Source organism: Streptomyces sp. NPDC002698, from assembly GCF_042888945.1.
Taxonomy (GTDB): Bacteria; Actinomycetota; Actinomycetes; order Streptomycetales; family Streptomycetaceae; genus Streptomyces.
In genome coordinates, this window is the sequence record NZ_JBIAQM010000001.1 from 170,362 (window position 1) to 214,767 (window position 44,406).

General features: G+C 72.2%; 44 protein-coding genes (1 of these 44 only partly in view). 28 read left to right on the forward strand and 16 right to left on the reverse strand.

Annotated features, from left to right (window positions below; translation table 11 throughout):
• Together ACFYW9_RS00740 and ACFYW9_RS00745 are read left to right on the forward strand one after the other, a co-directional pair.
• Positions 1 to 986 carry the 3' portion of an ABC transporter ATP-binding protein gene (locus tag ACFYW9_RS00740; RefSeq protein WP_389142880.1) on the forward strand. 1 nt of this gene lie to the left of the window's left edge, so 986 of the gene's 987 nt are visible here — the last part of the coding sequence; the start codon is cut by the window's left edge — 2 of its three bases fall inside, at positions 1 to 2; it ends in the stop codon at positions 984 to 986.
• Positions 967 to 2,028, forward strand: a complete 1,062-nt coding sequence (locus ACFYW9_RS00745; RefSeq protein ID WP_389142883.1) for an ABC transporter ATP-binding protein — start codon at positions 967 to 969, stop codon at positions 2,026 to 2,028. Before ACFYW9_RS00740 ends, ACFYW9_RS00745 begins: the two co-directional genes overlap by 20 nt.
• Positions 2,029 to 2,186: 158 nt before the next feature.
• Here the strand turns inward: ACFYW9_RS00745 and ACFYW9_RS00750 are convergent, their stop codons facing one another.
• A complete protein-coding gene (locus ACFYW9_RS00750; RefSeq protein ID WP_389142886.1) occupies positions 2,187 to 4,316 on the reverse strand; it encodes a prolyl oligopeptidase family serine peptidase in 2,130 nt (709 codons plus the stop codon).
• 186 nt (positions 4,317 to 4,502) lie between these two features.
• Here ACFYW9_RS00750 and ACFYW9_RS00755 point away from each other — a divergent pair, with 186 nt between their 5' ends.
• The 8 genes from ACFYW9_RS00755 (at position 4,503) to ACFYW9_RS00790 (ending at position 12,476) form a co-directional block, all read left to right on the forward strand.
• Positions 4,503 to 4,697 carry a hypothetical protein gene (locus ACFYW9_RS00755; RefSeq protein WP_037620693.1) on the forward strand — a complete coding sequence of 65 codons (195 nt, stop codon included), beginning with the start codon at positions 4,503 to 4,505 and terminating at the stop codon, positions 4,695 to 4,697.
• A 230-nt stretch (positions 4,698 to 4,927) separates the two neighbouring features.
• The gene (gene mshB, locus ACFYW9_RS00760) at positions 4,928 to 5,830 is read left to right on the forward strand and encodes an N-acetyl-1-D-myo-inositol-2-amino-2-deoxy-alpha-D-glucopyranoside deacetylase (RefSeq protein WP_389142889.1); all 903 of its coding nucleotides are present in this window, start codon (positions 4,928 to 4,930) and stop codon (positions 5,828 to 5,830) included.
• 52 nt (positions 5,831 to 5,882) lie between these two features.
• The gene (locus ACFYW9_RS00765) at positions 5,883 to 6,308 is read left to right on the forward strand and encodes a DUF6113 family protein (RefSeq protein WP_389142893.1); all 426 of its coding nucleotides are present in this window, start codon (positions 5,883 to 5,885) and stop codon (positions 6,306 to 6,308) included.
• 160 nt (positions 6,309 to 6,468) lie between these two features.
• Positions 6,469 to 8,649: a hypothetical protein gene (locus tag ACFYW9_RS00770; protein ID WP_389142896.1), complete on the forward strand. Its 2,181-nt coding sequence runs from the start codon at positions 6,469 to 6,471 to the stop codon at positions 8,647 to 8,649.
• A gap of 251 nt (positions 8,650 to 8,900) precedes the next feature.
• Positions 8,901 to 9,899: an ABC transporter ATP-binding protein gene (locus tag ACFYW9_RS00775; RefSeq protein WP_389142899.1), complete on the forward strand. Its 999-nt coding sequence runs from the start codon at positions 8,901 to 8,903 to the stop codon at positions 9,897 to 9,899.
• Entirely contained in the window at positions 9,896 to 10,636 is a 741-nt protein-coding gene (locus tag ACFYW9_RS00780) for an ABC transporter permease (protein WP_389142902.1), read from the forward strand. Before ACFYW9_RS00775 ends, ACFYW9_RS00780 begins: the two co-directional genes overlap by 4 nt.
• 5 nt (positions 10,637 to 10,641) lie before the next feature.
• On the forward strand, positions 10,642 to 11,865 hold the full coding sequence (locus ACFYW9_RS00785) for a sensor histidine kinase (protein WP_389143552.1): 1,224 nt from the start codon (positions 10,642 to 10,644) through the stop codon (positions 11,863 to 11,865).
• Entirely contained in the window at positions 11,862 to 12,476 is a 615-nt protein-coding gene (locus tag ACFYW9_RS00790; RefSeq protein WP_328448571.1) for a response regulator transcription factor, read from the forward strand. Before ACFYW9_RS00785 ends, ACFYW9_RS00790 begins: the two co-directional genes overlap by 4 nt.
• A gap of 21 nt (positions 12,477 to 12,497) precedes the next feature.
• Here ACFYW9_RS00790 and ACFYW9_RS00795 read toward each other — a convergent pair whose 3' ends face one another.
• Positions 12,498 to 13,349 (reverse strand): SirB1 family protein, encoded by an 852-nt coding sequence (locus ACFYW9_RS00795; RefSeq protein WP_389142906.1) that lies wholly within the window; start codon positions 13,347 to 13,349, stop codon positions 12,498 to 12,500.
• 17 nt (positions 13,350 to 13,366) lie between these two features.
• Positions 13,367 to 14,521 carry a GNAT family N-acetyltransferase gene (locus ACFYW9_RS00800; RefSeq protein WP_389142909.1) on the reverse strand — a complete coding sequence of 385 codons (1,155 nt, stop codon included), beginning with the start codon at positions 14,519 to 14,521 and terminating at the stop codon, positions 13,367 to 13,369.
• A gap of 141 nt (positions 14,522 to 14,662) precedes the next feature.
• Between ACFYW9_RS00800 and fdxA the strand changes: the two genes are divergently transcribed.
• The gene (fdxA, locus tag ACFYW9_RS00805; RefSeq protein WP_030573070.1) at positions 14,663 to 14,983 is read left to right on the forward strand and encodes a ferredoxin; all 321 of its coding nucleotides are present in this window, start codon (positions 14,663 to 14,665) and stop codon (positions 14,981 to 14,983) included.
• 181 nt (positions 14,984 to 15,164) lie between these two features.
• Positions 15,165 to 16,283: a bifunctional succinyldiaminopimelate transaminase/glutamate-prephenate aminotransferase gene (locus ACFYW9_RS00810; RefSeq protein WP_389142913.1), complete on the forward strand. Its 1,119-nt coding sequence runs from the start codon at positions 15,165 to 15,167 to the stop codon at positions 16,281 to 16,283.
• 126 nt (positions 16,284 to 16,409) lie between these two features.
• Here ACFYW9_RS00810 and ACFYW9_RS00815 read toward each other — a convergent pair whose 3' ends face one another.
• Complete coding sequence (locus ACFYW9_RS00815) at positions 16,410 to 16,853, reverse strand: ATP-binding protein (protein ID WP_389142916.1); 444 nt, start codon at positions 16,851 to 16,853, stop codon at positions 16,410 to 16,412.
• 361 nt (positions 16,854 to 17,214) lie between these two features.
• Positions 17,215 to 18,252, reverse strand: coding sequence for a heavy metal transporter (locus tag ACFYW9_RS00820; RefSeq protein WP_389142919.1), 1,038 nt, complete (start codon positions 18,250 to 18,252; stop codon positions 17,215 to 17,217).
• Positions 18,253 to 18,380: 128 nt separating this feature from the next.
• On the opposite strand from ACFYW9_RS00820, the gene dapE reads away from it, so the two are divergent.
• Positions 18,381 to 19,460, forward strand: coding sequence for a succinyl-diaminopimelate desuccinylase (gene dapE / locus ACFYW9_RS00825; protein WP_351859078.1), 1,080 nt, complete (start codon positions 18,381 to 18,383; stop codon positions 19,458 to 19,460).
• Between the two features lie 148 nt (positions 19,461 to 19,608).
• The gene (locus ACFYW9_RS00830) at positions 19,609 to 20,367 is read left to right on the forward strand and encodes a TIGR00730 family Rossman fold protein (protein WP_389142923.1); all 759 of its coding nucleotides are present in this window, start codon (positions 19,609 to 19,611) and stop codon (positions 20,365 to 20,367) included.
• Between the two features lie 65 nt (positions 20,368 to 20,432).
• Here the strand turns inward: ACFYW9_RS00830 and folP are convergent, their stop codons facing one another.
• Complete coding sequence (folP, locus tag ACFYW9_RS00835; protein ID WP_326785681.1) at positions 20,433 to 21,293, reverse strand: dihydropteroate synthase; 861 nt, start codon at positions 21,291 to 21,293, stop codon at positions 20,433 to 20,435.
• Between the two features lie 173 nt (positions 21,294 to 21,466).
• Between folP and ACFYW9_RS00840 the strand changes: the two genes are divergently transcribed.
• Both ACFYW9_RS00840 and ACFYW9_RS00845 read left to right on the forward strand, forming a co-directional pair.
• Positions 21,467 to 21,817 (forward strand): DivIVA domain-containing protein, encoded by a 351-nt coding sequence (locus tag ACFYW9_RS00840; protein WP_326785680.1) that lies wholly within the window; start codon positions 21,467 to 21,469, stop codon positions 21,815 to 21,817.
• Positions 21,814 to 22,395: a DNA-3-methyladenine glycosylase I gene (locus ACFYW9_RS00845; RefSeq protein ID WP_389142928.1), complete on the forward strand. Its 582-nt coding sequence runs from the start codon at positions 21,814 to 21,816 to the stop codon at positions 22,393 to 22,395. The genes ACFYW9_RS00840 and ACFYW9_RS00845 overlap by 4 nt, the downstream gene beginning before the upstream one ends.
• Positions 22,396 to 22,470: 75 nt before the next feature.
• Here the strand turns inward: ACFYW9_RS00845 and ACFYW9_RS00850 are convergent, their stop codons facing one another.
• The gene (locus tag ACFYW9_RS00850) at positions 22,471 to 23,274 is read right to left on the reverse strand and encodes an enoyl-CoA hydratase-related protein (protein WP_351859086.1); all 804 of its coding nucleotides are present in this window, start codon (positions 23,272 to 23,274) and stop codon (positions 22,471 to 22,473) included.
• Between the two features lie 363 nt (positions 23,275 to 23,637).
• On the opposite strand from ACFYW9_RS00850, the gene ACFYW9_RS00855 reads away from it, so the two are divergent.
• On the forward strand, positions 23,638 to 23,805 hold the full coding sequence (locus ACFYW9_RS00855) for a DUF3117 domain-containing protein (protein ID WP_003966491.1): 168 nt from the start codon (positions 23,638 to 23,640) through the stop codon (positions 23,803 to 23,805).
• Positions 23,806 to 23,997: 192 nt separating this feature from the next.
• On the opposite strand, the gene ACFYW9_RS00860 is transcribed toward ACFYW9_RS00855, so the two are convergent.
• Entirely contained in the window at positions 23,998 to 24,699 is a 702-nt protein-coding gene (locus ACFYW9_RS00860) for an O-methyltransferase (protein WP_328458144.1), read from the reverse strand.
• Positions 24,700 to 24,926: 227 nt separating this feature from the next.
• On the opposite strand from ACFYW9_RS00860, the gene sigE reads away from it, so the two are divergent.
• From sigE to ACFYW9_RS00885, 5 genes are all read left to right on the forward strand, one after another.
• On the forward strand, positions 24,927 to 25,625 hold the full coding sequence (gene sigE, locus ACFYW9_RS00865) for an RNA polymerase sigma factor SigE (RefSeq protein ID WP_351859615.1): 699 nt from the start codon (positions 24,927 to 24,929) through the stop codon (positions 25,623 to 25,625).
• Positions 25,622 to 26,563 carry an anti-sigma factor family protein gene (locus tag ACFYW9_RS00870; protein WP_389142932.1) on the forward strand — a complete coding sequence of 314 codons (942 nt, stop codon included), beginning with the start codon at positions 25,622 to 25,624 and terminating at the stop codon, positions 26,561 to 26,563. The genes sigE and ACFYW9_RS00870 overlap by 4 nt, the downstream gene beginning before the upstream one ends.
• Before the next feature lie 139 nt (positions 26,564 to 26,702).
• Positions 26,703 to 28,352, forward strand: a complete 1,650-nt coding sequence (locus ACFYW9_RS00875; protein WP_389142935.1) for a trypsin-like peptidase domain-containing protein — start codon at positions 26,703 to 26,705, stop codon at positions 28,350 to 28,352.
• A gap of 220 nt (positions 28,353 to 28,572) precedes the next feature.
• Entirely contained in the window at positions 28,573 to 29,019 is a 447-nt protein-coding gene (locus tag ACFYW9_RS00880; RefSeq protein ID WP_351859091.1) for a sec-independent translocase, read from the forward strand.
• A 317-nt stretch (positions 29,020 to 29,336) separates the two neighbouring features.
• On the forward strand, positions 29,337 to 29,996 hold the full coding sequence (locus ACFYW9_RS00885) for a hypothetical protein (RefSeq protein ID WP_351859092.1): 660 nt from the start codon (positions 29,337 to 29,339) through the stop codon (positions 29,994 to 29,996).
• Between the two features lie 182 nt (positions 29,997 to 30,178).
• Here the strand turns inward: ACFYW9_RS00885 and ACFYW9_RS00890 are convergent, their stop codons facing one another.
• The 3 genes from ACFYW9_RS00890 to ACFYW9_RS00900 are packed head-to-tail and all read right to left on the reverse strand — an operon-like array spanning position 30,179 to position 33,433.
• Positions 30,179 to 31,312, reverse strand: a complete 1,134-nt coding sequence (locus ACFYW9_RS00890) for an Mrp/NBP35 family ATP-binding protein (protein ID WP_351859094.1) — start codon at positions 31,310 to 31,312, stop codon at positions 30,179 to 30,181.
• Between the two features lie 44 nt (positions 31,313 to 31,356).
• A complete protein-coding gene (locus tag ACFYW9_RS00895; RefSeq protein WP_351859096.1) occupies positions 31,357 to 31,953 on the reverse strand; it encodes a DUF1003 domain-containing protein in 597 nt (198 codons plus the stop codon).
• Positions 31,937 to 33,433, reverse strand: a complete 1,497-nt coding sequence (locus tag ACFYW9_RS00900) for a magnesium transporter MgtE N-terminal domain-containing protein (RefSeq protein WP_389142941.1) — start codon at positions 33,431 to 33,433, stop codon at positions 31,937 to 31,939. Before ACFYW9_RS00900 ends, ACFYW9_RS00895 begins: the two co-directional genes overlap by 17 nt.
• Before the next feature lie 187 nt (positions 33,434 to 33,620).
• On the opposite strand from ACFYW9_RS00900, the gene ACFYW9_RS00905 reads away from it, so the two are divergent.
• Positions 33,621 to 34,379 (forward strand): hypothetical protein, encoded by a 759-nt coding sequence (locus tag ACFYW9_RS00905; protein WP_351859099.1) that lies wholly within the window; start codon positions 33,621 to 33,623, stop codon positions 34,377 to 34,379.
• Positions 34,380 to 34,556: 177 nt separating this feature from the next.
• Here ACFYW9_RS00905 and ACFYW9_RS00910 read toward each other — a convergent pair whose 3' ends face one another.
• Positions 34,557 to 35,099: a hypothetical protein gene (locus tag ACFYW9_RS00910; protein WP_389142945.1), complete on the reverse strand. Its 543-nt coding sequence runs from the start codon at positions 35,097 to 35,099 to the stop codon at positions 34,557 to 34,559.
• A 24-nt stretch (positions 35,100 to 35,123) separates the two neighbouring features.
• Complete coding sequence (locus ACFYW9_RS00915) at positions 35,124 to 36,239, reverse strand: magnesium and cobalt transport protein CorA (RefSeq protein ID WP_351859103.1); 1,116 nt, start codon at positions 36,237 to 36,239, stop codon at positions 35,124 to 35,126.
• Between the two features lie 616 nt (positions 36,240 to 36,855).
• Between ACFYW9_RS00915 and ACFYW9_RS00920 the strand changes: the two genes are divergently transcribed.
• Positions 36,856 to 37,440 carry a suppressor of fused domain protein gene (locus tag ACFYW9_RS00920; RefSeq protein ID WP_389142950.1) on the forward strand — a complete coding sequence of 195 codons (585 nt, stop codon included), beginning with the start codon at positions 36,856 to 36,858 and terminating at the stop codon, positions 37,438 to 37,440.
• 52 nt (positions 37,441 to 37,492) lie between these two features.
• Here ACFYW9_RS00920 and ACFYW9_RS00925 read toward each other — a convergent pair whose 3' ends face one another.
• Entirely contained in the window at positions 37,493 to 38,746 is a 1,254-nt protein-coding gene (locus ACFYW9_RS00925) for an MFS transporter (RefSeq protein ID WP_389142954.1), read from the reverse strand.
• Positions 38,747 to 38,909: 163 nt separating this feature from the next.
• Here ACFYW9_RS00925 and ACFYW9_RS00930 point away from each other — a divergent pair, with 163 nt between their 5' ends.
• The 3 genes from ACFYW9_RS00930 (at position 38,910) to ACFYW9_RS00940 (ending at position 41,805) form a co-directional block, all read left to right on the forward strand.
• Positions 38,910 to 39,551 carry a DUF6758 family protein gene (locus ACFYW9_RS00930; RefSeq protein WP_326785665.1) on the forward strand — a complete coding sequence of 214 codons (642 nt, stop codon included), beginning with the start codon at positions 38,910 to 38,912 and terminating at the stop codon, positions 39,549 to 39,551.
• 366 nt (positions 39,552 to 39,917) lie between these two features.
• Positions 39,918 to 40,775 (forward strand): PHP domain-containing protein, encoded by an 858-nt coding sequence (locus ACFYW9_RS00935; protein ID WP_389142958.1) that lies wholly within the window; start codon positions 39,918 to 39,920, stop codon positions 40,773 to 40,775.
• 424 nt (positions 40,776 to 41,199) lie between these two features.
• The gene (locus ACFYW9_RS00940) at positions 41,200 to 41,805 is read left to right on the forward strand and encodes a MarC family protein (RefSeq protein ID WP_328671272.1); all 606 of its coding nucleotides are present in this window, start codon (positions 41,200 to 41,202) and stop codon (positions 41,803 to 41,805) included.
• 146 nt (positions 41,806 to 41,951) lie between these two features.
• Here ACFYW9_RS00940 and ACFYW9_RS00945 read toward each other — a convergent pair whose 3' ends face one another.
• Positions 41,952 to 42,128 carry a hypothetical protein gene (locus tag ACFYW9_RS00945; RefSeq protein ID WP_329304490.1) on the reverse strand — a complete coding sequence of 59 codons (177 nt, stop codon included), beginning with the start codon at positions 42,126 to 42,128 and terminating at the stop codon, positions 41,952 to 41,954.
• 202 nt (positions 42,129 to 42,330) lie between these two features.
• On the opposite strand from ACFYW9_RS00945, the gene ACFYW9_RS00950 reads away from it, so the two are divergent.
• On the forward strand, positions 42,331 to 43,227 hold the full coding sequence (locus ACFYW9_RS00950) for an NYN domain-containing protein (protein WP_328671273.1): 897 nt from the start codon (positions 42,331 to 42,333) through the stop codon (positions 43,225 to 43,227).
• Between the two features lie 71 nt (positions 43,228 to 43,298).
• On the opposite strand, the gene ACFYW9_RS00955 is transcribed toward ACFYW9_RS00950, so the two are convergent.
• Entirely contained in the window at positions 43,299 to 44,192 is an 894-nt protein-coding gene (locus tag ACFYW9_RS00955; RefSeq protein ID WP_389142962.1) for an alpha/beta fold hydrolase, read from the reverse strand.
• Between the last annotated feature and the right edge of the window lie 214 nt (positions 44,193 to 44,406).

Sequence of the window (44,406 nt, forward strand, 5' to 3'; positions counted from 1 at the left end):
TGCTGCTCGAAGTGCGCGATCTACAGGTGGAGTTCAGGACCCGGGACGGTGTCGCCAAGGCCGTCAACGGGGTCACGTACAGCGTCGACGAGGGCGAGACGCTCGCCGTGCTCGGCGAGTCCGGCTCCGGCAAGTCGGTGACCGCCCAGGCCGTGATGGGCATTCTCGACATGCCGCCCGGGAAGATCACCGGCGGCGAGATCCTCTTCCAGGGCAAGGACCTGCTGAAGTTCAAGGAGGAGGAACGGCGCAAGGTGCGCGGCGCCGAGATGGCGATGATCTTCCAGGACGCGCTGTCGTCCCTGAACCCCGTGATCAGCGTCGGCGACCAGCTCGGCGAGATGTTCATCGTGCACCGCGGGATGAAGCGCAAGGAAGCCCGCGCCAAGGCGATCGAACTGATGGAGCACGTGCGCATCCCGGGCGCCGCCGAGCGCGTGCGGGACTATCCGCACCAGTTCTCCGGCGGTATGCGCCAGCGCATCATGATCGCCATGGCGCTGGCGCTGGAGCCCGCCCTGATCATCGCCGACGAGCCGACCACCGCGCTGGACGTCACCGTGCAGGCCCAGGTCATGGACCTGCTCGCCGAACTCCAGCGCGAGCTCCACATGGGGCTCATCCTCATCACCCACGACCTCGGCGTGGTCGCGGACGTCGCCGACAGGATCGCGGTGATGTACGCGGGCCGGATCGTCGAGACGGCCCCGGTCCACGACATCTACAAGGCGCCCGCCCACCCCTACACGAAGGGGCTCCTGGACTCGATCCCCCGGCTCGACCAGAAGGGCCAGGAGCTGTACGCCATCAAGGGGCTGCCGCCCAACCTGATGCACATCCCGCCGGGCTGCGCCTTCAACCCGCGCTGCCCGATGGCCCAGGACATCTGCCGCACCGAGGTGCCGCCGCTCGCGGAGGTCGACGCGGACCGCGGGAGCGCCTGCTTCTTCTGGAGGGAGTGCCTCGATGACTCAAGCCGCGACTGAGCCGCTGCTGGAGGTCAGCGGACTGGTGAAGCACTTTCCGCTCACCCGGGGAATCCTGTTCAAGAAGCAGATCGGGGCGGTCAAGGCCGTCGACGGCGTCGACTTCCACCTCGACCGCGGTGAGACCCTCGGCATCGTCGGCGAGTCCGGCTGCGGCAAGTCGACGGTCGCCAAGATGCTGGTCAACCTGGAGCGGCCCACCGAGGGGGCGATCAAGTACAAGGGCGAGGACATCACCCAGCTGTCCGGCAAGGCGCTCAAAGCCGTACGGCGCAACATCCAGATGGTGTTCCAGGACCCGTACACCTCGCTCAACCCGCGGATGACCGTCGGCGACATCATCGGGGAGCCGTACGACATCCACCCCGAGGTCGCGCCGAAGGGCGACCGGCGGCGCAGGGTCCAGGACCTGCTGGACGTGGTCGGCCTCAACCCGGAGTACATCAACCGCTATCCGCACCAGTTCTCCGGCGGCCAGCGCCAGCGCATCGGCATCGCGCGGGGCCTCGCGCTGCGGCCCGAGATCATCGTCGCCGACGAGCCGGTCTCCGCGCTCGACGTCTCGGTGCAGGCGCAGGTGATCAACCTGCTGGACCGGCTCCAGGCCGAGTTCGAGCTCAGCTACGTCTTCATCGCGCACGACCTGTCGATCGTGCGGCACATCTCCGACCGGGTCGGGGTGATGTACCTCGGGCGGATCGTGGAGACCGGCAGGGACGTCGAGATCTACGACCATCCGACGCACCCCTACACGCAGGCGCTGCTGTCCGCGGTGCCCGTGCCGGACCCGGAGGCCCGGGAGCACCGGGAGCGGATCATCCTCCACGGGGACGTGCCCTCGCCCGCGCACGTCCCGTCCGGCTGCCGGTTCCGCACCCGCTGCTGGAAGGCGCAGGAGCGCTGCACGCTGGAGGTGCCGCTGCTCGCGGTGCCGGCCGAGTTCCGGCTCGTCGAGGGTCCGGCCGCCCACGACTCGGCCTGTCACTTCGCGGAGGAGAAGCGGGTCGTGCCTCCGGAGGAGCCGTCCGGTGGACCGGCATAACGCCACAAATGTGAGCGAACTTCGTTAACACGCAGGCAACTTGACGGAAGCGGTACCGATATACGGACGCGGCATGGTGAACACCGTACGGCCGTGCGGGTGCCGTGAACGAGCCGGGGTGTCGCCATGTCACCCCGGCTCGTTGCTTTTCCGGCGGGTCAGTCCATTCCGAGGGAGCGCTTGAGGAAGTCCACCTGGAGGAGCAGCAGGTTCTCGGCGACCTGTTCCTGCGGGGTCATGTGCGTGACCCCCGACAGCGGCAGCACCTCGTGCGGGCGGCCGGCGGCCAGCAGCGCCGAGGAGAGCCGCAGCGCGTGCGCCACCACCACGTTGTCGTCCGCGAGGCCGTGCACGATCATCAGCGGCCGGTGCGTCCCGGCGGGCGCGGCGAGTCCCTCGTCGGTGACCAGTGAACTCTTCGCGTACGCCGCCGGGTTCGTCGCCGGGTCGCCGAGGTAGCGCTCCGTGTAGTGCGTGTCGTACAGCCGCCAGTCCGTGACCGGGGCGCCCGCGATGCCCGCGTGGAAGACGTCGGGGCGGCGCAGCACGGCGAGTCCCGCGAGCCAGCCGCCGTACGACCAGCCGCGGATCGCCACCCGGGACAGATCGAGCGGGAACCGATCGGCCAGTCCGTGCAGCGCCTCCACCTGGTCGTCGAGGGAGAGCGTCAGGTCGTCGCGGATCGCCTTCTCCCAGGCGGGGGAGCGCCCCGGCGTGCCGCGGCCGTCGGCGACGACGACCGCGAAGCCCTGGTCGGCGAACCACTGCGAGGTGAGGTGGGCGTTGTGCGCGGCCAGCACCCGGGGGCCGTGCGGACCGCCGTAGGGGTCCAGCAGGACCGGTAGGGGATTGTCGCCGTCGTAGTTGGTAGGCATAAGCACGGCGCATGGGATTTTCCGTGCGCCCCCCTGTGTGAGTGTCACGCGCGGGGACAAACCCGGATCTTCCGCATGAGAGGGGATGGTCGCGTGGCGCTTCCCCTCGCGCAGCACCTGCACCTGGGTGCCCGGCTGGTCGAGCACCGACGACACGAGGACGGTCACGCCCCCGGCGCGCACGGCCGAGTGCACGCCGGGCTCCTGCGAGACGCGCTCCAGGCCGAGTTCGTTCACCCGGTACACATGTACTTCACCCGTTTCGGGTGAACTCGCACCCTCGCCCGCCGAGGCCGCGACCAGGATGTCGTCGGCCGAGACGTCGAGCACCGCCCGGACATGCAACTGGGCTCCGGTCAGCGGACGTTCGCCGAAGGCCAGGACCCGCGCGCCGCCTTCGTCGGCGATCCGCACGAGCTGTCCGCCGGGGCTCCAGCACGGCACTCCGGGGAAAAGATCCAGCCAAGTTGGATCTTCATCCGCGTGCACCATCCGGGTCGCCCCGGTGTCCGGGTCCACGGCCAGGAAGAGCTGGCTCCGCTGGTCCCTCGCCTGCACCAGGAGCAGCGGCGCACCGGCGGCTGACCAGTGCGCATGTGCCAGATACGGGTAGCGGGACCGGTCCCAGGAGACCTCGGTGCGTACCCCGTCGAGCCCGAACACGAAGAGCCGCACCTCGGCGTTGTCGCTGCCCGCCACCGGATAGGCGACCCGCTGCGGATCGGTTTCCGGGTGCGCCGGATCGGAGATCCACCAGCGCTGTACGGGCGTGTCGTCGACCCGCGCGACGAGCAGCCGGTCCCCTTCGGGCGACCACCAGAAGCCGCGCGAACGCCCCATCTCCTCGGCCGCGATGAACTCGGCCAGTCCATAGGAAACCGTGCCGGGGCCCGTGGCCGGCTCCGGCTCCGCGAGGGCCCGGTCGCCCTCGCCCTCGGCCCCGACGACCCGCAGCGCGTCCCCGGACACGTACGCCACGAGCGTGCCGTCCGGAGAGGGCCGCGGGTCGATCACCGGCCCGGGGACCGGGAGTTCGCGCGTCGTGCCGGCCCGCAGCTCGGCCGTGAACAGCCGCCCTGACAAGGTGAAACAGGCCAACTCGGCGGCTGCGTCGGTGGCGTACCCGACGATGCCCGCGCCGCCCTCGCGGCTGCGCTCGCGACGCGCCCGCTCCTCCGGGGAGAGGTGCTCGACCGCCCCGCCGAGCAGGGCCGCGGGGTCGGCCACCACCCGCTCACCGCCCTCCGGCACGTCGAGGACCCACAGTTGGTTCGCCCGCTCCGTGCCGGAGGGGGAGCGCAGGAACACCACGCGGGAACCGTCGGAGGACACGGTGAACGCGCGCGGCGCGCCGGAGGTGAACCGCTGGGTGCGGGCGTACCGGCGCGGGAAGGAGAGAGGCTCGTTCGTCATGACTCGACCATATTGGCCATGCGCCCCCTTGTGCGGCCGTGCGCCGATCGATGCGCGCGTACGGATAGTTATGATCACTAGCGCTGTGTGGGTAGGAACCTGCTGGCCGCTGTCAGGCTGGACCGACCCTCGTGTCCGAACCCGTACCGGACCCCAAGTCCCTGGGAACTTTGGAGGTGAGCCGCCGTGGCACTCTCGATTTCGGCGGTGGTGCTGCTGGCGATCATCGTCTTTCTTCTGATCAAGAAGTCAGGACTGAAAGGCGGGCACGCGGTCGTCTGCATGCTGCTCGGCTTCTATCTCGCCTCCTCGACCATCGCGCCCACGATCAGCGATCTGACCACCAACATCGCGGGCATGATCGGAAGCATCAAGTTCTGATCCGCGCCGGGACCGTGGGGCGGGGGGAGCGTCCGGCCGCGCTCCCCGTCTTCCCCGTCCGGCCTCCGCGAAACGGACCGGTCCGTCCGCGCCGCCGAACGCCGGTCCTGCGGCCTCCGGGGCCACACGGCGGCCGCCGGTCCGGGTCGGCGCGACCAGGTCCGGCAGGCGGCCCGGCGGACGGCCTCCGGGCGGCCCGGCGGGGGACCGGCGCCTCGTAGGCTGGCCCCATGACGGAACTGCCCGACCGGCGTCTGCTCCTGGTGCACGCGCACCCGGACGACGAGTCGATCAACAACGGCGCGACCATGGCCCGCTACGCGGCCGAGGGCGCCCAGGTGACGCTGGTGACCTGCACCCTCGGCGAGGAGGGCGAGGTCATCCCGCCCGAACTCGCCCATCTCGCCCCCGACCGCGAGGGCGGACTCGGCCCCTACCGGACCGGTGAGCTGAGCGCCGCCATGAAGGAGCTGGGCGTCGCCGACCACCGCTTCCTGGGCGGCGCCGGGCGGTTCCGCGACTCCGGGATGATGGGCGCCGAGCAGAACCACCGCCCCGGCGCCTTCTGGGCCGCGGAGGTCGACGAGGCCGCCGACCACCTCGTGGAGGTGATCCGCGAGGTGCGTCCCCAGGTGCTCGTGACCTATGACCCCGACGGGGGCTACGGGCACCCCGACCACATCCAGGCCCATCGCGTGGCCGTGCGTGCCGCCGAGCTGGCCGCGGAGCCCGCCCACCGGCCCGACCTCGGCGGCGCGTGGCGGATCGCCAAGACCTACTGGAACCGGGTGCCGCGCCCGGTGGCCGAGGAGGCGTTCGCCCGCCTGCGGGAAGCCCTGCCCGAGCTGCCGTTCGACCGGACGGCGGCCGTCGACGACGTGCCCGGCGTGGTCGACGAGGCGACCGTCACCACCGAGATCGACGGCTCCGCGTACGCCGCCGCCAAGGCCGCCGCGATGCGGGCGCACGCCACCCAGATCACCGTGGACGGGCCCTGGTTCGTCCTCTCGAACGAGCTGGCCCAGCCGCTCTTCACCACCGAGTACTACGAACTGGCCGGCGCCCCGCGGCCCGCGGCGCGCGAGAGGGACCTCTTCGAGGGGACCGGCACCGCCCCGGGGAGCGAGCTGTGACCGGCCTGGGCACGACGAGGACCACGACGACCCGGCGAGGGACGGATCCGCGATGAGCGTGAACGGACAGCGCGGCGGGGCGAGCATGCTCGCCCAGCCGCTGACACGGCCCTCGGGCGGGCGGATCGCCGCCTATCTGGGGCTTTTTCTGCTCGGTGCCGTGGTGGGCGTCGCCGGGGCGCTGGTGCAGCCGGGCTGGTTCCCGTTCGGGCTGCTGCTCGCCCTGGCGGGCGCCGCCGGACTCTTCCTGGGCGGCGCGCGCGCGGCGGGCTCCCGGGCCGGAGCCGTCGCCCCCGCGGCGGGCTGGATGGTCGCCGTCGTCCTGCTCACCGCCAGCCGTCCGGAAGGGGACTTCCTCTTCGGCGCGGGGGTCGTCTCGTATCTCTTCCTGCTCGGAGGCATGGCCCTGGCTGTGATGTGTGCCACTCTCGGGCAGGGGCGGCAACCAGGCCTTTCCCGTGCCCGAGTTGGCAAGTGACGTACCGGTTCGCCGTATCGGTCCCGTGCGGGTCCCGTGCGAGATTCCTCACCGGGCGAGGTTTGCGGGCCGGACATGGCCAGTATGGTGGTGCGCGCCGCCGAGCTGCCCGAGATGAGGTCGAGTAAACGGGCGGCGGAGCCAACCGGGAGAACCTGCCTTGAGTCGTGAAACTGACAGTTCGTCCTCCGGGCCCAACGGGCGCGGTGGAGCCGCGTACCCGTCGGGGACGCCGCCGTACGGCACGCCCGCGGCTTCCGAGAACGGTGCCGACGCGGGCCGTTCGGCCGCCGGCAAGCCGACGGAGGAGCGCAAGACCGAGACAACCCTGACGACACGGATCCGGATCAACATCCCCGGATCGCGGCCCATCCCGCCCGTGGTCGTGCGCACACCCGTCGCCGACGCCTCGCCCGAGGGCGGCGACGGCGCGGGAACCGGTACACCGGCGCCGCAGGGCACGAGTTCGCCCGCGGGCGCCCCCGCGACGGCGGCCACCACCCCCGCCCCGTCCGCCCCCGCGCCCGTGGACCAGCCCGCGCCGGCCGAGGAGAAGACGAGCGAGTGGTTCGCGCCCCGCAAGGCCGGCGCGCCCCCCAAGGGCGCGACGGGCGGCGGCTCGGCCAACGGTGCGGGCCTGCCGGGCGGTTCGGCTCCCGCCGGCGCCGCGCCCTCCGCGGGCCCTTCGGGCGCGGGACGTCCGGCGCCGTCCACCGGCGCCGGTCCCCTGGGCATCACCGGTGGCGTCCGGCCCGGCGGTGCGAACGGTGCCGCGCTCCCCGGGGCCACCGGCGCCGGACCCGTGGCCCCCGGTCACGGCGGCGGCACGGGCTCCTTCGACGTCTCCGGGGCGCTGCGCGACACCGGCTCCTTCCCGGCCATCGGCTCGCCCGGCGGGTCCGGAACGCCCGGCGCGTCCGCGGGGTCCGGCGAACCGCGCCGCGACGACCTGCCGTACTTCTCCGAGCCCGGCCGCTCGGGCCGTGGCGGCCCGTCCGGTCCGACCGGCGGTCCCGCCACCGGCGACGGCCCGCTGCGCCCTCCGGGCGGTGCGGGCGCGGCCCCCGGCAGCCTGGCCGCGCGGTCCGGTCCGGCCCCCGGCAACCGGAACACGGGCACGGGGTACACCGGCGGCGGCCTGAGCGGCGGTCTCAGCGACGACACCGCGATCCTCACCCCGCAGAAGCCGGCACCCGACCCGGGACCCGGTGCCTACGGCGCCCCCGCGGAGAACGTCTCCGGGCACACCCTGACCAGCGGTATGCCCGTCGTGTCGCCCAGCCAGAACTTCGCGTACGACGGGGAGCCCGACAACGGCCCCCGCGCGTACACCCCGCCGAAGCTCCCCGAGCCGGTCCGTCAGCCGTCCGCCCCGTCGAAGCCGGCGAAGAAGAAGGGCCGCAACAAGCCGGCCCTCCTCGTGGCCCTGGTCGTGGTCCTCGCCGGCGGCGCCTACGGAGCCGGCCTGCTCATGAACCACTCGGACGTGCCCAAGGGCACCACGGTGCTCGGCGTCGACATCGGCGGCGGCACCCGCGACGACGCCGTCCAGAAGCTCGACGACGCCCTCGGCCCGCGGACCACCAAGCCGCTCACGCTGTCCGTCGACGGCGACACGGTCCGGCTCAAGCCCGACCAGGCCGGACTCCAGCTGGACAGCCAGGCCACCGTCCGCGCCGCCGCGGGCAGCGACTACAACCCGATCTCGGTGATCGGCTCGCTGTTCGGCCAGGGACGCGTGGTGGAGCCCGTGATGCCCGTCGACAAGGAGAAGCTCCAGGCCGCTCTGGAGCGCGCCGCGAGCGGCTCGGGTTCGGCGAGCGACGGCACGATCAAGTTCCAGGCCGGCAAGGCCGTCCCGGTCTACGGCAAGGCCGGCAGGGGCATCGACGTCGGACCCTCGCTCCAGGCCGTCCAGGACGCGTACCGCGCCCAGGTGGAGAGCGGCACGGCCACGCCGGTGAAGGTCGCCACCACGACCCGTCAGCCGACGGTCAGCAAGGCCGAGGTGGACCGGAAGATGTCGACGTTCGCGAACGTCGCCATGTCCGCGAACATCACCGTCCAGACGGACGCGGCCCACACCGTCTCCTTCAGCCCGCAGAAGTCCATCTGGAAGTTCCTGAGCGTCCGGCCGGTCCAGGGCAAGCTCGTCGAGCACTACGACCTCAAGGCGCTCGAGGAGCTGTACGGCCACGCCTTCGACGGTGTGACGATCACCAGGGGCGACGGCAGCCAGAAGGCCGTGACCCCGCAGGACGTGGCCTCGGCCGTCGGCAGGGCGCTCGTCGGGAAGACGGCCGCCGCCCGCGTCATCACCATCTCCACCAACCCCAGCTGACGGGTGTAGCAGGCGTGCAGAGGGCGCCCGACCGGAACTCCACCGGCCGGGCGCCCTCGCGTCGTCCGGGGCGGCCGACCCGAGAGCCGTCCGCGGCCGCCGACCACGACAGTCGTCCTGGGCGGCCCGCCCGGTCCCGTCCGGGGCGGCCGGCGTGACAGTGGTTCGGGCCGTCGCATGACATCTGTCATCCGCCGTCCAGGACACACCACACTGCCGCGCGCACCCCGCCCTCCACCACGATGGACGGCATGACAACGACTGCGGCGACCACCACCCCGTCGGTGGTCCGGTTCGAATCGGTGACCAAGAGCTACGGGACCGTCCGGGCCGTGGACGGGCTGACACTCGAACTCCACCCGGGCGAGACCGTCGCCCTGCTGGGCCCCAACGGCGCGGGCAAGTCGACCACGCTGGAACTGCTGCTCGGCCTCAAGAACGCCGACAGCGGCACGGTCCGGGTGTTCGGCACCGGCCCGCGCGAGGCGATCGTCGCCGGCCGGGTGGGCGCCATGCTCCAGAGCGGCGGCCTGATGGACGAGGTCACCGTCGGTGAACTGGTCAAGCTCGCCTGCGACCTGCACCCGAGGCCGTACCGCGCGAGCGAGGTCCTCGCCCGGGCGGGCATCACCCAGATCGCCGACCGCAAGGTCAACAAGCTCTCCGGAGGACAGGCGCAGCGCGTCCGCTTCGCCCTCGCCACGGCCGGCGACAGCGACCTGATCGTCCTCGACGAGCCCACCACCGGCATGGACGTCTCCGCCCGGCAGGCCTTCTGGGCCACCATGCGCGAGCAGGCAGACCGGGGCCGTACGGTCCTGTTCGCCACGCACTACCTGGAGGAGGCCGACGCCATCGCGGACCGCGTGCTCGTCCTGCACCGCGGACGGCTGCTGGCCGACGGCACCGCCGCCGAGATCAAGGCCAGGGCCGGAGCACGCCGCGTCTCCTTCGACCTGGAGGGAGTGATCGACGAGGCCCCGCTGCGCGCGCTGCCCTTCCTCACCTCGGTCACGGTGTCCAAAAGCGGCTCCGCCGCGAGGTCCGGGCAGACCGTCCGCATCCAGTCCTCCGACGCGGACGCCACCGTCCACGCGCTGTACGGGCTCGGCGTCTACCCCCGCAACCTCGAAGTCGCCGGGCTCGGTCTGGAGCAGGCATTCGTCGCCATCACCGAGGCCGAGGAGGCCACCCGCGGAGCGGCCGAGGACGCCGCCCGCACCGTCGCCGAGGAGGCCGCGTCCAAGTGAACAGTCTCATCAAGCTGGAGATCACCCGCGCCCTGCGCAACCGCAAGTTCCTGTTCTTCTCGGTCATCTACCCCTCGGCCCTGTTCCTGCTGATCGCGGGCAGCGCCGACAGCACCACGAAGGTGGAAGGCACCGGCCTGACCCTGCCGACCTTCTTCATGGTCTCCATGGCCTCCTTCGGCGCCCTGACCGCCGTCCTCATGGGCAACAGCGAGCGCATCGCCAAGGAGCGGGAGAGCGGCTGGGTACGGCAGCTGCGGCTCACCCCGCTGCCCGGCCGCGGCTACGTGTTCGCCAAGACGGCCGGCGCCGCCGTGATCAGCCTGCCGTCGATCGTGATCGTCTTCGTGGTCGCCGCGGCGGTGAAGGACGTACGCCTGGACACCTGGCAGTGGTTCGCGCTCACCGGCGTGATCTGGGCCGGCAGCCTGGTCTTCGCCGCGCTCGGCGTCGCCATCGGCTACCTCGCCAGCGGGGACGCGGTCCGGCCGATCACGATGATCGTCTACTTCGGTCTGTCGATGCTCGGCGGCCTGTGGATGCCCACGACGACCTTCCCCGACTGGCTCCAGAACATAGCCAAATGGCTCCCCACCCACGCGTACGCTGCCCTGGGGCAGGCCATCGAACTGGGGAACGCCCCGCACGCGAAGGACATCGCCATCCTCGCCGTCTCCTTCGTCCTCTTCGCGGGCGGCGCGGCCTGGCTGTACCGGAAGGACACGCTGAAGGCGTGAACGCCATGACGGAAGACCCGCTGCCCGACGGAGCCCGCACGGACCGGATCGTGAGGATGGGGGAGTCCCCGCGCAACCTCCGCGAGGCCCTGCGCAAGTCGGTGTGGATCGTCATCTGGCTGGTGTTCCTCGGCTCACCGGTCCACGACCTCGCCTCCGGCGCCCACACACCCGCGGCCACCGCGGCCGGCTGGGTGGGCCTCGCGGCCTTCGTCGCCGTCTATCTGACGCTGGTCTTCCGGCACATGGGCAAGGCCTTCACGGGCACCCTGGCCGTCACGCTCATGGTGCTCGCGCTCGGCGCGCTGGCCGTCGTCCTGTGCCTGACGCTCGGCGCGCCCTGGCTCGGCCTGTTCGTGTACGTCTCGGTCGCCTGCGGGACGACGCTCCCGGTGCGCGTCTCCTACTGGACGATCCCGCTGACCGCCGTCGTGATGCTCCTGGTCGGCCTGCACGGCGGCGAGGAGGACGCGCGCAACCTGGTCCTGCTCGTCGTGCTGATCGGCTTCGCCATGACCGGTGTACGGCAGCTCGTGCGCACGACGATCGAGCTGCGCAAGGCACGGGCCACCGTCGCCCAGCTCGCCGCGAACGAGGAGCGGCTGCGGCTCGCCCGGGACCTGCACGACCTGCTCGGCCACTCGCTCTCGCTGATCACGCTGAAGAGCGAACTCGCCGGGCGGATGCTCCCCGACCACCCCGACAAGGCGGCCCAGCAGGTCGCCGACATCGAACAGGTCAGCCGCCAGGCCCTGGTCGACGTGCGCGAGGCGGTCACCGGCTACCGTCGGCCCCGGCTGGCCGGTGAACTCGCCGGTGCCCAGGTCGCGTTGACCGCCGCCGACGTGGTCGCCGACCTTCCGGCCGAACCCGCCCTCGACGGAGTTCCCGAGGAGACCGAGTCCGCGCTGGCCTGGGCGCTGCGCGAGGCGGTCACCAACGTCGTACGGCACAGCGGCGCCCGGCGCTGCACCGTGGAACTCGTCCGGCGCCAGACCCTGGACGGTCCCGTGCTCGAACTCTCGGTGGAGGACGACGGCTCGGGCGGCTCCTCCGCCACCGCTCCCGGCAACGGTCTGACGGGACTGACCGAACGCCTGGAGAAGGCGGGCGGATCGCTGGAGGCGGGCCGGGTCCGGCACGGATTCCGGCTGGTGGCACGGGCGCCTCTGGAGGGCAGCCGGGCCTCTGTGGGCGCGTCGGAGGACCCCGTAGGATCCGGTGCATGAGCCGCACGATCAAGGTCCTGCTCGCCGAGGACCAGTCGATGGTCCGCGAAGCGCTGGCCGCCCTGCTGGGACTGGAGCCGGACATCGAGGTGGTCGCCCAGGTGGCCCGCGGCGACGAGGTCCTGGCGGCGGCCCGCGCCCACGACGTGGACGTGGCGCTCCTCGACATCGAGATGCCGGGCATGACCGGCATAGAGGCGGCGGCCGAGGTCCACAAGGAGCTCCCGGGCATCAAGCTGATCGTCCTCACCACCTTCGGCCGCCCCGGATATCTGCGCAGCGCCATGGAGTCCGGCGCCGACGCCTTCCTGGTCAAGGACGCCCCGGCCGCCCAACTCGCCGCGGCCGTACGCAAGGTGCTGGCCGGCGAGCGGGTCATCGACCCCACCCTGGCGGCGGCCGCGCTCGCCGAGGGCGCCAACCCCCTGACCGACCGCGAACGCGAGGTCCTCCGCGCCGCCGCCGACGGCTCCACCAACGCCGAACTGGCCAAGGCCCTCCACCTCTCCCAGGGCACGGTCCGCAACTACCTCTCGACCGCGATCCAGAAACTCGCGGTACGCAACCGGGCGGAGGCGGTACGGATCGCACGGGAGAAGGGCTGGCTGTGAGCTGTACGGCCCGCGGATGCCTCAGTTGAGCATCGCCCGTGCCGCGTGGGCCTGTTGGCGGACCCGGGACGCGGCCGGTTCGTCGACCGCCGCCACCACGTCCGCGTAGGCGTCGAGTTCGGCGGCCCCGGTCAGGAAGTCTCCCCGCTGGACCAGGAGTTGGGCCCGCTCGTAGCGCAGCCGCGCCGGGTGCGAGGGCAGCAGCAGGGACAGCTCCACCGACCACAGGGCCACGTCGGAGCGTTCGGGCCGGGCGGCGGCCCAGGCCCGGATGTTGTTCAGGACGCGCAGGACGACGTCGAGCGGGTCGGCGGGGGCGAGCATCGACGGTTCGAGCGGGGCGCCGGTCGCGCCCGCGACGAGGAGCTGCGCGTCGGAGCCGGTCAGGACGCGCCCGCCGTCGAAGGGGTCGGCGAGCACCTGCTCCTCGGGCGGTCCGAAGCCCACCACGAAGTGACCGGGCAGCGCGACCCCGTAGACCGGCGCCCCGGCCCGCCGCGCGACCTCCATCCACACCACCGAGAGCAGGATGGGCAGCCCGCGCCGCCGGCGCAGCACCGCGTGCAGCAGGGAGGACTCCAGCCGCTGGTAGTCGCCCGGTGAGCCCCGGTACCCCAGGCGCCCGCCGAGGAGGTCGGCGAGGGTGGTGGCCCAGGACCGGGGGCCGCCCGGACGGAAGGGCAGCCGGCCCGCCAGCTCGTCCAGCAGGATCTGCGCCGCGTCCATCCCGGCGTCGTCCAGTGTCCCGTCGGCCGCGGCGCCCACCAGCAGACACAGCTCGGCCAGATCGGGCCGCTCGGCCCGCGCCTCGTCGGCGAACCGCCGCCGTACCTCGTCGGCTCGTTCCGGCCGCGGTGGCTGGGGGGAACGCATAGCCGGTTCGTGCCCCGTCACGTCGATCGATACGGCTCGGCACCCGGACCGGCGTCGCCGGACACACGGTCCGCCGTGCCGCCCGCCGCCGTGCCGCCCACCGCCGGGGCGTCGGCCGCGGGGGCGTCGGCCGCGGGGGCGGGCGCCGTGCCCGTGTCCGGCCCGGCGTCCGTGACGGGGGAGGACACCCACCGGTAGTGGTGGTACGCGTGATGCGGGCCGAAGCCCATCCGGGCGTACAGCTCCCGCGCCCCGGTGTTGTCGGCCTCCACCTGGAGCCAGGCCGCCGAGGCACCCTCCTCCAGGGCCCGGCCGGCCAGCGCGGCCATGACGGCGGTGGCCAGGCCGCGGCGGCGCTGGTCCGGAGCGACCTCCACGGCGGCGAAGCCGGCCCAGCGCCCGTCCACCACGCACCGTCCGATCGCCGCCGGAGCCGCGTCCCCCGCGCCGGGCACCGTCGCGAACCACACCGAGGGGCCGCCGCCCAGCACCTTCAGGGCCACGTCGGCGACGCCCTTGCGCTGGTAGCGGCGAAGCCACGCCTCGTCGGCCGTGCGGGAGAGCGTCACCCCGGGCGCCTCCCGGTCCGCGACCGGCGCGAGCGGGCCGGTCCACAGCTCGGCGGTCACCTCACGGGTCCAGCCGCGCGCCTCCAGCTCCGCGCACAGCAGCTCCTGGGTGCCCTCGGCGCCGGTGGCGGTCTGGACGAAGGCGGGCAGGTCACGGGCCGCGTACCAGTCCCGTACGTACGCGAGCGCCCGGTCGAGCGGCACGCCCGGGTCGGCCAGCGGCAGCACGGAGTTGGCGCGCCGGGTGAACCCGCCGGCCGCCCGCAGCTCCCAGCCGCCGAGCCGCTCGCTCTCCACCGGCGGCCAGGCCCGCGCGGCGACGCGCGCCAGCTCCTCGTAGGACGCCGCGGGGCCGCGCCGCCGTGCCGGGGCGGACGGCACGACCTTGGCCGCGACCAGGGAGGACTCCGCGATCCGGACACGTTCCCCGGTCCGCCGTGTGATCAGCAGCACACCGTCGTCCCATGATGTGAGAACACCGACCGTATCGGTGAACTTCTCCACCGTGTCTCCATCGTCGGTCAGGCGTCGAACCGAGACACGTTTGCCCACGTCAGCAGCGGTGACGCGGACCTCCAGGCGGCCGGCGGCAGAGAATTCCACAGGTCAGTTCACCCCTCCTGTTCGGATCGGACCCAAGAACGGAGATACTAGGGGCGGGCATCGACTACGCCGCGCTCCCGCGCGCCAGGCGGCGGAGCCTACGACAGGCCCGCCAGCGCCCTATCGAGGAGGAACGACAGCGTGACCTACGTCATCGCGCAGCCTTGTGTCGACGTCAAGGACAAGGCGTGCATCGAGGAGTGCCCGGTCGACTGCATCTACGAGGGCTCGCGGTCCTTGTACATCCACCCGGACGAATGCGTCGACTGTGGAGCCTGTGAGCCGGTGTGCCCGGTCGAGGCGATCTTCTACGAGGACGACACTCCGGAGGAGTGGAAGGACTACTACAAGGCGAACGTCGAGTTCTTCGACGAGCTCGGCTCGCCCGGCGGCGCCAGCAAGCTCGGTCTGATCGAACGCGACCACGCCTTCATCGCAGCGCTGCCGCCGCAGAACCAGTAAGCGGTCCGCCGGGTGCCCTCCCGGCGGCAGCTGGACGAGCGCCGCCTCGGTCCCGTACGGCCTGATCGTTCCGGTCGCCGTACGGGGCCGAGGCGTTTGCGCCGCCGGCCCGCGCGGCGCCCGCGCGGCAGCCCGTACCCGCGTGTACCGGCCGTACGTACGAGAAAGTGAGCCTGATCCCGTGTCCGCAGTCTCCGACCGGCTTCCCGTCTTCCCCTGGGACAAGCTGGAGCCCTACAAGGCGACCGCCGCAGCTCACCCGGGCGGCATCGTCGACCTGTCCGTCGGCACCCCGGTCGACCCGGTGCCCGAGCTGATCCAGAAGGCTCTGGTCGCGGCCGCGGACTCGCCCGGCTATCCGACGGTGTGGGGCACGCCCGAGCTGCGGGACGCGCTCACGGGCTGGGTGGAGCGACGGCTCGGCGCGCGGGACGTCACCCACCGGCACGTCCTGCCGATCGTCGGCTCCAAGGAACTGGTCGCCTGGCTGCCGACCCAGCTCGGTCTCGGCCCCGGCGACAAGGTCGCGTACCCCCGCCTCGCGTACCCGACGTACGAGGTCGGCGCGCGGCTCGCGCGGGCGGAGCACGTGGTCTACGACGACCCGACGGAGCTGGACCCGGCGGGCCTGAGGCTGCTGTGGCTGAACTCCCCGTCGAACCCGACCGGCAAGGTCCTGTCCGCCGGTGACCTCACCCGGATCGTCGCCTGGGCCCGCGAGCACGGCGTCCTCGTCTTCTCCGACGAGTGCTACATCGAGCTGGGCTGGGAGGCCGACCCGGTCTCGGTCCTGCACCCCGAGGTGTGCGGCGGCTCCTACGAGGGGATCGTCTCGGTCCACTCGCTGTCCAAGCGCTCGAACCTGGCCGGTTACCGCGCCGCGTTCCTCGCGGGCGACCCCGCCGTGCTCGGCGAACTCCTCGCGATCCGCAAGCACGGCGGCATGATGACCTCCGCGCCGACCCAGGCCGCCGTGGTCGCCGCGCTCTCGGACGACACGCACGTCCACGAACAGCGCGAGCGCTACGCGGCCCGCCGCACCGCCCTGCGCGACGCCCTCCTGGACCACGGATTCCGCATCGAGCACAGCGAGGCGAGCCTCTACCTCTGGGCCACCCGGGACGAGTCCTGCTGGTCCACGGTGGCCCACCTGGCCGACCTGGGCATCCTGGTGGCCCCCGGCGACTTCTACGGCGAGGCGGGCGAGAAGTTCGTCCGCGTGGCCCTCACCGCCTCGGACGAGCGTGTGGCGGCCGCGGTGGAACGCCTGCGCCAGGGCCTGTCCGACAGGCCCTGGTAGGGCCGTACGGCTACGGCTACGGCGACGGGGGTCCGGGGAACTCGCTTCCCCGGACCCCCGTCGCCGTACGGAACGATCCCGACGCCAGGCCGTGGCCCGACGCCAGGCCCTGACCGACTCCAGGCCCTAGCCCACCGGCAGGCCCCTCACCGGAAGCTGTCCGGTCGGTACGCCGCCCGTGGTCACGGCGTTCGTCGGCAGGCCGCCGGAAGCCGTCTCCGCGGTGTCACCGACGAGGCCCCCGGCCTGGCCGGCCGCGCTCCCGGCCATCTTCTGCACGGCGGGCGCGGCCTTCTTGGCGGCCTTGGCGCCGGTCCTGGCCGCGGACGGCAGGGCCTTCTCGACCGCGGCGCCGCCGGACGTGCCGGCGATCGCGGGGACGTTCTGCGTCGCTCCGCCGAGCGTGTGGCCGACGTTCGCGCCGTCCAGGGCGGTCAGCCCGCCGAGGGCGGGTGCGGCCGGCAGGCCGGGCGCCGCGCAGGCGGAGCCGGCCGCGCCGACCACGGGCGCCGCTCCGGCCGCTACGAGCAGCACGACACGGGCGATCCGGCGGGTCAGGGGGAGGGACATGGTGCTCCTTAGACGGAAGAGAACGGGGAAGTGTCCTGTTCTGCCCGGCGGTCGGCCGGCCGGCTGCCGGCGGACCGCGTTCCCGGACGGCGATCGGCTGAGGTGATCGTTCCGGGCTCGGACGCAGTGACTACCGCTCGAAGTCCGCGAAGGTTGCGGTGGCCCGACGCAAAGAGTTGGCAATGCGTCGCATTATCGGTTGTGGATAAAAACGGGCAAACGATGCCCGGCCGCACCACCGCTGGAACCCCCAGGGCCCCTTGTTCCCAAGGGATTTCACCGACGGGGGGTGAGCGCCCGAAAGCACGCGCACATCACCGGCCCGCCGGGACAGGGTCCTCCCCAGGGGTGAGGTCCCGTACTACTGCCCGGTGACGATCCGGACCTCCTCCGAGGCCTCCCCCGGCCCCGGCCCGCTCTTGTCGTCGGCCGTGTGCCACGACCCCTCCGAGGTCCCCGCGGTCCATTCGCGCCCCGCGTACGACACCCGGTCGATGTGCAGGGCCGAGGAGTTGGCCACGGCCCAGTGCGCCAGCTCCCAGCCGCGGCGGACCGTCCCCGACCCGCTGTCGGACCCCTCGCGCACGGGGACGGTCACGGTCCGGCCGGTGACCCCCGTGGCGGCGGGGGAGGCCGTGGAGTCCGCGGCGCCCGGGGAAGCCGGGGAAGCCGGTGAAGCCGAGGAGGCCGGTGCCGACGAAGCGGAGGAACCCTCGGCGGCCACGGTGGCGCCGGCCTCCTGGAGCACATCGCGCCCGAAGTCCCGGGCGAGCGCGGTACGCACCGGCGCCGGGCCGCCCGCGGGGGTCGCGGCCGGGCGCCCCTGGCAGGTCAGCGTGGCCGCCGCGCGGCCGGTCAGGGCGGCGGCGAGCAGCGTGGCGTCCGGCTCGTGCTTCGCGTACGCCTGCGGGAAGCCGCTGTGCTGCACCCGCTGCGCGGCGACGGTGAGCGGCAGCCGCGAGTAGCCGGGCACCTTGGCCAGGTGCTCGTAGAAGATGCCCGCCGAGTACGTCGGGTCCATGATCTGTTTCGTCGTGCCCCAGCCCTGCGACGGGCGCTGCTGGAACAGACCGAGGGAGTCCCGGTCGCCGTGCCGGATGTTGCGCAGTCCCGATTCCTGGAGCGCCGTCGCGAGAGCGATGGCCACCGCCCGCTCGGGCATGCCGCGCGAGGTGCCGATCGCCGAGATCGTCGCCGCGTTCACCGCCTGTTCGGGCGTGAACTCGTACGACGCGCCGTCGCCGTTGCCGGAGACGACCTTGCACCGGGGCGCGCCCACGCCGCCCGTGAGGTACTGCACGCCGAGGTAACCCGCGACCGCGAGCAGGACCACGAGGGCCCCGCCGAAGCGCAGGAGGCGACCGCGGCGCCGGACAGGAGTGGGGGACGGCTCAGACACGCGTACAAGGTACTGGAGAGCGCCGCGGGCGAACCGTGGGGCTGTGGACAACGTGAGCGCGGGCGGGGGATACGACCGCATCCGGCTGCTTTCGGGACCTCCCGGAGGGGCGCGCTAGGGTCGAGGTCATGGCCGACACCCCGCTTGACCTCACCCTGGACGCTGCCGAGCTCACCGCGCGGCTGGTCGACTTCCGCTCGGAGAGCGGCGACGAGAAGCCGCTCGCGGACGCGGTCGAGACCGCCCTGCGGGCGCTGCCGCATCTCAGGGTCGACCGGTACGGCAACAACGTCGTGGCCCGTACCGAGCTGGGCCGGGCGGAGCGGGTGATCCTCGCCGGACACATCGACACCGTGCCGATCGCCGGCAACGTGCCCTCCCGGCTGGACGAGGACGGCGTGCTGTGGGGCTGCGGCACCTGTGACATGAAGTCGGGCGTCGCCGTCCAGCTCCGTATCGCGGCCACCGTCCCCGAGCCCAACCGTGACCTCACCTTCGTCTTCTACGACAACGAGGAGGTCGCGGCCGATCTGAACGGGCTGAAGCATGTGGCCGAGGCCCACCCCGAGTGGCTGCGGGGCGACTTCGCGGTCCTCCTGGAGCCCTCCGACGGACAGGTCGAGGGCGGCTGCCAGGGCACGCTGCGGGTCCTGCTGAGGACCAAGGGCGAACGGGCCCACTCGGCCCGGAGCTGGATGGGCTCGAACGCGATCCACGCGGCCGCCCCGATCCTGGCGGTCCTGGCCGCCTACGAGCCGCGCTACCCGGTGATCGACGGCCTGGAGTACCGCGAGGGCCTGAACGCGGTGAACATCTCCGGCGGGGTCGCCGGCAACGTCATCCCCGACGAGTGCGTCGTCACCGTCAACTTCCGCTACGCGCCCGACCGCACCGAGGAGGAGGCGATCGAGCACGTCCGCGAGGTCTTCGCCGACTGCGGTGTGGAGGAGTTCGTCGTCGACGACCACAGCGGTGCCGCCCTCCCCGGCCTCTCCCACCCGGCCGCAGCGGCCTTCATCGAGGCGGTGGGGGGCACCCCGCAGCCCAAGTACGGCTGGACGGACGTCTCCCGCTTCAGCGCGCTCGGCATCCCCGCGGTCAACTACGGCCCCGGCAATCCGCACCTGGCGCACAAGCGGGACGAGCGAGTGGAAACGGCCAAGATCCTCGCGGGTGAGGAGCGGCTGCGCGACTGGCTGACCGCCTGAGGCGCGGCCCGTACCCGGCGGCTGTTCACGGCGGACATTCCCACGTCCCCCCGCCGTAACCAGCGGAGATCTACCCTGGGGCGGAACGACCTTCCCCCGCACCGGTTTCGGCCGGGGCGGGGGAGATCCGTACGCGGAGGGAGTGGACATGGCTACTGGCAACCCGGAGGGCAAGAAGCGGCCACCGGACGAGCAGCGGCTGGGCCCGGTGCTGCGCAGGCGGACCCAGGTTCAGGCGAGCACCACGGACCAGCGGCTGCTGGACGCGGGCGGACCCTCGGACTGGGTGCACACCGACCCCTGGCGCGTTCTGCGCATCCAGTCGGAGTTCATCGAAGGCTTCGGCACGCTGGCCGAACTCCCGGCAGCGATCAGCGTGTTCGGCTCGGCGCGGACCCCGGTCGACTCGCCCGAGTACGACGCGGGCGTCGCCCTCGGCCGCGGCCTGGTCGACGCCGGGTTCGCGGTGATCACCGGTGGTGGACCGGGTGCCATGGAGGCGGCCAACAAGGGAGCCCTGGAGGCCAAGGGCATCTCCGTCGGTCTCGGCATCGAGCTTCCCTTCGAGCAGGGACTGAACCCGTACGTCGACATCGGCCTGAACTTCCGGTACTTCTTCGTCCGGAAGATGATGTTCGTCAAGTACGCCCAGGGGTTCGTGGTCCTGCCCGGCGGCCTCGGAACCCTCGACGAACTCTTCGAGGCGCTCACGCTGGTCCAGACCCAGAAGGTCACCCGCTTCCCCATCGTGCTGTTCGGCACGGAGTACTGGGGCGGTCTCGTGGACTGGCTCAGGAACACCCTCGTCGCCCAGGGCAAGGCGAACGAGAAGGACCTGATGCTGTTCCACGTGACCGACGACGTGGACGAAGCGGTGGCCCTGGTGTCGAAGGAGGCCGGCCGCTAGCAGACGGCGTACGGGGCGGGAGGGACCGATTTCACGGCTCTCCCGCCCCGTACCCGCTCTGTCCGCTAGGCCAGTCCGCGCCGGGCCACCGCCGGCGGCCGGTGCCCGGCGATCGACGCGACCATGTCCAGGACCTGACGGGTCTCCGCGACCTCGTGGACGCGGTACACCTGCGCCCCCAGCCACGCCGAGACCGCGGTCGTCGCCAGCGTCCCGAGGACCCGCTCCTTGACCGGCTTGTCGAGCGTCTCGCCCACGAAGTCCTTGTTGGAGAGGGAGACGAGAACCGGCCACCCGGTGGAGACCATCTCCCCGAGCCGCCGCGTCGCCTCCAGACTGTGCCGGGTGTTCTTCCCGAAGTCGTGTCCCGGATCGATGAGCACCGACTCGCGGGGCACCCCGAGAGCCACGGCACGCTCCGCGAGGCCCAGTGTGACCCGCAGGATGTCGGCCATCACGTCGTCGTAGGCGATCCGGTGCGGGCGCGTGCGCGGCTCCGACTCCCCGGCGTGCGTGCACACGAGCCCCACCCCGTACCGGGCGGCCACCTCGGCCAGGCGCGGGTCGACCCCGCCCCAGGCGTCGTTGAGCAGATCGGCGCCGGCCTCGCAGACCGCCTCGCCGACCTCGTGGCGCCAGGTGTCGACGCTGATGACCACGTCAGGAAAGCGGCGGCGCACCTCGGCGACGAAGCCGACCGTCCGCCGTGCCTCCTCCTCGGCGGTGACCTCCTCGCCCGGTCCGGCCTTGACCCCGCCGATGTCGATGATGGCGGCGCCCTCGGACACCGCCTGCTCCACGCGCGCGAGCGCGGGCTCGTCGCGGAAGGTGGCCCCCTGATCGTAGAAGGAGTCCGGGGTCCGGTTCACGATCGCCATGATCACCGGCTCGTGCGCGTCGAATTCGCGCCTGCCCAGCCTGAGCATCCCCTGTGACCTCTCCCAGTAAGTCGCACCGATAAGCCGCCTGCGACCTTAGCTGTCACACTCGCATGGCACGATCGGAGCCTGACACCTCGACCGTCAGACTGCCTTCGTCAGCACCAGTACTTTCGCGCCGACGCGACCCGCGCCGGCCCCGGAGCGTGGGGACCTCAGCGATGTTCATGTTCTTGTTCCTGGTCGTCGCCCTCGCCGTCGTGGTCGCCGCGGTGACCCTGTCCGTGGTGGGCGGCGGCGAGAGCGCGCCCCTTGCCGACGCCGAGCCCGAGCGGCTGCGCGATCCGCTGCCGTACGACCGTCCGGTGCACAAGGGCGACGTGGACGCCCTGCGTTTCGCCGTCACCGTGCGCGGTTACCGCATGGCGGACGTCGACGACGCGCTGGGCCGCCTCGGCGCCGAGATCGGCGAACGGGACGCCCGGATCGCCGACCTGGAGGCCGCGCTCGCCGGCGCCCGCGCGGCGAGCGGCACCACCTCGCTGCGCAAGCACCCCGAGGACGAGCGGTGAGCGGGGCGCTGGCCGGACCCGACGGCGCGCTGCGCTGTCCCTGGGCGCTGTCCACCGAGGACTACGTGGCCTATCACGACGAGGAGTGGGGCCGGCCCGTCCGCGGCGACGACGCCCTCTACGAGCGGCTGTGCCTGGAGGCGTTCCAGTCGGGGCTGTCCTGGATCACGATCCTGCGCCGCCGCCCCGGCTTCCGCACGGCCTTCGCGGACTTCGAGATCGCCAAGGTCGCCCTGTTCACGGAGGCCGACGAGGAGCGCCTGCTCGCCGACCCGGGAATCATCCGCAACGGCGCCAAGATCCGGGCGACCGTCGCCAACGCGCGCGTGCTGGCCGAATGGGCCCCGGGCGAGCTGGACGAGCTCGTCTGGTCCTTCGCCCCCGACCACGCCTCGCGGCCGGCCCCCGAGAAACTCTCCGACGTACCGGCCGTCACCGACGAGTCGACGGCTCTGTCCAAGGCGCTCAAGAAGCGCGGCATCCGCTTCGTGGGCCCGACGACGGCGTACGCCCTGATGCAGGCGTGCGGCCTGGTGAACGACCACCTGGCGGACTGCGTGGCGCGCGACGCCGGCTGACCGGGCCGCCCCTCCCGGGGTGCGCAGGTGTCCGCCGCGGACCACGCGCGGCCCGCGGCGAACGCCTCCGGACGGTCAGCGCCCCAGGTACTTGGGCTTCTCCTTGTTCACGAACGCCTGGACCGCGATGGCGTGGTCCTCGGAGGCACCGGCGCGCCCCTGGAGCTCGTCCTCCTTCTCCAGGGTCTCCTCCAGCGAGTGGGTGAGCCCGAAGGCGACGGACTCCTTCAGCGCGGCGTACGCCAGCGTCGGCCCGGCGGCCAGCGCCCGCGCCACCTTCTCCGCCTCGGCGCGCACCTCGCCGGCCGGAACCAGCCGGTTCGCGATGCCCAGCTCGTACGCCTCCTGGGCGCTGATGCTGCGCGGGAAGAGCAGCAGATCGGCGGCACGGCTCGGGCCGATCACCCGGGGCAGCGTCCAGGAGATCCCCGAGTCGGCGGTCAGCGCGACTCCGGCGAAGGACGTGTTGAAGGCGGCCGTGTCGGCGACGACGCGGTAGTCGGCGGCGAGCGCGAAACCGAACCCGGCCCCGGCCGCGACACCGTTGACCCCGGCCACCACGGGCTTCGCGGCGCCGGTCAGCGCCCGCACGATGGGGTTGTAGTGCTCGCGCACGGTGCTCATCGTCCCGCCCGACCCCGACTCCCGGTCGGCGGCCAGCAGCCCGATGTGCTCCTTGAGGTCCTGGCCGACGCAGAACGCCCGGTCACCGGCCGCGGTCAGCAGGATGGCGCGTACGGCGTCGTCCGCGGCGGCGGCCCGGGCCGCGTCCCGGAAGGCGACCTTGGTCTCGACGTTCATCGCGTTCATCGCCTCGGGGCGGTTCAGCGTGATGGTCGCGAGTCCGTCGCTCACCTCGTAGAGCACGGTGTCGGCCATGGTGGGTCCCTTCCGGGGTCGCGGCTCGTCGTACCGGCCGGTACGACCTGTCTCCGATGACAGCATGGCGGAGATCACTCGCGGTGGCGCGGGGCCTCCATGTGACCTGCGTCAAAGAATTCTGGGCCGCGGACGTCGTTGCGGCGGCGCAGTATCGCAGCCACATCGCCGAATTGGGTGGTTTTGCTCAAGCGCGTTGCGCAAGCGATGCCGACTGATGTTGGTCATCGGGTCCTGAGATGCGAGATAATGGCCTGGAAGCAATGTGTTCGATGCCGGTGACGTGTGTCCTATGAGGGGACGTGCGTGCCCTCCGAGGGGGCCGTCGGCGACGATGAGCTGGTTTCAGGAAGGGGAACGAGCATGGCGGCCATGAAGCCGCGGACGGGCGATGGCCCGCTCGAGGTGACCAAGGAGGGGCGGGGCATCGTCATGCGCGTTCCGCTCGAAGGCGGCGGTCGGCTTGTCGTCGAGCTGACCCCTGACGAGGCTGACGCGCTCGGCGACGCCCTCAAGAAGGTCGTCGGCTGACGCGGAACGCGACCCATACCCCTTTCGGCTTCCCCGGCACCGCACATGGTGCCGGGGACGCTGTTTTTCCGGGCCTGCGGGACCGCCGCGCCGCTCGGCCGGCAGGGGTCGGGCAAGGTGGAAGGCCAGGTCGGAGGCACTCTGCGGGCAGTGGACCGGGTCACGGACCGGCCGGCGGGCCGGACGGCGGAATCAGCGCTTGACCGCGCACAGCAGGCCGTCGCCCACCGGCAGCAGCGACGGCACCAGCTCCTGGCTCTCGCGCACCGCGCGCAGCAGCTCGCGCAGCCGGCTCACCTCGACCGGCTGCGGTCCCGAGTCCACGGTGCGGCCGTCCGCGAAGACGCCCTCGAAGGCGACGAGCCCGCCCGGACGCAACAGGCGCAACGATTCAGCGAGGTAATCGAGGCTCTCCAGCCGGTCACCGTCGCAGAACACGAGGTCGTATCCGGCGTCCGCGAGACGGGGCAGGACATCCAGCGCCCGGCCCGGGATGAAGCGCGCCCGGTTGCTGGCGAACCCGGCGGCACGGAAGGCCTGGCGGGCGAACTGCTGGCGCTCCGGCTCCGGATCGACGGTGGTCAGTACCCCGTCCGGCCGCATGCCGTGCAGAAGATGAATTCCGGAGACGCCGGTCCCGGTACCTATCTCGGCGACCGCCTTCGCGTCCACGGTGGCGGCGAGCAGGCGCAGCGCGGCGCCCGTGCCGGGCGTCACCGAGCGCAGGCCCGCCTCGTGGGCCCGGTCCCGCGCCCATCGCAGCGCCTCGTCCTCGGCGACAAAGGCGTCGGCGAACGCCGCCCAGCTCGTCTGCCGGTTGCCGGTAATGACCCTCTCCTGTCCCCGTGGTTGCCTGGGCGTGACTGTATCCGTTGGTGCCGGGAACCTGCGGATGGGACCGGGCGTTTAGAGGGGTGGGAGAACCGAGCGGGGGGAAGTCGATGAGTCGGTACACGGAGCGGGGCCGCGGGCGGACGCCGGCGAGCCCATATGAGCCCGTATCAAATTCCCGTAAAACCGCTTATCCGGAGCTAACGGGCGAGGTGGCTATGGTAGGGGCTCCACTGGACACCACCAGAGCCGACAGGGGAGGTGCGGCTGCGCCTGTGGATCGGGGAGGAGTGCTGCGGCGCCTGCTCAGATCGACGGGTGAGCCGAAATCCGTGACCGACAAAGCTGACCAGCTCCCCGTTGCTGCCCCGGCGCAGACCGCGACGTTCACCACCGACGCGGAGCCGCAGGCATGGACTCCGCCCACCTGGGAGGAGATCGTCAGCACGCACAGCGGTCGCGTCTACCGTCTCGCCTATCGCCTCACGGGCAACCAGCACGACGCCGAGGACCTCACCCAGGAAGTCTTCGTCCGCGTCTTCCGCTCGCTGTCGACCTACACGCCCGGCACCTTCGAGGGCTGGCTCCACCGCATCACCACGAACCTCTTCCTCGACATGGTGCGACGCAAGCAGCGCATCCGCTTCGACGCCCTCGGCGACGACGCGGCCGAGCGGCTGCCCAGCCGCGAGCCCTCCCCGCAGCAGGTCTTCAACGACGCGCACTTCGACGCCGACGTCCAGCAGGCGCTGGACACCCTCGCGCCCGAGTTCCGCGCCGCCGTCGTCCTCTGCGACATCGAGGGACTGTCCTACGAGGAGATCGCCGCGACCCTGGGCGTCAAGCTCGGCACGGTCCGCTCCCGGATCCACCGCGGCCGCTCCCAGCTGCGCAAGGCCCTGGCACACCGGTCTCCCGAGGCCCGCGCCGAGCGTCGCTCGTTCGCGGCCCGTGTGCCCGTGCTGGGGGGAGGAGGCGCGACCGCGTGAGTGGAACCCGTCCCACCCCTGCAGAGCAGCACCTCGGGGACCGACTTTCCGCCCTGGTGGACGGCGAGCTCGGTCATGAGTCGCGCGACCGCGTCCTGGCCCACCTCGCCACCTGCGCGAAGTGCAAGGCCGAGGCCGACGCCCAGCGCCGACTGAAGAACGTCTTCGCGGAAATGGCCCCGCCGCCGCCCTCCGAAAGCTTCCTCGCCCGCCTCCAGGGACTCCCCGGGGGAAGCGACTCCGACAGCCCGCGGCTGAACGGAGGCGGCTTCGGCGGCGGACTGCCCGGCGGCCCCACGGGGCACGGACTGCCCGGGGTCTTCGGCATGCGGGGCGAACCCTTCGGGTACGTCCCGGCCGGACCGCACGCCGATGTGCTGCCCCCCGCTCCGGGGCGCGGCTTCCGTATCCATGACGTCAGCCGCCACGAGGCCGAGCGGTCCTCCTCGCGCGGGCTGCGGTTCGCCTTCGTCGCCGCGGGCGCGGTGTCGCTCGCGGCCGTCGCGCTCGGCGGGGTGACCACCGGTCTGCCCGGGGACACGGACGCGCGCGGAGGAGCCGGCGCCGGGAGCAACGTGACGCCGTCCCGGTCCCAGGGCACGGGAGCGACCTCGGCTTCCGAGTCGCAGCGCCGCCGGTCCGCCGCTCCGCCGCTCACCCAGGGCGAGCGGTCGCTCGGCAACGGTCCGGTGGCACCGACCGGGGTGTCCGCCCCGCTGCTGCCCGGAGTTCCGGCTCCGGACGGCCGCGGCCAGGACGCCGTGCACACGCTGACGACACCGGTGGTCGCCGGTGCCGCCGCGATGTCCCCGCTGATACGTCCGCTCACCGAGGTCCAGCCGCCCGCGGCGACCCCGGCTCCGGGTCTGCTCGCCGCCCCCGCCGTGACACCGTCCCCCACCTCGTCCCCGTCCCCCACCCCTCATCAGGCTCACTGACACCGCTCTCTGCGCGTCGGCCCGGGAACCTGGTTGAATCCGGGGAGGTCCGCGTCCGCGGGAGGGATCACGGACGCGGAGTCGACCAGTCTGTGGTGGCCGTCGGCGCGCTGTGCCGCGGGCCAGGTGTGGGGAGAGCATGAACGAGGGCAGGCCCACGAAAGCGAACCGGTGGAGTCGACCCCGGCCCGAGGACGCCGGCGCGGACACCGCGCCGGCCGGCCTCACGGAACCGGATTCCCCCCACCCCGCCGCCTCCCGGAACACCGCGAGCGACGCCGGGCCGGGCGCGCCCGAGGAGCGGACACGGGCCGTCCCGGCCGTCACCCGCGCCGAGGCGGCCGCCCCGGCCGACGGGACGGCCCCCGCGGGCGCCGTCCCGGCCCAGGGCGGCGCGCCCGACGACGCCGTGCCCCTGCCCCACGTACCGGAACCGGAACCGGAAGCCTCAGGGCCCGTGGACCCGGTGTCCCCCGTGCCCCAGCCTCCCGCCGGCCCCGCCACCGCCCCCGTCGGGTCCGACGGTCCCGTCGAGTACGACACGCCCGATCCCTGGCGGAACTACGACCCCTGGGCCGCGCCCGGATCCCCGGGGCACCACGGCCACCTCTCCCGGAGCGGCCCCGGCGGACCCTTCCAGCAGAACGGCGTCGCCGTGCCCACCGTGGCGGAGCGGCGCCGAAGGGCGAGGAAGGCCCTGGCGCTCGCCGCCGTCGCGCTCGCGCTGGCGTCCGGGGGCGTGGGCGGCTTCGTGGGGGCCTATCTGGAGCGGAACGGGGGACTGACGGACATCGAGCTGCCGCAGGCCGCCAAGGAGGCCCCGGGGCGCGCCCCGGACAGCGTCGCCGGGATCGCGGCGCACGCGCTGCCCAGCGTCGTCACCCTGCATGTGCACGGGAGCGAGGAGGACGGCACCGGCACCGGGTTCGTGCTCGACGGCGAGGGACACATCCTCACCAACAACCACGTGATCGAACCCGCCGGCGGCAGCGGCACGATAACCGTGACGTTCAGCGGCGGCCAGACCGCGAAGGCCCGGGTCGTCGGACGCGACAGCGGCTACGACCTCGCCGTGGTCAAGGTCTCCGGGGTCCGCGGGCTCGCGCCCATGCCGCTGGGCAACTCGGACAGCGTCCAGGTCGGCGACCCCGTCGTCGCCATCGGCGCGCCCTTCGACCTCGCCAACACGGTCACCTCCGGGATCATCAGCGCCAAGGACCGGCCCATCACGGCGGGCGGCGAGAAGGGCGACGGCACCGACGTCTCGTACGTGGACGCCCTCCAGACCGACGCGCCGATCAACCCCGGCAACTCGGGCGGGCCGCTGCTCGACTCCCGGGCCCGTGTCATCGGCATCAACAGCGCCATCCGTTCCGCCGACAGCGGCTCCGACCTGGGGACCGGTCAGGCCGGATCCATCGGGCTGGGCTTCGCGATCCCCGTCAATCAGGCCAAGCGCGTCGCCGAAGAGCTCATCAACACCGGCAGGGCCACCCACCCCGTGATCGGTGTCACGCTCGACATGAACTACTCGGGTGACGGAGCACGGGTGGGCATGAAGGCCGCCGGGGGCGGTGCGCCCGTCACGCCCGGCGGTCCCGGAGCCGAGGCGGGCATCAGGGCCGGCGACGTCATCACCGAGATCGACGGCACGCGGGTCCACTCCGGTGAGGAACTCATCGTGAAGACCCGCGCCCACCGGCCCGGCGACCGCCTCCGGCTGACCGTCAGGCGGGGCGGCGCGAACCGGACGATCACCCTGGTCCTCGGTTCGGCGAACGGCGGCTGAGCGCCGCGGCCCCGGGGGCCGCGAGTGACACGAACCTCACAGCCGGGAACGATGTCGCGGCTCGGGACGGCAAACATCGTGGAAAACCCGCGCCGTACCCGGTGCCGGGAGCCCCGGGACAGTTCCGGACGGACGGTGGCGCCGGGTACCGTGGGACGCGGCCCGGACCGCGGAAGACCCCCGAGGGCCGTGGACCGAGGGCATCGCGAGGAGCTATCAGGTGTTCAACGACGTAGGACCGCTTGAGCTGGTGACGCTGATCGTCCTGGCCGTGCTCGTCTTCGGTCCCGAGAAGCTCCCGAAGATGATTCAGGACGTCACGCGCACGATCCGCAAGATCCGTGACTTCTCGGAGAGCGCCAAGGCGGACATCCGCGACGAACTCGGCCCGGAATTCAAGGACTTCGAGTTCGAGGACCTCAACCCCAAGACGTTCATACGCAAGCAGCTGGACAATGACGAGCTGGGGCTCAAGGAGATCCGCAACGGCTTCGACCTGAAGAAGGAGATGGCCGAGGTCACGGACGCGGTGCACAGCCGTGAGTCCGACTCCTCCGCGGCGGGCGGGTCCGCCGGCGGCACGACCGGCGGCTCCGTCGACATGACGAAGAAGCGCGAGAAGCTCGACGCCGACGAGCACCCGCCCTACGACGCCGACGCCACCTGATCCGTACGGCGTCACCCGATCCGTACGGCGCCGCCCGATCCCTGCGGCGCCGTCCGACCGGTGTACGGCGGTCATGACCCTCACGGGTCGGTGAGCCTGCCCCCGACGGGTGGATCCGGCGCGAGAACGGGTGCCTCCGCGGGCTGTGGACGGACCTCGCGCGGTCCGAATACTCCGTTCGCACGGCTTACGCGCCGGGCGGTTTCGCCGTTGCCCGGAGCGGGGTGGCTATGCTGCCCAGTTGTTGTGCGGACCGACAAGGTCGCCCGAGGGGGGTGGGCCGCCCGGTCCGACGAGAGCGAGGAGGCGTCCGGCAGATGGAGACGACAAGTCGGGTAGGCGCGCAGGCGCCGGTCGCGGAGGGCGGACAACAGGTCCCCACCGCCCGGCGTACGGTCGACGGCTACCTGCTGGCGCCCTTTCCCTGGTACGGCCTCGACGAGGCCTTCACGGGGCAGCGCTGGCTGATGCAGGTGGGCACCTCCGCGGACGGCGCGGTCGAGCACGGTTCGGTCGGGCACGGGGACGAACCCTCGGTGCGCCCCGAGCCGGGCGAGGACAAGGAGCGGTTCGCGGTGGTGGTCACCGTCGCCGCCAGCCCCGTACGGCGCAGCGCGGACGGCACGGGACTGCTGGAGGCCACCTCGGTGTCCTCGGCGGCGTGGCTGGCCGGTGTGGGGCTGCTGTCCTTCACCTGGCCCGGCCAGATGGACCACACCCTGCGCGACGACTGGCTGGACCAGCAGACCGAGACCGCGTGGGTGCTGGCCGACGACCTGGACGGGGCGGACTGGTCCACCCTGTCCCTGCCCGTGGACGGCGTTCCCACGGCCTTCCACTACCGCGAGTCCGAGTTCGGCTGGGTCCTCGCGGGTTCCACCCAGGAAGGCGTCCACGTGGGCGCGTACGGCCGGGGGATGAGCGCGTACGGGCTCGGCTTCGCGATGATCAAGGACATCGCCGCGTACGACCGGTAGGGCCCCGGCAGCGGCCACGTTGGCGCCCGGGGCCACGACAGGCACCCACAAGCGCCACAGGGGCCCCTGGCGGCCGCTACGAGGAAGGGGGCGCCGTCCGCACGGACGGCGCCCCCTCCTTCGTACCGGCGGTGCCGGGGTCTCCCGCGGGAGACCCCGGAGTCCCGGAACGCGTCCGGGCTCTAGAACTTGTTGCGCGGGGTGATGCCCAGCGACATGCCCGACAGGCCGCGCTGACGGCCGCCCAGCTTGCCCGCGATGGCGCGCAGGGCCGCGCCGGCGGGGGAGTCGGGGTCGGTCAGGACGACCGGCTTGCCCTCGTCGCCGCCCTCGCGCAGGCGGACGTCGATCGGGATGGAGCCGAGGACCGGGACGGTCGCCCCGGTGGTGCGGGTCAGACCGTCGGCGACCGACTGGCCGCCACCGGTGCCGAACACGTCGACCATCTCGTCGCAGTGCGGGCAGGGCAGCCCCGACATGTTCTCGACGACGCCCACGATCTTCTGGTGGGTCTGCACCGCGATGGAGCCGGCCCGCTCGGCCACCTCGGCCGCCGCCTGCTGCGGGGTCGTGACGACCAGGATCTCGGCGTTCGGGACGAGCTGGGCGACGGAGATCGCGATGTCGCCGGTGCCCGGCGGGAGGTCCAGGAGCAGGACGTCCAGGTCGCCCCAGTACACGTCCGCCAGGAACTGCTGGAGCGCGCGGTGGAGCATCGGGCCGCGCCAGACCACCGGCGCGTTGCCCGGGGTGAACATGCCGATGGAGATGACCTTCACGCCGTGCGCGGACGGCGGCATGATCATGTTCTCGACCTGGGTCGGCTTGCCGTCCGCGCCGAGCATGCGCGGCACCGAGTGGCCGTAGATGTCGGCGTCCACGACACCGACCTTGAGGCCGTCGGCGGCCATCGCGGCCGCCAGGTTCACGGTGACCGAGGACTTGCCGACGCCGCCCTTGCCGGACGCCACCGCGTACACACGGGTGAGCGAGCCGGGCTTGGCGAAGGGCACCTCGCGTTCGGCGGTGCCGCCCTTCAGCGCGGTCGCCAGCTCGCGGCGCTGCTCGTCGCTCATCACGTCGAGTTCGACCTCGACACCGGTGACGCCCTCGACCCGCGAGACCGCCTCTGTCACACGCTGGGTGATCGTGTCGCGCATAGGGCAGCCGGAGACCGTCAGGTACACGGCGACCGCGACCACGCCATCCGCACCGATCTCCACCGATTTGACCATCCCCAGTTCGGTGATGGGTCGGTTGATCTCGGGGTCGTTCACCGTCGCCAGTGCTTCACGCACCGCGTCTTCCGTAGCCATAGGGACGATGGTACGGCGCGACCCATGTGCCCCGGAAAGCCCTGTCACCGGTCGTCTACGTCACGTCCCCGCGACCGTTCCGCCGGGAATACGACCCGCCCGTCCCCGTGACCGTCGGGGTAGCGGTCCTCCAGCTCCTTGACCAGGTCCTGGAGCTCGTTGCGGATCCAGTCGCGGGTGGCGACCTCGCCCAGGCCCATCCGCAGCGCGGCGATCTCGCGGGTGAGATACTCGGTGTCGGCGATGGAGCGTTCGTTCTGCTTGCGGTCCTGTTCGAGGTTGACCCGGTCGCGGTCGTCCTGCCGGTTCTGCGCGAGCAGGATCAGCGGGGCGGCGTAGGAGGCCTGGAGCGACAGCATCAGGGTCAGGAAGATGAACGGGTAGTTGTCGAAGCGCAGGTCGCCCGGCGCGAAGATGTTCCAGACGACCCACACGATGATGACGACCGTCATCCAGACGATGAACCGTCCGGTGCCCAGGAAGCGGGCGATGCGCTCGGAGAGCCGCCCGAAGGCCTCGGGGTCCCACTCGGGCAGCAGCCGGAGCCGCTGCGGCTTCGGCTGGTCGAGCCGGGTGCGCGGGCGGGGGGCGGCCGTCGCCCCCGTGGCGGCCCGCTCACGGGCCTCACGATCGGGCGCCATGGCGTCCCTCTCCGCCTCGCGGGCCGTCCGGCTCCCCGGGGGCGTCCTCGGGGCCGCGGCCGTCCTCGGGGCCGTCCTCGGGGCCGTCCTCCGGGCCGGTCCCGTCCTCGGGGCCGCGGCCGTCCTCGGGGCCGTCCTCGGGGCCGTCCTCCGGGCCGGTCCCGTCCTCGTCGCGGGGCTCGTCGATCCCGTCGTGCTCCGCGTGCATGCTGTCGTGCACACCCTCGTCGAGGTGGAACTCCGTCTCCCGCCAGTCCTCGGGCAGCATGTGGTCCAGTACGTCGTCCACGGTCACCGCCCCGAGCAGCGAGCCGCTCTCGTCGACGACGGGGGCCGCGACCATGTCGTACGTCGCGAAGAACCCGGCGACCACCGGCAGCTCGTCCTCCGGGGCCAGCGGATGGAGGTCGTCGTCGACGAGCGATCCGACCAGGGTGGGCGGCGGATCGCGCAGCAGCCGCTGGAAGTGCACCGCGCCCAGGTACTTGCCCGTCGGCGTCTCGTCCGGCGGGCGGCACACGTACACCTGGGCGGCGAGCGCGGGGGAGAGGTCGGGGTTGCGGACCCGGGCGAGCGCGTCGGCGACGGTCGCGTCGGGCCGCAGCACGATGGGCTCGGTGGTCATGAGCCCGCCCGCCGTCCGTTCCGCGTACGCCATCAGCCGCCGGACGTCCGCCGCCTCGCCGGGCCGCATCAGTGCCAGCAGCCGCTCCACGTCCTCGGTGGGCAGCTCCGCCAGCAGGTCGGCCGCGTCGTCGGGGTCCATCGCCTCCAGGACGTCCGCCGCGCGCTCCTCCTTGAGCTTGCCGAGGATCTCGATCTGGTCGTCCTCGGGCAGCTCCTCCAGGACGTCGGCCAGACGGTTGTCGTCGAGCGCGGCGGCCACCTCGCCGCGCCGCTTCGGCGACAGGTGGTGCAGCACGTTCGCGAGGTCGGCGGGCCGCAGCTGCTCGAAGGTGGCGAGCAGGCTCTCCGCGCCCTGTCCGTGCTCCTCCAGCGAGAATCCGGTGACGGCGGACCAGTCGACCGTCATCGTCTCGCCCTTGGAGCGCCGGAAGGCGCCGCCGCGGCCCTTGCGGACGAAGACCCGGCCGATCTCCCACTCCCTGCGGGCCGGGAGCTGCTGGATCGACACGTCGAGGACCGTCACCTCCTCGCCCGTCTCGACGAGGGTCACGAGCCGGTCCAGCAGTTCGCCGAAGACGAGCCGTTCGGTGGGCCGCTGCTCGAAGCGGCGCACGTTCAGGACACCGGTCGTGATGACCTGGCCGGACTCGATGCCGGTCACCCGGGTCATGGGCAGGAAGATCCGGCGGCGCGTGGACAGTTCGACGACGAGGCCGAGCATGCGCGGCGGCCGCCGTCCGACGCGCAGCATGGCGACGAGGTCCCGCACACGGCCCACCTGGTCGCCGTTCGGGTCGAAGACGGCGACGCCGGACAGGTGCGAGACGAAGATCCGGGGGGCGGCCGCTGCCATGCCCGCGCCTCCTTCGCTTCGATGCGTTCTGTCCCGGTCTGTCCGCTCGGGTGGGCTTCAGGCTAGCCCGTCCCGGTCGGGTACGCCCTGGTGGGCGGTCCGGACGGACTGCCTCCGCCGGGCGGCCGGCGCACCGGTACGCTGCCGTACGCCGTTGGAGGACCGTGCACGAGAGGCAGCCCCACCTGTGACCGCAATTCCCCAGGGCCGTACCCGCAGAGCCGTGACGGCGGCCGCGATCTGCGCACTGGCCGTGACAGCGACGGGGCTGACGGGGTGCGGCAGCGAGGACCCGGACGCGGGCACGAACGGGGTCGGCAAGCTGTCCGCGACCGCCATCCAGGCGAAGGCGAAGAAAGCGGCCGGCAAGGCGCCGGCCGTGCGGCTCTCCGGGACCGTCGTCTCGGGCGGCACCACCTACACCCTCGACATGCGCCTCAAGTCCGACGGCGGCACCGGTTCGGTCACCTCCAAGGGGGGCGGTTTCCGGCTGCTGCGGGTCGGCGAGCACCTCTTCCTCAAGGCGGACGCCGCGTTCTGGGCCCACGAGGACGGCGAGAGCGACGGCAAGCCGACGGACACGGCGGCGGCCGACAAGCTGGAGGGCATGTACGTGAAGGTGCCGACCGGCGACCCCGCGTACAAGCGCTTCAGCGGCTTCACCGACAAGGACGTCCTGCTCGACGGGCTGCTCAGTCTGCACGGCGCTCTCGCCAAGGACGGCCACCACGAGCAGTCCGGTGTCCGCACGATCCGCATCACCGGCGGCAAGGGCTCGGGCGGCACCCTGGACGTCTCGCTCCAGGGCACCCCGTACCCGGTCCTGCTCGGGCGCGCGGGCAACGCCGGCACCCTCCGTCTGACCGACTGGGGCAAGGACTTCCCGCTCGCGGAACCGCCGAAGAAGGACACGGTCGACTACGGGCAGCAGCTGCCCTCGTCGTGACCCGCTCATGACCCGCTCGGTCCACGGCCACGGGCGGCGACGGCCCTCGTCGTGAGCCCGCACGGTCCGCGGGACGGGGCCGCACGGCCCCGGCGGCAGGCAGTCGCCCGTCGTACGGCAGATGACAGATGACAGATGACAGACGGCAGACGGCAGACGGGAAAGGCCGCACCGGCCTCAGCCGCGCTTGCGCCGCTTCAGCAGGAGACGGGGCAGCGCCGCCGGAGCCGGCCGGCGGGTCGTCGCCGGGCTCGGCAGCGGACGCGCGGCGAGCGAGCCCTCGGGCGGCTCGGCGATCGCGCCCGTCGGTTCCAGGCGCACCACCCGGCATTCGCGCGCCCAGCGCTCCGGCATGGCCTCGCCGTCCGGGGCGTTCAGCCGCTTGCCCTTGAGCTCTCCGACGGCCGCATCCCACTCCGGGGTGTTCGCGGTGAGTTCCACGACCGTGGCGGACCAGGTGACGAGCCGTCCGCCCTTGTCCTTGCTGCGGACGGTGACGACGGCGTGCCCTCCGGCGGCCAGCCCCGGCAGCGGCTGCTCGCCCGGCCCGTCGCCGACCAGGCAGGCCGCGCCCTCGTGCCACACGTGCCACAGCGCGCGGGTGGGCACCTCCTCGCCCGGACCGGCCGGCGAGGGCGCCGCGGCGCCCCGTACCCAGATCAGCCCGGACTTCTTGGTGGCCTCCTCGACGAGGGCCTGGTCGAGCAGCTCTTGCGTCATGGGGCCCAGACTATCCAGCCCGTCCTACAGCCAGCCGTTGCGCTTCAGGATCCGGTGGATCGTGAGACAGAGCCCGACCGTGATCCCCATGACCACGGGGTAGCCGTAGCGGGCGTGCAGTTCGGGCATGTACTCGAAGTTCATGCCGTACACGCCGCAGACCATCGTCGGAACCGCGACGATCGCGGCCCACGAGGTGATCTTGCGCATGTCCTCGTTCTGCGCCACGGAGGCCTGCGCGAGGTTGGCCTGGAGGATCGAGTTGAGCAGTTCGTCGAAGCCGAGGACCTGCTCCTGCACGCGCGCGAGGTGGTCGGCGACGTCACGGAAGTACTTCTGGATGTCGGGGTCGATCAGCCGCATCGGGCGCTCGCTCAGCAGCTGCATGGGGCGCAGCAGCGGCGACACGGCCCGCTTGAACTCCAGTACCTCGCGCTTGAGCTGGTAGATCTGCCCGGCGTCCGTGCCGCGCGGGGTGCCCTTGCGGCCCGGCGAGAACACCTCGGTCTCGACCTCGTCGATGTCGTCCTGCACGGCGTCCGCGACCGCGATGTAGCCGTCGACGACATGGTCGGCGATCGCGTGCAGGACCGCCGAGGGGCCCTTGGCGAGCAGCTCGGGGTCGTCCTGGAGGCGGTGCCGCAGCGCGCGCAGCGACCCCTGCCCGCCGTGCCGGACGGTGATGAAGAAGTCCCCTCCGGTGAAGCACATGACCTCGCCGGTCTCGACGATCTCGCTGGTCGCCGTCAGCCGGTCGTGCTCGACGTAGTGGATGGTCTTGAAGACGGTGAACAGGGAGTCGTCGTAGCGCTCCAGCTTGGGCCGCTGGTGGGCCTGGACGGCGTCCTCCACGGCCAGCGGGTGCAGTCCGAACTCCCGGGCGATACCGGCGAACTCGTCCTCGGTGGGCTCGTGCAGACCGATCCACACGAACCCGCCGTCGCGCCGCACCTGGCGCATGGCCTCCTGCGGCGTGAGCGGGGTGCGGGTCTCGACGCGGGCGCCGTCACGGTAGACGGCGCAGTCGACCACGGCCGACGGGGTGGCCGGGTCGCGGGTGGTGTCGTACGAGCCACTGTCCTTGATGCGCAGGGAGGGACGGGGGCGGACCGCGGCGCGCAGGTCACGGATCATCGACATGGCAGGCTCCTTCTCGCGGGCGGAGGCGGCCGGCGACGGTTGGAACTACCCGGAATGGGGACGTCCTGACTGCGGATGTTTGGCACGTCCACAAAGCGGGGAGCACCGCACCGTCGCGGTGGCAGCTTCGCTGTTGATTCAGATCGGACAGATCAGGGGTTCAGATCGGACAGATCAGGCGGAAACGAAGCGCTCTTCCGTGGTGCACCGGGCGGCGTTGACACGTATGCACACGATTGCGGGAGGCGGCAGCCGGCAGGGCTGAAAAACCCAGCGGAACCAGCTACGGACTCAGCGACCGGAAGAGCGGGTGGTACTGCACGATCGACTTCGATCCATTGCAGCCCCACCTCCTCCGGTCGGTCCCCCGTGAGGGACGATCCATCCCCCGAAGGGGAGTCTGTCTCCCTCCGAAGGGGAGTCAGATCAGTCTCAGTGCGTCGGAGTCCGGGAGCAACTCCCGCAGCGCCATGAGGGCCTGGGGGCCCTCAGTCATGCACTGCTCCGACCAGCGGCCAAGAGTATCAGCGCACCGATACGTCAAGGCCCCGCTTTGCGCGTTGTTGACCGGGGTCCGATGCGCACAGGCTGAATTGGCGCGGCTTATGCTCGGTTCATGGTTGATGTTCTTCCTCTGGTCGAGGCCCGTTTGCGCTCCGCGCTGGGCGAACCCGACGCGCGGGCCGCGGTCACCTTTCTGGGTACCGACCGCATCGAGGTGCTGCGCTTCACGGAGGGGGACGTCGTCCGCTACGCCACGCTCGGCATGTCCGTCCAGCCGATGGCGGATCCCACCGCCGTGCTCGCCGATCCGGTGAAGGGCCCGCGCGCCGAACTGGTCCTCTCGGTCCGTCCGGCCGGGGCCGACACCGACAAGGTGCTCCGCCCACTGGCCGTGCTCGCCGCCTCTCCCCAGGTCGAGGGGCTGGTCGTGGCCCCCGGCGCCTCGCTCGACGTGGGTGAACCCCTGTGGCCCGGCGCGCCGTTCACCTCCGTCCTGGTCGCCGAGTCCGGCGGTCTGGTGGAGGACCTGGAACTCGACGCTCCCGCCGATCCCGTACGTTTCCTGCCGCTGCTCCCCATGACGCCCAACGAGGCCGCCTGGAAGCGCGTCCACGGCGCCGGCGCCCTCCAGGAACGCTGGCTGAACGGCGGAACGGACCTGCGCGATCCGCTGCGCAAGTCCGTTCCCCTGGACTGACCGATACCGGGACACCGCGTGTGACGGAGCGTCAGTCCGTGTTCTCTATCACTCAGTTGGCGAAAGCGGCGACGCCGTCCTCGGCGGTGTGGACCGGCTCCAGCTCCGCGGCCCTCTCGGTGAGCGCCGCGCGCCGTACGTAGACCACCGCCGCGCCCAGCAGCGCGGTGACCGCGGCGACCACGAACGGGACGCGGATGTTGCTCCACTCCTCGATCTTCGGGGCGAAGTACGGAGCCGCCGCGGCCGCGAACCAGCGCACGAAGTTGTAGCCGGCGCTCGCCACGGGGCGCGGGGCGTCGGAGACCCCGAGGGCCAGCTCCGTGTAGACGGTGTTGTTCACGCCGATGAACGCGCCGGACAGGATCGTGCAGACGACGGCGGTGGTGTGGTCGCCGTACCCGAGGACGAACACGTCGACGGCGAGCAGCACCAGGGAGCCGCCCAGCACCTTCGGCGAACCGAACCGCGCCTGCATGCGCGGGGCCACGATCACCGAGAAGACCGCGAGCAACAGCCCCCAGCAGAAGAACACCGCGCCCGACCTGTACGGCGTCATGTCCAGCACGAACGGGGTGAAGGCCAGCACGGTGAAGAACGTGTAGTTGTAGAAGAACGCGGAGGCCGCGGCGGAGGCGAGGCCCTTGTGGCCGAGGGCGCGCAGCGGGTCGAGCGGTGAGGTCGTGCGCGCGGGCTTCGGCTGCTCCTTCAGGAACGCCGTGATGCACAGGAAGCCGATCGCCATCAGGAACGCGGTGCCGAAGAACGGGTAGCGCCAGCTCGCGTTGCCGAGCAGGGCTCCCAGCAGGGGCCCGCACGCCATGCCGAGGCCCAGCGCGGACTCGTACAGCAGGATCGCGGCCGCGCTGCCGCCCGCCGCCGCGCCGACGATGACGGCGAGGGCGGTGGAGACGAACAGCGCGTTGCCGAGCCCCCAGCCGGCCCGGAAGCCGACGAGCTCGCCGACCGATCCCGAGGTGCCGGCCAGTCCGGCGAAGACCACGACGAGCGCCAGGCCGAGCAGCAGGGTCCTGCGGCCGCCGATCCGGCTGGAGACGAAGCCGGTCAGCAGCATCGCGAACGCGGTGATCAGGAAGTACGAGGTGAAGAGCAGGGACACCTGGCCCGCCGTGGCGTCGAGTCCCTGAGCGATGGACGGCAGGATCGGGTCGACGAGTCCGATGCCCATGAAGGCGACGACGGACGCCCCGGCGGTCGCCCAGACGGCCCTCGGCTGACGCAGGACGCCGCCCGCGCCGGCGTCGAACGTGTCGCCCTCGGCGGGGCCTTCCGTGCTGTTGATCATGCCCGCTCCCTCGCTGTGCGCCAACTGGATCGTTGCCTTATACACACAATAAGTTAGCTGGACTAATAAATGCAAGATGCACGTAGTTTTTGGCGCGACCGGCCCGCGCCGGACGGGTGATCGTCCTTGACGCGGGCAAGGACGGGGAGGACCGTTGGGCCCTATGAGGGGCGAACCCAGTTGCCCGAAGTGTGGTGGCCGGGTCAGGGCTCCCGGCCTCTTTGCCGATTCCTGGCAGTGCGATGTGCACGGCACGGTGCATCCGCTGCAGCCCGTGATCCCGCCCAGCGTCGAGGCCCTCGGTGTGGTCGTGCACCGCGCCCGGGTGCCGGTGTGGATGCCGTGGCCGCTGCCGGTCGGCTGGCTGTTCACCGGAGCGGCGTTCGCGGGGGACGACCGCAGCGGCGGCAGGGCCACCGTCATCGCCTGCTCCGGGCCCGGACCACTGGGCGGGATGGGTGAACTGATCCTCGTCGCCGAGGAACTGGGCGTCGGCCTCGGTGCGCGGTACGCGGGCATGGACGGACCCGACCCCGGCCCGTACATGAGCGTCGAGAAACCGCCGCAGGCGAAGGTCCTCGCGGCGGGCCGGCCCACCCCGCTCTGGCATGTCTCCGGCTCGCCCGACGACCGCGCCGTCTTCGCGGGCGAGGCGCGGGGGCTGTGGCTGTGGGCCGTCGTCTGGCCCGAGCAGACCGGACTGCTGATGTACGACGAACTGGTCCTGACCGATCTGCGCGACGCGGGCGCCGAGGTCGACCTGCTGCCGTGCGGCGCGCTGTCGCCGCGCATCCTGGAGCCGTAGGGCGGCGTGACGCGGTGCCGGGGAGGGTGTGCCCGGATGCCGGGGCGTGGCCGGGCGCCGGCTTGCGGTGTGCCCGGGTACTGGGGTGGGCATGCGCGGAGGCCGGTTTGCGGTGTGCCCGGATGTCGGGGCGGGCATGCTCGGGCGCCGGTCTGGGCGTGCCTGGACGTCGGTCTGGGTGTGCCCGGACGTCGGAGTGGGTGTGCCCGGACGTCCGAGTGGGCGGTGCCCGGACGTCGGCGTGGGCGCGCTCGGGTGCCGGGAAGTGTAGGGGGTGCTCCCCTGGTGCGGGTGTGACAGCGGGGGGCGGATTCCCGCTATCCTTGAGCGTCCCGTCCGTTCCGTCACCGCCTGGAGTCACGCGTAGTGCGCATCGATCTGCACGCCCACTCCACCGCCTCCGACGGTACGGACACCCCGGCGGAGCTGGTGCGCAACGCGGCCGCCGCCGGTCTGGACGTCGTCGCGCTGACCGACCACGACACCACGCGCGGACACGCCGAGGCGCTCGCCGCACTCCCCGAGGGGCTCACCCTCGTCACGGGCGCCGAGCTCTCCTGCCGGATCGACGGCATCAGCATGCACATGCTGGCCTACCTGTTCGACCCCGAGGACCCCGCACTGCTCGCCGAGCGCGAACTGGTACGGGACGACCGGGTGCCGCGCGCCCAGGGCATGATCGCCAGGCTCCGGGAGATCGGCGTGCCGATCACCTGGGAGCAGGTGGCGCGCATCGCGGGCGACGGATCGGTCGGGCGCCCGCACGTCGCCTCCGCGCTGGTCGAACTGGGCGTCGTCGACAGCGTCTCCGACGCCTTCACCGAGCAGTGGCTGGCCGACGGGGGGCGTGCCTACGTCCCCAAGCACGAGACCGACCCCTTCGAGGCGATCCGGCTGGTCAAGGGTGCCGGAGGCGTCACCGTCTTCGCTCACCCCGCCGCCGCCAAGCGGGGCCGGACCGTGCCGGAGTCGGTGATCGCCGAGCTGGCCGGAGCGGGCCTCGACGGCATCGAGGTCGACCACATGGACCACGAACCGGCCACCCGGGCACGGCTGCGCGGTCTGGCCTCCGAACTGGGGCTGCTGACCACGGGCTCGTCCGACTACCACGGCAGCCGCAAGACCTGTGTGCTCGGGGAGTTCGCGACCGACCCCGAGGTCTACGGGGAGATCACCCGCCGCGCCACCGGGGCGTTCCCGGTACCGGGCGCGGGCGGAGCCTGAATCCCCGACGTTCCCACCGGGCTTGACCGCGCAGGGCCCCAGCGGCTCGGCCAGGGCCGTGCCTGGGTCGTCGCCCGGGCCTTGTGCCTGTGGCTGTGACTTCGGCCGTGACTGTGGCTGTGGCTGTGCCGGAGGCTCCGGTCGCGACCGTGGCTGCGATCCGGCCGCGACCCTGTCTGCGTCTGCGTCTGCGACCGCGGCTGTCCTGATGCCGGTCCCGACGGGCACGTGAGGTCCGTACGCGCCGGGCCTGTCCCGTAAGGCCCCTGCCGGGCGGCGCGGGCACCGGCGTTCCCGCACGCTCCCGCACCGCCGGTCGTGCCGACGCGCCCCGCCCCGTGGAACGACCGCCCGAAGCGGTGGCCGGAAGGCCCCGCCCCCGATCCCTGCCCTCACCCACCCTCTCGCAAGGCTTCTCCTCACCATGTTCGACGTCGCCGTCTTCGGTTCCCTCTTCCTCACGCTCTTCGTCATCATGGATCCCCCCGGGATCACCCCGATCTTCCTGGCGCTCACCGCGGGCCGCCCCGCCCGGGTGCAGCGGCGGATGGCCGTCCAGGCGGTCTGCGTCGCCGGCGGCGTCATCACCGTCTTCGGGCTCCTCGGGCACCAGATCCTGGACTACCTGCACGTCTCCGTGCCCGCGCTGATGATCGCGGGCGGACTGCTGCTCCTGCTCATCGCCCTCGACCTGCTCACCGGCAAGACGGACGAGCCGAAGCAGACCAAGGACGTCAACGTCGCCCTCGTACCCCTCGGGATGCCGCTGCTCGCCGGGCCCGGCGCGATCGTGTCCGTGATCCTCGCGGTGCAGAAGGCCGACTCGGTCGCCGGCCAGGTCTCCGTGTGGACCGCGATCCTCGCGATCCACGTCGTGCTGTGGGTCGTGATGCGCTACTCGCTGCTGATCATCCGCGTCATCAAGGACGGCGGAGTGGTCCTGGTGACCCGGCTCGCGGGCATGATGCTCTCCGCCATCGCGGTGCAGCAGATCATCAACGGCGTCACGCAGGTGATCCGGGGGAGCTGACGGCCCCCTCCGACACGCAGAGCCCCGCACGGCTTTCTCGCCGTGCGGGGCTCTGAAGTCTTCGAAGCGTCTGCTGTCCGCGACGCGGTTCGTCCTGCGAGGCGCCTTCGGTGCGCCCCTGTACCGCGAAGCGGACGGTCGTCGTGTTACGAAACGGTTGTGTCGGCCGGGCGGATCCACAGACGCTGCCCGATGGCGGCGGCCTGCTGAACGATCCGGTTGACGGAGGCGGCGTCTACGACAGTGCTGTCCACGGGCGTGCCGTCGACATCGTCGAGTCGCATGATTTCGAAGCGCAAGGGCTTCTCCCTTCGTCTGGTCATCCTCCTGAGGAGAACTACTTGTGTCTGACGAGCGAGGCATCGCTGTCCTCGCTCACGTAGGGAGTCAACGGGATGCGTGTTACAAACATTCCCTACGCTAAGGAAATTTTTCGAGAACCTAATTACCGGCGGGTAGCCCGGGTGGCGGAGACTGAACGGCGCCAGTTGTGTTCGCAGCGTGACCGCCGGGACAATGTCATCGATGAACGACGACCACGCGGCTCTCGCCGCCCGCATAGACCGTACGAACGAGTTGCTCCAGCGCATGCTCGCCGAGGTCGCGAAGACCCCCTCCACCCACGCGATCTTCGTCGACGCCGGATACCTGTACGCGGCCGCGGGGCGCCTCGTCGCCGGAACTGAGGACCGCCGTTCGTTCGACCTGGACACCGAGGGACTCATCGAGGCGCTCATCGACCGGGCCCGCACGATCTTCGCCGACAGCAGGCTGCTGCGCGTCTACTGGTACGACGGCGCGCGGCGGCGCATCCACACCGCGGAGCAGCAGTCCATCGCCGAACTCCCGGACGTGAAGGTCCGGTTGGGCAATCTGAACGCCAACAACCAGCAAAAGGGCGTCGATTCACTCATCCGCTCGGACCTGGAGTCCCTCGCCCGGCACCGCGCCATCAGCGACGCGGCCCTGCTCGGCGGCGACGAGGACCTCGTCTCCGCGGTCGAGGCGGCCCAGGGCTACGGAGCCCGGGTCCACCTCTGGGGCATCGAGGCACCCGAGGGCGGCAACCAGGCCGAGCCGCTTCTCTGGGAGGTCGACAGCCAGCGCACGCTCGACCTCGACTTCTTCAAGCCGTACGTGGCCAGGCGGACCGCCCAGTCGTACGACCCGACGGCGGCGGTCCGGCCCACTCGGGAGGACGTGCGCTTCGTGGGCGCCCAGGTCGCCGCGAAGTGGCTGGCCGCACGCGGCCGTGAATCCCTGGCCGAGCTGCTCCCCGGCCACCCGTACCTCCCCGGCTCGGTCGACCAGGATCTGCTGGTCGAGGCCGAGGGGCTGCTCCAGTACTCCCTGCGCGGCCAGGCGGACCTGCGTCGCGCACTGCGGGACGGCCTCTGGGAGCACCTCCAGGCGCAGTACTAGGGCCCCGGCGGACAACGTCTGCGCGCCGAGGGCCGGGCATCGCGACGGGGCCGAGGACGCCCCTCGGGGCACTAGCCGGGGTTGCCGGGAGCGCTCGTGGGCAGCGTGCCGTCCCAGAACGCGGCCAGGGCGCGGGCGGTCTCCAGGGGCCGGTCGGCGTTCGGTGAGTGCTCCGCGTCCTCGACGACCGTGCGGTGCGCGTCCAGCCGTACGGCCATCGTGTCCAGCAGGGTGACCGGCCAGGTGTCGTCACGTTCGCCGGACAGCACGTGCTTCGGGAGCGGGACGGCGGCCAGTTCGGCGACACGGTCGGGCTCCTCGCAGAGCTGGCGGCCCGTGGCGACGAGCTGGGCGGGACTGTTGCCGAGCCAGCGGCGGCGCAGGTCGGAGAGATCGTCGAGCCCCGCGTCCAGCCGGCCCGTCTCGGTCTCCTCGGGTGGCTCCATCGCCTGGATCGCCTCCCACACCTCGGCCATGCTCATCACGGCCAGCGCGTCCCGCAGCAGCTTGACGCGCTGCTGCTGAGCCGTGGAGATCTGCGCGGGGCCGGAGGCCATGAGGGTCAGGGACACGAACGGCGACGGGTCGGCCAGCACCGCGGCCCGCGCGATCTGGCCGCCGAGCGAGTGCCCCACGAGGTGCACCGGAGCGCCGACGGCGGCGGCCTGCGCGAGCACGTCCTGCGCCAACTCGCTCTGCGCGTAAGCCGTTTCGTCGTCGCGTGGTCCCTCGGTCTCGAACTGTCCGCGCCCGTCCACGGCCACCGTCCGGTAGCCCGCGGCGGCCAGCGGCGCGTGCAGCGCGATGAAGTCCTCCTTGCTCCCGGTGAACCCCGGAAGCAGCAGGACGGTTCCCTTGGGCCGTCCCTCCGGCGCGGCGTCGAGCACGGCGAACTCGCCGCGCGCGGTCGGCAACCGGTACGCGCGGACACCGGCGGGTGGAACGAACGTGTAGGGCCTGCTCATGCGGAGGAGGCTATCGGGCGTCCGCGAGGGGCGCTCGACGGGTGGGGTGGTCGAGGGGCCGTCACGGTGGCCGTGTGCCGGTGCGCGGGTACGCCGATGGCCCGGCCCCACCAGAGGGGGGACCGGGCCATCGGACGGGAGATCAGCTCTCCGTGGGCTCCGCGGCGACGGCCTTGCGGGTGCGTCGGCGGGCGGCGGGCTTGGTCTCCGTGGC

Bases quoted from the DNA above. Each gene is read 5' to 3' on its own strand.
- ACFYW9_RS00745 (WP_389142883.1), top strand. From the start codon at position 967: ATGACTCAAGCCGCGACTGAGCCGCTGCTGGAGGTCAGCGGACTGGTG.
- ACFYW9_RS00750 (WP_389142886.1), bottom strand. From the start codon at position 4,316: ATGACGAACGAGCCTCTCTCCTTCCCGCGCCGGTACGCCCGCACCCAG.
- mshB (WP_389142889.1), top strand. From the start codon at position 4,928: ATGACGGAACTGCCCGACCGGCGTCTGCTCCTGGTGCACGCGCACCCG.
- ACFYW9_RS00765 (WP_389142893.1), top strand. From the start codon at position 5,883: ATGAGCGTGAACGGACAGCGCGGCGGGGCGAGCATGCTCGCCCAGCCG.
- ACFYW9_RS00775 (WP_389142899.1), top strand. From the start codon at position 8,901: ATGACAACGACTGCGGCGACCACCACCCCGTCGGTGGTCCGGTTCGAA.
- ACFYW9_RS00785 (WP_389143552.1), top strand. From the start codon at position 10,642: ATGACGGAAGACCCGCTGCCCGACGGAGCCCGCACGGACCGGATCGTG.
- ACFYW9_RS00790 (WP_328448571.1), top strand. From the start codon at position 11,862: ATGAGCCGCACGATCAAGGTCCTGCTCGCCGAGGACCAGTCGATGGTC.
- ACFYW9_RS00795 (WP_389142906.1), bottom strand. From the start codon at position 13,349: ATGCGTTCCCCCCAGCCACCGCGGCCGGAACGAGCCGACGAGGTACGG.
- ACFYW9_RS00815 (WP_389142916.1), bottom strand. From the start codon at position 16,853: ATGTCCCTCCCCCTGACCCGCCGGATCGCCCGTGTCGTGCTGCTCGTA.
- dapE (WP_351859078.1), top strand. From the start codon at position 18,381: ATGGCCGACACCCCGCTTGACCTCACCCTGGACGCTGCCGAGCTCACC.
- ACFYW9_RS00830 (WP_389142923.1), top strand. From the start codon at position 19,609: ATGGCTACTGGCAACCCGGAGGGCAAGAAGCGGCCACCGGACGAGCAG.
- folP (WP_326785681.1), bottom strand. From the start codon at position 21,293: ATGCTCAGGCTGGGCAGGCGCGAATTCGACGCGCACGAGCCGGTGATC.
- ACFYW9_RS00840 (WP_326785680.1), top strand. From the start codon at position 21,467: ATGTTCATGTTCTTGTTCCTGGTCGTCGCCCTCGCCGTCGTGGTCGCC.
- ACFYW9_RS00850 (WP_351859086.1), bottom strand. From the start codon at position 23,274: ATGGCCGACACCGTGCTCTACGAGGTGAGCGACGGACTCGCGACCATC.
- ACFYW9_RS00855 (WP_003966491.1), top strand. From the start codon at position 23,638: ATGGCGGCCATGAAGCCGCGGACGGGCGATGGCCCGCTCGAGGTGACC.
- ACFYW9_RS00875 (WP_389142935.1), top strand. From the start codon at position 26,703: ATGAACGAGGGCAGGCCCACGAAAGCGAACCGGTGGAGTCGACCCCGG.
- ACFYW9_RS00885 (WP_351859092.1), top strand. From the start codon at position 29,337: ATGGAGACGACAAGTCGGGTAGGCGCGCAGGCGCCGGTCGCGGAGGGC.
- ACFYW9_RS00890 (WP_351859094.1), bottom strand. From the start codon at position 31,312: ATGGCTACGGAAGACGCGGTGCGTGAAGCACTGGCGACGGTGAACGAC.
- ACFYW9_RS00895 (WP_351859096.1), bottom strand. From the start codon at position 31,953: ATGGCGCCCGATCGTGAGGCCCGTGAGCGGGCCGCCACGGGGGCGACG.
- ACFYW9_RS00900 (WP_389142941.1), bottom strand. From the start codon at position 33,433: ATGGCAGCGGCCGCCCCCCGGATCTTCGTCTCGCACCTGTCCGGCGTC.
- ACFYW9_RS00910 (WP_389142945.1), bottom strand. From the start codon at position 35,099: ATGACGCAAGAGCTGCTCGACCAGGCCCTCGTCGAGGAGGCCACCAAG.
- ACFYW9_RS00915 (WP_351859103.1), bottom strand. From the start codon at position 36,239: ATGTCGATGATCCGTGACCTGCGCGCCGCGGTCCGCCCCCGTCCCTCC.
- ACFYW9_RS00920 (WP_389142950.1), top strand. From the start codon at position 36,856: ATGGTTGATGTTCTTCCTCTGGTCGAGGCCCGTTTGCGCTCCGCGCTG.
- ACFYW9_RS00925 (WP_389142954.1), bottom strand. From the start codon at position 38,746: ATGATCAACAGCACGGAAGGCCCCGCCGAGGGCGACACGTTCGACGCC.
- ACFYW9_RS00930 (WP_326785665.1), top strand. From the start codon at position 38,910: ATGAGGGGCGAACCCAGTTGCCCGAAGTGTGGTGGCCGGGTCAGGGCT.
- ACFYW9_RS00940 (WP_328671272.1), top strand. From the start codon at position 41,200: ATGTTCGACGTCGCCGTCTTCGGTTCCCTCTTCCTCACGCTCTTCGTC.
- ACFYW9_RS00945 (WP_329304490.1), bottom strand. From the start codon at position 42,128: ATGACCAGACGAAGGGAGAAGCCCTTGCGCTTCGAAATCATGCGACTC.
- ACFYW9_RS00950 (WP_328671273.1), top strand. From the start codon at position 42,331: ATGAACGACGACCACGCGGCTCTCGCCGCCCGCATAGACCGTACGAAC.
- ACFYW9_RS00955 (WP_389142962.1), bottom strand. From the start codon at position 44,192: ATGAGCAGGCCCTACACGTTCGTTCCACCCGCCGGTGTCCGCGCGTAC.